The 55097-nt window shown below is 60.5% G+C and carries 60 protein-coding genes and 2 pseudogenes (1 of these 62 running past the window's edge); 34 read left to right on the top strand and 28 right to left on the bottom strand.

Annotated features, from left to right (window positions below):
• Positions 1–65, bottom strand: the 5' end (the start) of a protein-coding gene (locus IAE39_RS01995; protein ID WP_201198920.1) for an undecaprenyl-diphosphate phosphatase. 763 nt of this gene lie to the left of the window's left edge; only the first 65 of its 828 coding nucleotides appear in the window; its start codon is at positions 63–65; the stop codon falls past the left edge of the window.
• A gap of 144 nt (positions 66–209) precedes the next feature.
• The gene (locus IAE39_RS01990) at positions 210–1346 is read right to left on the bottom strand and encodes a DSD1 family PLP-dependent enzyme (protein WP_201198918.1); all 1137 of its coding nucleotides are present in this window, start codon (positions 1344–1346) and stop codon (positions 210–212) included.
• Positions 1347–1441: 95 nt separating this feature from the next.
• On the opposite strand from IAE39_RS01990, the gene IAE39_RS01985 reads away from it, so the two are divergent.
• The gene (locus IAE39_RS01985) at positions 1442–2344 is read left to right on the top strand and encodes a LysR family transcriptional regulator (RefSeq protein ID WP_201198916.1); all 903 of its coding nucleotides are present in this window, start codon (positions 1442–1444) and stop codon (positions 2342–2344) included.
• A 53-nt stretch (positions 2345–2397) separates the two neighbouring features.
• A complete protein-coding gene (locus tag IAE39_RS01980) occupies positions 2398–3024 on the top strand; it encodes a helix-turn-helix transcriptional regulator (RefSeq protein WP_201198914.1) in 627 nt (208 codons plus the stop codon).
• A gap of 11 nt (positions 3025–3035) precedes the next feature.
• Here the strand turns inward: IAE39_RS01980 and IAE39_RS01975 are convergent, their stop codons facing one another.
• The 7 genes from IAE39_RS01975 to IAE39_RS01945 all read right to left on the bottom strand — a co-directional run bounded on the left by IAE39_RS01975 (position 3036) and on the right by IAE39_RS01945 (position 10813).
• Positions 3036–3731 (bottom strand): RraA family protein, encoded by a 696-nt coding sequence (locus tag IAE39_RS01975; protein ID WP_201198912.1) that lies wholly within the window; start codon positions 3729–3731, stop codon positions 3036–3038.
• An 11-nt stretch (positions 3732–3742) separates the two neighbouring features.
• Entirely contained in the window at positions 3743–4150 is a 408-nt protein-coding gene (locus IAE39_RS01970; RefSeq protein WP_201198910.1) for a RidA family protein, read from the bottom strand.
• A gap of 68 nt (positions 4151–4218) precedes the next feature.
• The gene (locus tag IAE39_RS01965; protein ID WP_201198909.1) at positions 4219–5493 is read right to left on the bottom strand and encodes a dicarboxylate/amino acid:cation symporter; all 1275 of its coding nucleotides are present in this window, start codon (positions 5491–5493) and stop codon (positions 4219–4221) included.
• Positions 5494–5680: 187 nt separating this feature from the next.
• Complete coding sequence (locus IAE39_RS01960; RefSeq protein ID WP_201198908.1) at positions 5681–6652, bottom strand: ornithine cyclodeaminase family protein; 972 nt, start codon at positions 6650–6652, stop codon at positions 5681–5683.
• A gap of 276 nt (positions 6653–6928) precedes the next feature.
• Entirely contained in the window at positions 6929–8236 is a 1308-nt protein-coding gene (locus IAE39_RS01955; RefSeq protein ID WP_201198907.1) for a c-type cytochrome, read from the bottom strand.
• Between the two features lie 11 nt (positions 8237–8247).
• The gene (locus tag IAE39_RS01950; RefSeq protein WP_201198906.1) at positions 8248–10023 is read right to left on the bottom strand and encodes a GMC family oxidoreductase; all 1776 of its coding nucleotides are present in this window, start codon (positions 10021–10023) and stop codon (positions 8248–8250) included.
• 85 nt (positions 10024–10108) lie between these two features.
• On the bottom strand, positions 10109–10813 hold the full coding sequence (locus IAE39_RS01945; RefSeq protein WP_201198905.1) for a gluconate 2-dehydrogenase subunit 3 family protein: 705 nt from the start codon (positions 10811–10813) through the stop codon (positions 10109–10111).
• A 205-nt stretch (positions 10814–11018) separates the two neighbouring features.
• Here IAE39_RS01945 and IAE39_RS01940 point away from each other — a divergent pair, with 205 nt between their 5' ends.
• The 12 genes from IAE39_RS01940 to IAE39_RS01885 all read left to right on the top strand — a co-directional run bounded on the left by IAE39_RS01940 (position 11019) and on the right by IAE39_RS01885 (position 24790).
• Entirely contained in the window at positions 11019–12062 is a 1044-nt protein-coding gene (locus IAE39_RS01940) for a LacI family DNA-binding transcriptional regulator (RefSeq protein ID WP_201198904.1), read from the top strand.
• Between the two features lie 126 nt (positions 12063–12188).
• Entirely contained in the window at positions 12189–13391 is a 1203-nt protein-coding gene (locus IAE39_RS01935; protein ID WP_201198902.1) for a mandelate racemase/muconate lactonizing enzyme family protein, read from the top strand.
• Between the two features lie 61 nt (positions 13392–13452).
• On the top strand, positions 13453–14841 hold the full coding sequence (locus IAE39_RS01930; protein ID WP_201198900.1) for an MFS transporter: 1389 nt from the start codon (positions 13453–13455) through the stop codon (positions 14839–14841).
• Between the two features lie 26 nt (positions 14842–14867).
• Positions 14868–16055 (top strand): L-dopachrome tautomerase-related protein, encoded by a 1188-nt coding sequence (locus IAE39_RS01925; RefSeq protein WP_201198898.1) that lies wholly within the window; start codon positions 14868–14870, stop codon positions 16053–16055.
• Between the two features lie 130 nt (positions 16056–16185).
• A complete protein-coding gene (locus IAE39_RS01920) occupies positions 16186–16671 on the top strand; it encodes a heme-binding protein (protein ID WP_236548359.1) in 486 nt (161 codons plus the stop codon).
• Between the two features lie 64 nt (positions 16672–16735).
• Complete coding sequence (locus IAE39_RS01915) at positions 16736–17248, top strand: GlcG/HbpS family heme-binding protein (protein ID WP_201198896.1); 513 nt, start codon at positions 16736–16738, stop codon at positions 17246–17248.
• Between the two features lie 8 nt (positions 17249–17256).
• Positions 17257–18159 carry a DoxX family protein gene (locus IAE39_RS01910; protein WP_201198894.1) on the top strand — a complete coding sequence of 301 codons (903 nt, stop codon included), beginning with the start codon at positions 17257–17259 and terminating at the stop codon, positions 18157–18159.
• A gap of 74 nt (positions 18160–18233) precedes the next feature.
• Positions 18234–19262, top strand: coding sequence for a LacI family DNA-binding transcriptional regulator (locus tag IAE39_RS01905; RefSeq protein WP_201198892.1), 1029 nt, complete (start codon positions 18234–18236; stop codon positions 19260–19262).
• A gap of 242 nt (positions 19263–19504) precedes the next feature.
• Positions 19505–20227 (top strand): gluconate 2-dehydrogenase subunit 3 family protein, encoded by a 723-nt coding sequence (locus IAE39_RS01900; protein WP_201198891.1) that lies wholly within the window; start codon positions 19505–19507, stop codon positions 20225–20227.
• A gap of 17 nt (positions 20228–20244) precedes the next feature.
• Positions 20245–22011 carry a GMC family oxidoreductase gene (locus IAE39_RS01895; RefSeq protein WP_201198890.1) on the top strand — a complete coding sequence of 589 codons (1767 nt, stop codon included), beginning with the start codon at positions 20245–20247 and terminating at the stop codon, positions 22009–22011.
• An 8-nt stretch (positions 22012–22019) separates the two neighbouring features.
• Positions 22020–23339, top strand: coding sequence for a cytochrome c (locus tag IAE39_RS01890; protein WP_201198889.1), 1320 nt, complete (start codon positions 22020–22022; stop codon positions 23337–23339).
• Positions 23340–23464: 125 nt separating this feature from the next.
• Complete coding sequence (locus IAE39_RS01885) at positions 23465–24790, top strand: carbohydrate porin (protein WP_201198888.1); 1326 nt, start codon at positions 23465–23467, stop codon at positions 24788–24790.
• Positions 24791–24796: 6 nt separating this feature from the next.
• On the opposite strand, the gene IAE39_RS01880 is transcribed toward IAE39_RS01885, so the two are convergent.
• The 3 genes from IAE39_RS01880 to IAE39_RS01870 all read right to left on the bottom strand — a co-directional run bounded on the left by IAE39_RS01880 (position 24797) and on the right by IAE39_RS01870 (position 27254).
• Positions 24797–26179, bottom strand: a complete 1383-nt coding sequence (locus tag IAE39_RS01880; protein WP_201198884.1) for an amidohydrolase family protein — start codon at positions 26177–26179, stop codon at positions 24797–24799.
• 339 nt (positions 26180–26518) lie between these two features.
• On the bottom strand, positions 26519–26881 hold the full coding sequence (locus IAE39_RS01875; RefSeq protein ID WP_201198877.1) for a hypothetical protein: 363 nt from the start codon (positions 26879–26881) through the stop codon (positions 26519–26521).
• A 127-nt stretch (positions 26882–27008) separates the two neighbouring features.
• A complete protein-coding gene (locus IAE39_RS01870) occupies positions 27009–27254 on the bottom strand; it encodes a hypothetical protein (RefSeq protein WP_201198875.1) in 246 nt (81 codons plus the stop codon).
• 173 nt (positions 27255–27427) lie between these two features.
• On the opposite strand from IAE39_RS01870, the gene IAE39_RS01865 reads away from it, so the two are divergent.
• Complete coding sequence (locus IAE39_RS01865; protein ID WP_201198873.1) at positions 27428–28525, top strand: Gfo/Idh/MocA family protein; 1098 nt, start codon at positions 27428–27430, stop codon at positions 28523–28525.
• 56 nt (positions 28526–28581) lie between these two features.
• Here IAE39_RS01865 and IAE39_RS01860 read toward each other — a convergent pair whose 3' ends face one another.
• Positions 28582–29046, bottom strand: coding sequence for a hemerythrin domain-containing protein (locus tag IAE39_RS01860; RefSeq protein ID WP_201198871.1), 465 nt, complete (start codon positions 29044–29046; stop codon positions 28582–28584).
• 185 nt (positions 29047–29231) lie between these two features.
• On the opposite strand from IAE39_RS01860, the gene IAE39_RS01855 reads away from it, so the two are divergent.
• Together IAE39_RS01855 and IAE39_RS01850 are read left to right on the top strand one after the other, a co-directional pair.
• A complete protein-coding gene (locus IAE39_RS01855; protein ID WP_201198870.1) occupies positions 29232–29507 on the top strand; it encodes a hypothetical protein in 276 nt (91 codons plus the stop codon).
• Positions 29508–29609: 102 nt separating this feature from the next.
• Positions 29610–29771 carry a hypothetical protein gene (locus IAE39_RS01850; RefSeq protein ID WP_201198869.1) on the top strand — a complete coding sequence of 54 codons (162 nt, stop codon included), beginning with the start codon at positions 29610–29612 and terminating at the stop codon, positions 29769–29771.
• Between the two features lie 55 nt (positions 29772–29826).
• Here IAE39_RS01850 and IAE39_RS01845 read toward each other — a convergent pair whose 3' ends face one another.
• Positions 29827–30684 (bottom strand): SDR family oxidoreductase, encoded by an 858-nt coding sequence (locus IAE39_RS01845; RefSeq protein WP_201198868.1) that lies wholly within the window; start codon positions 30682–30684, stop codon positions 29827–29829.
• Between the two features lie 211 nt (positions 30685–30895).
• Here IAE39_RS01845 and IAE39_RS01840 point away from each other — a divergent pair.
• A pseudogene (locus tag IAE39_RS01840) lies at positions 30896–31201 on the top strand (hypothetical protein); the annotation flags it as partial.
• A gap of 63 nt (positions 31202–31264) precedes the next feature.
• Here IAE39_RS01840 and IAE39_RS01835 read toward each other — a convergent pair.
• Together IAE39_RS01835 and IAE39_RS01830 are read right to left on the bottom strand one after the other, a co-directional pair.
• A complete protein-coding gene (locus IAE39_RS01835) occupies positions 31265–31804 on the bottom strand; it encodes a type 1 glutamine amidotransferase domain-containing protein (protein ID WP_201198867.1) in 540 nt (179 codons plus the stop codon).
• An 88-nt stretch (positions 31805–31892) separates the two neighbouring features.
• Positions 31893–32150 (bottom strand): annotated as a pseudogene (locus IAE39_RS01830) (SDR family oxidoreductase); the annotation flags it as partial.
• 200 nt (positions 32151–32350) lie between these two features.
• Between IAE39_RS01830 and IAE39_RS01825 the strand changes: the two are divergent.
• Positions 32351–32644, top strand: coding sequence for a DUF6555 family protein (locus IAE39_RS01825; RefSeq protein WP_201198866.1), 294 nt, complete (start codon positions 32351–32353; stop codon positions 32642–32644).
• A gap of 81 nt (positions 32645–32725) precedes the next feature.
• Here the strand turns inward: IAE39_RS01825 and IAE39_RS01820 are convergent, their stop codons facing one another.
• On the bottom strand, positions 32726–33418 hold the full coding sequence (locus IAE39_RS01820) for a DUF421 domain-containing protein (RefSeq protein ID WP_201198865.1): 693 nt from the start codon (positions 33416–33418) through the stop codon (positions 32726–32728).
• A 264-nt stretch (positions 33419–33682) separates the two neighbouring features.
• On the opposite strand from IAE39_RS01820, the gene IAE39_RS01815 reads away from it, so the two are divergent.
• Positions 33683–34801, top strand: coding sequence for a sensor histidine kinase (locus tag IAE39_RS01815; RefSeq protein ID WP_201198863.1), 1119 nt, complete (start codon positions 33683–33685; stop codon positions 34799–34801).
• Positions 34802–34806: 5 nt separating this feature from the next.
• On the opposite strand, the gene IAE39_RS01810 is transcribed toward IAE39_RS01815, so the two are convergent.
• On the bottom strand, positions 34807–35208 hold the full coding sequence (locus IAE39_RS01810; protein WP_201198861.1) for an NUDIX domain-containing protein: 402 nt from the start codon (positions 35206–35208) through the stop codon (positions 34807–34809).
• Positions 35209–35434: 226 nt separating this feature from the next.
• Here IAE39_RS01810 and IAE39_RS01805 point away from each other — a divergent pair, with 226 nt between their 5' ends.
• The 7 genes from IAE39_RS01805 (at position 35435) to IAE39_RS29950 (ending at position 38579) form a co-directional block, all read left to right on the top strand.
• Complete coding sequence (locus IAE39_RS01805; RefSeq protein ID WP_201198859.1) at positions 35435–35824, top strand: NUDIX hydrolase; 390 nt, start codon at positions 35435–35437, stop codon at positions 35822–35824.
• 148 nt (positions 35825–35972) lie between these two features.
• Complete coding sequence (locus tag IAE39_RS01800; protein WP_201198857.1) at positions 35973–36263, top strand: hypothetical protein; 291 nt, start codon at positions 35973–35975, stop codon at positions 36261–36263.
• A 183-nt stretch (positions 36264–36446) separates the two neighbouring features.
• Entirely contained in the window at positions 36447–36881 is a 435-nt protein-coding gene (locus tag IAE39_RS01795) for an NUDIX domain-containing protein (protein ID WP_201198855.1), read from the top strand.
• Positions 36882–36938: 57 nt separating this feature from the next.
• Complete coding sequence (locus tag IAE39_RS01790; RefSeq protein WP_201198853.1) at positions 36939–37208, top strand: PepSY domain-containing protein; 270 nt, start codon at positions 36939–36941, stop codon at positions 37206–37208.
• Between the two features lie 125 nt (positions 37209–37333).
• On the top strand, positions 37334–37576 hold the full coding sequence (locus IAE39_RS01785; protein WP_201198851.1) for a hypothetical protein: 243 nt from the start codon (positions 37334–37336) through the stop codon (positions 37574–37576).
• Entirely contained in the window at positions 37573–38370 is a 798-nt protein-coding gene (gene xth, locus IAE39_RS01780) for an exodeoxyribonuclease III (RefSeq protein WP_201198849.1), read from the top strand. Before IAE39_RS01785 ends, xth begins: the two co-directional genes overlap by 4 nt.
• A gap of 80 nt (positions 38371–38450) precedes the next feature.
• Positions 38451–38579: a PSPA7_2676 family Cys-rich small protein gene (locus tag IAE39_RS29950; RefSeq protein WP_302088208.1), complete on the top strand. Its 129-nt coding sequence runs from the start codon at positions 38451–38453 to the stop codon at positions 38577–38579.
• A 50-nt stretch (positions 38580–38629) separates the two neighbouring features.
• Here IAE39_RS29950 and IAE39_RS01775 read toward each other — a convergent pair whose 3' ends face one another.
• Positions 38630–40417 carry a thiamine pyrophosphate-requiring protein gene (locus tag IAE39_RS01775; protein ID WP_201198846.1) on the bottom strand — a complete coding sequence of 596 codons (1788 nt, stop codon included), beginning with the start codon at positions 40415–40417 and terminating at the stop codon, positions 38630–38632.
• A gap of 147 nt (positions 40418–40564) precedes the next feature.
• Between IAE39_RS01775 and IAE39_RS01770 the strand changes: the two genes are divergently transcribed.
• Complete coding sequence (locus tag IAE39_RS01770; RefSeq protein WP_201198844.1) at positions 40565–41089, top strand: cupin domain-containing protein; 525 nt, start codon at positions 40565–40567, stop codon at positions 41087–41089.
• A 64-nt stretch (positions 41090–41153) separates the two neighbouring features.
• Here IAE39_RS01770 and IAE39_RS01765 read toward each other — a convergent pair whose 3' ends face one another.
• The 8 genes from IAE39_RS01765 to hxsD all read right to left on the bottom strand — a co-directional run bounded on the left by IAE39_RS01765 (position 41154) and on the right by hxsD (position 47096).
• Positions 41154–41417, bottom strand: coding sequence for a DUF3077 domain-containing protein (locus IAE39_RS01765; protein WP_201198842.1), 264 nt, complete (start codon positions 41415–41417; stop codon positions 41154–41156).
• A gap of 160 nt (positions 41418–41577) precedes the next feature.
• Complete coding sequence (locus IAE39_RS01760; RefSeq protein WP_201198840.1) at positions 41578–41820, bottom strand: hypothetical protein; 243 nt, start codon at positions 41818–41820, stop codon at positions 41578–41580.
• A 627-nt stretch (positions 41821–42447) separates the two neighbouring features.
• Positions 42448–42909 carry a type II toxin-antitoxin system YhaV family toxin gene (locus IAE39_RS01755; protein ID WP_201198838.1) on the bottom strand — a complete coding sequence of 154 codons (462 nt, stop codon included), beginning with the start codon at positions 42907–42909 and terminating at the stop codon, positions 42448–42450.
• Entirely contained in the window at positions 42909–43226 is a 318-nt protein-coding gene (locus IAE39_RS01750) for a type II toxin-antitoxin system PrlF family antitoxin (RefSeq protein WP_201198836.1), read from the bottom strand. The genes IAE39_RS01755 and IAE39_RS01750 overlap by 1 nt, the downstream gene beginning before the upstream one ends.
• A 246-nt stretch (positions 43227–43472) precedes the next feature.
• Positions 43473–44081 carry a His-Xaa-Ser repeat protein HxsA gene (hxsA, locus tag IAE39_RS01745; protein WP_201198830.1) on the bottom strand — a complete coding sequence of 203 codons (609 nt, stop codon included), beginning with the start codon at positions 44079–44081 and terminating at the stop codon, positions 43473–43475.
• Positions 44078–45313, bottom strand: a complete 1236-nt coding sequence (gene hxsC / locus IAE39_RS01740; RefSeq protein WP_201198829.1) for a His-Xaa-Ser system radical SAM maturase HxsC — start codon at positions 45311–45313, stop codon at positions 44078–44080. The genes hxsA and hxsC overlap by 4 nt, the downstream gene beginning before the upstream one ends.
• Positions 45313–46800, bottom strand: a complete 1488-nt coding sequence (hxsB, locus tag IAE39_RS01735) for a His-Xaa-Ser system radical SAM maturase HxsB (protein WP_201198828.1) — start codon at positions 46798–46800, stop codon at positions 45313–45315. Before hxsB ends, hxsC begins: the two co-directional genes overlap by 1 nt.
• Positions 46797–47096: a His-Xaa-Ser system protein HxsD gene (gene hxsD, locus IAE39_RS01730; RefSeq protein WP_201198827.1), complete on the bottom strand. Its 300-nt coding sequence runs from the start codon at positions 47094–47096 to the stop codon at positions 46797–46799. Before hxsD ends, hxsB begins: the two co-directional genes overlap by 4 nt.
• Before the next feature lie 711 nt (positions 47097–47807).
• Between hxsD and IAE39_RS01725 the strand changes: the two genes are divergently transcribed.
• The 3 genes from IAE39_RS01725 (at position 47808) to IAE39_RS01715 (ending at position 49419) form a co-directional block, all read left to right on the top strand.
• Complete coding sequence (locus IAE39_RS01725; RefSeq protein ID WP_201198825.1) at positions 47808–47945, top strand: hypothetical protein; 138 nt, start codon at positions 47808–47810, stop codon at positions 47943–47945.
• Positions 47946–48677: 732 nt separating this feature from the next.
• Entirely contained in the window at positions 48678–48884 is a 207-nt protein-coding gene (locus IAE39_RS01720; RefSeq protein WP_201198823.1) for a hypothetical protein, read from the top strand.
• Positions 48885–48897: 13 nt separating this feature from the next.
• Complete coding sequence (locus tag IAE39_RS01715; protein WP_201198821.1) at positions 48898–49419, top strand: helicase-related protein; 522 nt, start codon at positions 48898–48900, stop codon at positions 49417–49419.
• 253 nt (positions 49420–49672) lie between these two features.
• On the opposite strand, the gene IAE39_RS01710 is transcribed toward IAE39_RS01715, so the two are convergent.
• Entirely contained in the window at positions 49673–50587 is a 915-nt protein-coding gene (locus IAE39_RS01710; protein WP_236548357.1) for a LysR family transcriptional regulator, read from the bottom strand.
• Between the two features lie 206 nt (positions 50588–50793).
• Here IAE39_RS01710 and IAE39_RS01705 point away from each other — a divergent pair, with 206 nt between their 5' ends.
• From IAE39_RS01705 to IAE39_RS01695, 3 genes are all read left to right on the top strand, one after another.
• Positions 50794–51816 (top strand): zinc-dependent alcohol dehydrogenase family protein, encoded by a 1023-nt coding sequence (locus IAE39_RS01705; RefSeq protein ID WP_201198819.1) that lies wholly within the window; start codon positions 50794–50796, stop codon positions 51814–51816.
• A 494-nt stretch (positions 51817–52310) separates the two neighbouring features.
• Entirely contained in the window at positions 52311–53690 is a 1380-nt protein-coding gene (locus IAE39_RS01700; RefSeq protein WP_201198818.1) for a hypothetical protein, read from the top strand.
• On the top strand, positions 53690–55051 hold the full coding sequence (locus IAE39_RS01695; RefSeq protein ID WP_201198817.1) for a GntR family transcriptional regulator: 1362 nt from the start codon (positions 53690–53692) through the stop codon (positions 55049–55051). Before IAE39_RS01700 ends, IAE39_RS01695 begins: the two co-directional genes overlap by 1 nt.
• Positions 55052–55097 lie beyond the last annotated feature (46 nt).

Here is a 55097-nt window from a genome sequence, read left to right as displayed (position 1 = left end):
AGGAACTCCGTCAACCCCTCGACGATGCCCAGTACTATCGCTTGCAGAGCGATGATGAAATCCACGAAACAGCCTCCAGCATTAACAGCAAGACTTACGCTGCACCGATCCAGAATGTGGGGGGCTATCGTTGATCGCCTGGTCTGGCTCGGTGCAGCATAAGCAACCTCAGCGGTGAATGTGCTTTTGGCCCACACCGCATATGTTGATTACCAACCGTTCATACGAGACCAGTGTTGAACGTCACCGTTATCCAATACTGCCTCGTAGGCAGGATACTGCGCGCCAGTGGCGCAGGCGTGGTTTGGCAGCACTCGCAGGCGCGTACCGATTGGGAATTGTTTCTCCACATCGATGCGCGAACCCTCCTCAAAAGACGCTACTCCATGTTCCTGGTTAGCGCTTCGCAACAGCAGGCCATCGATGACTTTCCCGTTGGTCTCGCACACCAAGCCATAACCAAAGTCGCACTGTTGGGATTGAGTGCCGCGGTCACGGCTCATAGCCATCCAGCCGGAGTCGGTGATGATCCAACCCTTCTCTGGTTGGTGTCCGATTACGGTGGTGAGAACACTCAAAGCCAGATCGTCAATCGTGCATACGCCGACGTTGTGCATGACCAGGTCAAAGAACACATAGACACCAGCGCGAAGCTCGGTGACGCCCTCCAGTTGCACGGCAGAAAGGGCAGTCGGGGTCGAACCCACGCTGACCTCTGGGCAGTTGATGCCAGCGTTGCGGATAGCTTCGGCAGCTTTTACGCACTCCGAACGCTCAAGTTCGGCAATCGCCTGCAGCGCCTCCACAGTGCTGCACTTGTAGCTCTCGCCCGCGTGCGTCATTACACCCTTGAGTTCTGCGCCGCCACTTTGCAGGACCTGGGCAATTTCAATCAGCAGCGGGTCGTCGCTGCGTACTCCAGAGCGATGATGGTCGCTATCAATTTCGATGTAGACCTCGAAACGTTCATCATTGGCCCGACCAAAGTCAGTGATTGCTTGTGCGCCGGCCGCGCTGTCGGTGACGATCTTCAGTGCGCAGCCAGCTTTACGCAGATCCAGCGCCTGCTGAAGCTTGGTAGGAGCCATAGCCACCGCATACACAATGTCGGTAATGCCCTGCTCAAAGAATCCTTGGGCTTCCTTCAGCGTTGAAACGGTGATCCCTTGCGCACCAGCCTTGACTTGGGCTTCGACAACATGAGCGCACTTGCTGGTTTTTACGTGGGGACGAAGACGCACGCCCAAGCCATTCGCACGTTGTTGCATGCGCTGGATGTTGCGCTCCATTCGCGAAACGTCGATTACGGCGACTGGCGTATCAAGGGAATCAAAGGACGAAGTCATGACGATGCCTCTCAGGGATTGTTGTGGTTGCAACTCTAAGCCCACGAGGATATTTTTGTTTAACGCTTGCTTAATCCTTTGTTAAGGCACATTTAATGATCACCTTCTCCGACTTGGAGCTGGTTACAGCAATTTCTTCTGCAGAGTCGCTTAGCGAGGCTGCTCGCAAGCTGCGTGTTACCACGGCAGCGCTCTCCATCCGACTCCGTAAGCTGGAGACTCAGCTTGGTGTGAAACTGGCCAATCGGAGCTCGCGAAGGCTGGCACTGACTGAAGACGGGGAACGCTTGGCTGATGAGGGAAAGCGTCTGTTGCAGTCTCTGGAAGAGCTATCAGAGTCCATGGTCGCTGATGACGGGCAACTCCAGGGTCTTATCCGCTTGGCAGCACCATTTGGATTCGGACGCTTACGGTTGGCTCCAGTGCTGGCCCGCTTCGCCAAGCTGCATCCGAATCTCAGAGTTGAACTGGACCTTCGCGAAACGCCCTGGCCAGATAGAAGTAATTGTGATGCCGTCATCCACATCGGAGCCATCACCGATAGTTCATGGACCGCACAGGTGTTGGCATCCAACGAGCGTTGGCTGTGTGCTAGCCCAATTTATCTGACACAGAGCAAACCCCTCACGGAACCAGATCAGTTGGCACACCACCGATGCATCTGCATTCGTGAAAACGATGAGCACATCACTTACTGGCACCTGAGCAAAGGTAGTGATCGCAGGTCGGTGAGAATCTTACCTGCAATGATGAGCAACGATGGCGGCGTAGCGCGGCGTTGGGCTGAGCAGGGGCTGGGATTGGTGTTGCGCTCGCAATGGGACGTCACGGAATCAATAGCCAATGGGAATCTGGTGCGGGTCCTTCCAGCATGGGAATTCGACACGGCTCCGATTCTGCTTCTTGTGCCTACCCGTAAGAATCGATCACAGAAGGTCCAAGCCCTGAGCAGCTTTCTGAAAGAGGCCTTCAAGGCCACCGTAACAGATTGCGTTTAGGTCCACCCCCAAAAAAATTCGTTGAACCCAGAAGATTTCAGAGAGTGATATCAATGAGCAAGCCGTCCCCAGAACAACAAGCTCTTATCAGTCAAATGGAGCAGATTGCTGAAGGTCTGAGCCAAACCTTTAGCCCGTTCTGTGAAGTGGTACTGCATGACCTCAGAGATCCGGACCATGCGATTTTGGCCATTCATAACAATCTTTCTGGGAGACAGAAAGGTGACCCGGCCACTGAGCTGGGCCTGGCCCGCATCGCCGATCCCGAATACCCACAGGTGATTGCCAACTACCCGAATCAATTCAAGGACGGTCGACAGGTCAAAAGCACCTCCATTGGGATCAAGGATTCGACCGGCCGATATGTCGCTGCGCTTTGCATGAACATCGACCTTAGCCTATTCAAGAGCCTTCAGACGATGCTGGACCATTTCAGTGCATTTAGCCCTGATCGTCCGGCGGAGACATTGGAGTTGAGCGGTGCAGAAAGTATTCGTGCGCGGATTGATCAGTACGCTGCGGGGCTGGCCACTACCCCGCGCGCACTGAAAACAGCTGACAGGCGTATCCTGTTGCAGCAGTTGAAGGAATGCGGCCTTCTCGATATTAAACGTGCGATGGAAACGGTTGCGTCTCACCTAGGCGTGTCCCGCGCAACGGTTTACAGCGACATGAAGTGAAAGGCGGCTGCTTAAACCGGGCAGCCCTTGGCGCGAAGCATCACATTGAATCGATCGGGGTCGAGGCTACCTTCTTCGATAGCCTTCATGATTGAAGCTTCCCGAGCGAGCAGCTGCCGGCAACGCTCATGCACACTCTCCAACTGCTCAACAGGGATGGACACTACACCATCGGAGTCACCAACCACGAGGTCACCCGGGTTCACGACCAGCCCAGCGCATGACACTGGTACATTTATCTCGCCGGCACCGTCGGTGCTCGGTCCTCGATGCACACAACCCAGCGCGAATATGGGCATCAGCCCATCCAACCAATCATCGCGATCTCGCAATACGCCGTTCACTACAATGCCGCTAATGCCTGCTTTGATGGCCATGGCGCGCATGATACCGCCAATGATGGCTCTGGTCTGATCACCGCTACCATCGACCACCAGGATATCGCCTGGTTTGGCCATCTGAATCGCTGCCAAGGTCATTAGATTATCCCCGGGGCGCACACGAACAGTCAGTGCTCGACCGCACATGCTGCCGCGGCCGTGAAAAGGGCGCAGACCAAGCCCTCCGACATTTCGACCGAGGCAATCACTGATGATGGCACTTGGGACTTGCCGGAATAGTTCAAGCCAATTGTCATCAACTGGCGCCGGCCCTGGATTTATTTTGTAGCCGGTCGGCCACTCATCATTTGATGCCACATTCAACATCACTCAGTTCCTCACGATTCGAGATCTGGATACTGGGCTGGTTCTGGGATACGGGCCACAGCTTCCACTTCTACCAGATAGCCGTGATGCAATTCAGGTACCGGTACTACAGCCCTGGCCGGACGGTGCTCCCCCACCATCTCCGAGTAGATGCGATCAAACTCTGGCCAGTGTTGAACGCCCGCTACGTAGACCGTCACCTTGATCAGGTCGGATGCTGACCCCCCTGCAGCCTCAAGAATGGCAAACAGGTTGTTCAGAGCAATGTTTGCCTGCTCAGAGAAGGGCGCCTCTAGGTTGTGGGCGCCATTGGGGTTGACCGGCAACTGACCGGAGATGTAAAGCGTGCCTTGATAGACAACACCTTGAGAATAATGCCCGGCGGGTTTTGAGGCGTTTGGGGTTTGGATCAGCTTCATATAATCACCTTGCGAAGCGAGGCAATCCGATCGTTCGGATTGCCTCATTGTTTTATGTCGATAAAGGATTAAGCGGGTTGAGCAGACTTCTGCTCGCGGGTCTCTGCCGGCTCGGCTTCGCCCTCGTTGCCATGCCGACCGATAACCGCAGTCGCAACACTGCAACCGAACACATTGGTAGCCGTTCGACCCATGTCGAGGATTGGATCGATGGCCAAGATGAGCAGCAGACCGGCCTCCGGGAGACCGATCATTGGCAAACCAGCAGCCAGCACTACTAACGAGGCGCGCGCGACGCCGGCAGTACCCTTGCTAATGACGAGCAATGTCAGCAGGACCATGATCTGGTGACCGATCGTCATCTCAATGTTGTAGGCCTGCGCAATGAACATCACGATGAATGCCTGATACATCATCGAGCCATCGAGATTGAACGAGTAGCCCAGCGGTAACACGAAACTATTGACGCGTTTGTTGGATCCAAACTTATCGAGTGCGGCGATCGTTTTGGGGTAAGCCGCTTCACTGCTCGCGGTGGAGAATGCCAACAGCAGCGGTTCTCGCATGAGCTTGAAAAGATCCTTGATACGATGTCCCAGTGCCAGATAGCCAGCTATTGTAATAATTGTCCAAAGCAGGGCAAGGCCGAGGAAGTACTGAGCAACCATTTTGCCGAAGGTTACAACTACTCCCAAGCCATAGATGGTGATGGTCGAAGAGATCGCAGCGAATACGGCAAACGGTGCGACGAACATCACATGGTCGGTGACCTTGAACATCACACTGGCCAATTCTTCGAGCATGTCCATGATGATGGACTTGCCACTGCTTTTAACAAACGCCAAGCCAGATCCGAAGAACAGCGAGAAGACGACTATCTGCAAAACCTCGTTGTTCGCCATCGCCTCAATGATGCTTTTGGGGAAGACATGGGTCAGGAACGACGAGAGGGTAAATCCTGAGGTGTTGAGCCCGGTACTGACGGATTTAGCACTGTCAACCACCAAATTCATGCCAGCGCCTGGCTGGAAAATGTTGGCAAAGAGTAGGCCGATGCCGATCGAAACCAAGGAGGCAATCAGAAACCAGCTGAAGGCCTTAAGTCCCACACGGCCAATCGACCCGCTCCCGGCCATGCTGGCAACGCCTGTGACCAGTGTTGCGAAAACGATCGGCGCAATGACCATCTTGATCAGCCGAAGGAAAATATCCGTTATTAAATTGAGGTAGCCGGAAATTTCTTTGGCTAACCCGGCGTCCAGCTGGGTATTTAGAGTCCCGCCCAGGGCAACGCCCAGGACCATAGCAATCACAATCGCTCTTACGAAAAAGCGGCTTTTCATAGGCACCTCTTTTTATTGGTGTACGGCTTGTGCCGCACCGTTTTTATCTGGGCTGAACTTTGGCTGCCCCGTTAATGGCAGTAGCAAGCTATCTGGCGCACTTTAGTGCGCCAGTGATAAATCCCTTGTATGAGTATACTTCCTGGGCGTTACTTTGACTGTGTCAGATAGTGGCTATTAATTTGTCTTACCACGGCCAATGGATGTCATGACCGATTTCTCGCAGGTTAGCTTGCTCATACAGCAAGCGAGCTACTGTGAGATCTTGCAGAGCCAGTCCAGTCATGTCGAAAATCGTCACATCATCAGGTGTGCGTTCGAACTTGACCTCGCCGGTCAGTAATTTTCCAAGCTCATTTGCGTCTTTGCTCGGGAGCCACTGTGTTTCCCCAATAGCCCTAGCTTGAGCCAGATCATCGACAAAGAGTTTGGCATCAACGAGCATGCCTTCAGGAAGCTCGCGCTTGCCCTTCGTGTCAGCGCCTACACAGTTGATGTGCGTGCCTGCCTTCACTGCATTCCGCTCAAAAAGCACCTGTCCGCCAGGGGTCGCAGTGATGACGATATCGCTGGCTGAAACGGCGTCATTCGAACAAGTACTGTGCTTGATCACGCATCGCTCAGAGAACTTCTTCTCAAATTCCACGTTTGGCTGACTGTCGAAGGTGAGGTATTGAATCGACTTGAGGTATGGCATCACCCTTAGGGCATAGTCGACTTGCACGCTGGCTTGAACGCCTGTACCGAACACACACAAACTTTTTGAGTCGCGTCGAGCAAGCAGTTCCAGACCGAGCGCCCCAGCCGCACCGGTTCGCAGAGTAGTGATGGTATTCCCATCGATCAGGCAGGTCGGTCGTCCACTCTCAGGGTCGATCAGCATGATCGTCGCTTGGTGGGGTTCGCCCGCCAATGCCCGATTACCAGGCCAGAAACCAGCGGCTTTGAAGCCCAAAACGTTTTGCTTAGCAATGCCGCCTGATTTGATCCCAAAAATACCTCCGCTTGCCAGAGGTTCGCGAACAATTGGAAAAACCTGCCCATCACCCGCGCTATGGAGGTAAAACGCTTCACGGACGGCGTAGAGGATTTGTTCAGGCCGGATCAGCCAGTTCACGCTGTCACGATCTAGCAATTTCAATGTTTCGGTCTTGGACATATTCTGAAGCTTCCGCAGGCAGTAATCCGTTGCTAGACACATTATCCAGAACTGGATTTTATGTAAAGGTCCGCTGGTCATCTATCGCTGCCGCAAGAAGCTGCTGGATTGATCGATGAGGTGATCGTTCGCTCGTCGCAGGGGCGTCATCCCGCTGACCGCTATTGTCGCTCGAGCCTCACGAAGTGTCAGGGAACTCGTGGACGATTGAGTTCCAAGGCTGCCACTACCCAGTGCTCACGCTCAGGCCTCACCTGTAGGGTCCCAACTGTAGGCTCAGAAGCGATTCTTCATTGGCAAATGCTTTCCAAGTTCTTGTCTTGTGCGGGTTACATCTGGCGTCTGGATTTCAGACGCGGCGTTGCCCCAGCTATTGCGCACGTAGGTCAGCACGGCGGCAATATCTTCATCACTCAGTTTCCAGTCGAACGACGGCATACCGGCCCCTGTAAGATTGTGATGGGTGATGACTGCTTTACCGCCCCCAAGCACCGTGGCGATCAGGTTCTCCCCGGTGGACGTGCGAATGCCAGGGTTGTCGGCAAAGCCGGTCACCATGCCGGGCAGGCCTTCGCCGTTGACGTTGTGACAGGCCATGCAGTTGAGCTCATACACCTGCGCACCGCGCTGCATGATCGGTTCGCTGGCGGCAATGGCGGGCGGCGGGGTGGTCTTCGATCCGTCGACTGATTTGAGGTATTCGGCGATCGCGGTCAGATCCTGGTTGCTCAGGTGTTGGGTGGAAAACTCGATCGCCTCGCCCATTGGCCCCGAAGCAATTGCCTGATGGTTGGCGCCGGTCTTGAGGTAGACCGCTATCTGCTCCGCGCTCCAGCTGCCCAGACCGCGATAATGATCGCCGGTGATTTCCGGCGCGTAGCTGCCGAGCAGCTCGGCGCCCTGCAGGTAGCGGCCGGTGTCGCCACCGAGCAGGTTCTTCGGCGTATGGCAGGCCGCGCAATGGCCGGCGCCGTCCACCAGGTAGCGCCCGCGGTTCCATTGCGCGGATTGTTCGGGCTGCGATACGAAGGGAGTGTTGTCGAAGAACAGCAGATTCCAGCCCAGCAGGGTCTGGCGAATGTTGAACGGGAAACCCAGGGTGTTGGGCGTGGGCGCCTGCTGCACAGGTTGCAACGTGCGCATGTACGCCCACAGGTCGTGCAGGTCGGCGTCGCTGATCTTCACGTAGGCGTTGTAGGGCATGGCCGGGTACAGCCGTTGCCCGTCCTTGCGCTGGCCATGGCGCACCGCACGGAAGAAGTCACGCTCGGTCCAGCGGCCGATGCCGGTCTGCGGGTCGGGGGTAATATTGGTCGAGTAGATCACGCCAAAGGGCGTCTGCAACCCGTACCCGCCCGCGAACGCCGAGCCGCCGGGCTTGGTATGGCAAGCCGCACAGTCGGCCTGGGCCGAAACGTACGCGCCGCGGGCGACGGCGGCAGGGTCGACCGCAAGGGCGTCGGCGCCAGTCAGTTGGTCATCGGCGACGTTGTCAGCGGCACTGTCGTTGCTGTGCAGCACGGCAGCGGTGAGGCCTGCCAGCGCCAGTGCGATGCAGCTGGCCAGTAAGGTCTTGGTCTTCATGGCAGCTCCTTTCACGCCTGCACCAGCGGGCCGGGGTTCTTGATGTACTGCTCGATAATCGCCTTGGCCGTCCACAAGGCCAGGGCGCCGATGGTCACGGTGGGGTTGTAGCCGGCGTTGTTGGGGAACGACGAGGCACCGAGGACGAACACGTTGTGCGCCGCCCAGCATTGCTGGTAGCGGTTCAGGGCGCTGGTGCGCGGGTCGCAGCCCATCACCACACCGCCATTGGTGTGCGAGGAGTCGTTGGCGCGGAACGGCGTGTAGTGGTCGGCTGCGAAGTTGTAGGACTCGATGTGCTGGCCGCCGACGGCCTGGGCGATCCTTTCGCACTGCTTGCGGATGAACTCGCCCGAGCGCTTGTCGTTGAGGTTGTAGTCGAAGGTCATGCGCATCAGTGGCCGACCGTAGTTGTCCTTGTAGGTCGGGTCGAGGTCGAAGTACATGTCCTCGTGGGCATAGCTGGTGCCCTGGCCCTGGATCATCGCCCAGTTCTGGTAGCTGTGCCGGAAGGCCTGCTTCCAGCCCTTGCCCCAGGTTGGCGCACCTTTGGGCAGCACGCCGGCCATGCCGATCGGCAGGCCGCTGTTGGACAGCGACTGGATGCCCGCGCCGCCAATGAAGCCCAGGCCGCTGTGGTCGAAGTTGTCGGCGTTGAAGTCGTCGATCTGGATGGCCAGGCAGCCAGTGTTGATGAACGGGTTGAGGTGCTCCTGCTCGAACCACAGGTAGGCGTAGGAGAGGGTCTGGAAGCTGTAGTTGCGTCCGATCACGCCACGGCGGGTGCGTGGGTCGTAGGGTTCGCCGATGCCCGAAAGCAGCATGAGGCGCACGTTGTCGAGCTGGTAGGCGGCGACGATGACGATATCGGCAGGCTGTTCACCCTGCATGCCGTGTTTGTCGATATAGCTGACCCCGGTGGCGGTCTTGCCATCGGCGGACTTGTTGATGTGCAGTACTTCGGTTTCGGTCAACAGCTCGAAGCTCGGGTGGCGCATCAGCGCCGGCACCACGCAGGCGTTGGGGCTGCTCTTGGACCAGTTGCCGCAGCCGAACAGCTGGCAGTAGCCGCAATAGGTGCAGGGGCCCATGCGCACACCCAAGGGGTTGACGTAGGCCTGGGAGATCGTGCCGGCGGGGACCGGGAAGGGGTGGTAGCCCAACTCGGTGGTCTTGCGGGTGAAGATGTCGTTCCAGTGGCTGGGCACCAGCGGCGGGGTCGGGAATTCACGGCTGCGCGAACCCTCGAAAGGGTTGCCGCCGGGCATCACCTGGCCCTCGATCACCCCGGCCTTGCCGCTGGTGCCGGCGATGCGCTCGAAGCGGTCGTAGAACGGCTCGAGCTCGGCGTAGGTCACGCCCCAGTCCTGCACCTGCAGGCCCGGTACCAGTTGCTGCTTGCCGTAGCGCTCCACGGTCCTGCTGTAAGGCTCGAAGTCGAACGGGTTGAAACGCCAGGACGCGGCGGCCCAGTGGGTACCGGCACCGCCGACGTTGTTACCGAGGGTCAGATTGCTCCACTCGCGCACCGGCAGGGCCTGCTGGCCGGCGTGGTTGCGCACGGTGTAGGTTTCCAGGCGTGGCGCCTGGAGGATTTCCTTGCGGGTGGCCCAGCGCAGTTCGTCAGTGTCCACCGAGGGCGGAAAGTCGCTGGCGGTGTCGCGCCAGGCGCCACGCTCGATGGCCACCACCTTGAGCCCGGCCCGGGCCAGTTCCTCGGCGATGATCGAGCCGGACCAGCCCAGGCCGATCACCACCACATCCGCTTTGGCTCTTGTCGTTTTCATCTGTATTCCTTGGGGCGCGCGCAGGCAGGGGCCGGCAGGGCCACGGGGCTGCCTCGCGCAAATGGGGGGAAGGTGGCGGGTGGGCTCAGCCCGCCCGGCCGAGCAGGCTCACCGGCTCCAGGTCGAGCGGCAGGCCTTTCCTGTGCAGGTACGGGCGATAGTCGTAGCGGGCGCCGGGGAAGCCGATCAACCGCCAGCCCACCATGTCGCGGTTGCCGCCATACATCGGGTCGGCCAGGTAGCCTTCGCGCACGTTCTGCAACAGCAGGGCGAAGAAGTCGGCGTCCAGCGGCGCGGCACCGGCCTCCATCGCGCGCAGCAGGGCATCCTGCCGTTCACCGGTCAGGCCGCTGAACGGCCGGGCGTGCTGTTGCTGGCAGTACTGACCGAGCCGCGCCAGGCCTTCCCGGTAGCGCTGCGCAGGCGTCAGCTTGAACTGCGGCCCTTGCTCGGGCGTGCCCTGAACGTATGGGCCGAGGCGGTAGGTGCTGGCGGCCTGGCCGTAGGGGCCGGCCAGTTGCCGGTCGAGAAACACCACGCAGCCGGCCTGGCTGGCGCTCATGCCCAGTTCGTCCTCGGGGATCAGGCGATCGAAGATGGCCGCCACTTCCCGGGCTTCATCTGCGCTCAGGTAGGCGAGGGCGCCGGGTTTCGGCGGTTGGGGCAGGGCGTCGGCATGGGTGCCGATGGCCAGCGGGCGGTCGCTGGCGAGCACGCCGGCACTGGCGCTGCCAATGGCGCCAAGGGCGCTGAGTTGAACGAGTGAGATCAGGGCTTCACGTCGATTCATGTCCATCATCCTCAGGACGTGCGTCGGCCAGAGGCGCTGGCGACGCGTGCGTTATTGTTATGGGGCCGGCCTTGTGGCTGGCGGGGCGAGTCTATGGGCGCAGCGGCGGCCCGCGCCATGACTGTTTTGACGGGTTTCCTTCAAGATTGTCGCAGGCTACTCTTGCCCGACTTCAGCAACGGTGCATCCACGGGGTAGGGCGGGTATGGCTTCAGACGGCAAAGGACAGGTGCGTGCGGCAGTCACCTTGAGCGATGTGGCGCGCTTGGCCGGCGTCGCGCCGATGACGGTGTCGCGCTACTTGAACCAGCCGGACACCGTGCGCGAACCAACCCGGCTCAAGGTGCGCCGGGCCATCGAGCAGACCGGCTACGTGCACAACCGCCTGGCCGGCGCGCTGAAGTCCAGCCGCACCCGACTGGTGGCGGTGGTGGTGCCGATGGTCACCAACCCGATCTTTTCCGACACCTTCCAGGCCATCAACGAGCGCCTGATCAAGGCCGGCTACCAGGTGCTGCTGGGCGTATCGGGCTACCAGACCGAGCAGGAGCAGGAACTGCTGGAGGTGATCCTCAGCCGCCGCCCGGACGGCATCATTCTCACCGGTACCCTGCACACCAGCCTCAGCCGCAACCGCCTGCGCGCGGCGGGCGTGCCAGTGGTGGAAACCTGGGACCTGTCCGCCGAGCCGATCGACATGCTGGTCGGTTTCTCCCACGAGCAGGCCGGGCGCGAGGTGGCGCGGCAGTTGGTGGGCCAGGGCTACCGACGCTTTGCCCTGCTGGCCGTTGACGACCCGCGTGGCCTGCGCCGTGCCGACAGCTTCGTCCAGGCCTTGGCCGAGCAGGGCATCACCGACGTCCAGCGCCAGACCTGGCAGGGCCTGCCGTCCCTGGCCCAGGGTCGTGAAGGCCTGAGCGTGCTGCTCGAGCAGTCCGCCGTCGATAGCAAAGGCCCTTTCGCCGTGGTCTGCACTTCCGACACCATCGCACAGGGCGTGCTGACCGAAGCGGCCGCCCGCGGCATCGCGGTGCCCGGGCAACTGGCGGTGATGGGCTTTGGTGACATGGCCTTCGCTGCGCATACCTTCCCGGCCTTGTCGACGGTGCGCATCGACGGCACCCTGATGGGCGACACGGCTGCCAGGCTGTTGCTGGAGCGCCTGGGCGGCGATGCGCAATCGCCCGCGACCGTTGATATCGGCTTCAGCCTGGTGCAGCGCGAGAGCACCCGAGCGCTGGAAAGTTAGCGTTAACATTTTCACGCTCAGAAAACTTTTTTCTAAAACCTCTTGTCCTGATTTTTGTGATGCGCTAGCTTTTTTAGCAGAAATGGTAACGATACCATTTTCTGGAATGGACTCAGGACAAGAACAATGTCGAAGATCACCTGTGTTAGAACCCTGCGCCTGCCCGAACGCCCTAAGTTGCTCTGGCTGGAGATCGAAACCGATGAAGGCCTGATTGGCCTGGGCGAAACCTTTCGTGGAGCTGCCACCGTCGAGGCAGCCATCCACGAACTCATCGCCCCAGGGCTGATCGGCCGCGACTCACGGCAGATCGAAGCCATTTCCTTGGAACTGACCACGCCCTATGTGGGTTACCACAGCGCCAGCGCCGAAATCCGCGCCGCCAGCGCTGTGGACATCGCCCTGTGGGACCTCAAGGGTCAGCGCCACGGTATCCCCATCCATGAAGCGCTCGGCGGAGCCTGCCGCGAGCGCATCCGGGTGTACAACACCTGCGCCGGTTACGAATTCAACACTCAGCAGGGCGCCCGCCGCGAGATCAGCGCAAGCGACCGCGCCCAGGGCCCTTATGACGATCAACTGGCCTTCAGCCGCGACGCCGGCGCTCTGGCCATCAGCCTGGTGGAGGAGGGCTACACGGCCATGAAGATCTGGCCGTTCGACCAGTTCGCCCGTCAGCCCGGGGCCAACACCATCAGCCTGGACGAGGTGCAGAAGGGCTGCGAAGCGTTCCGCCAGATTCGCGCAGCGGTGGGCAACCGCATCGAGATCATGTGCGAACTGCACAGCCTGTGGGACACCACGGCAGCCCTGCGCATCTGCCAGGCGCTGGAGGCGTTCGATGTGTACTGGTTGGAAGACCCGCTGTGCAAGATGGACGACGCTCAGGCCCTGGCCGACCTGCGCAACCGTACCCGGGTGCCGATCTGCGCCAGCGAGACCCTGGGCGGCAGCACGGCCTACCGTGACCTGCTCAAGGCCGACAGCCTCGATTACCTGATGCTCGACCTGGTGTGGTGCGGCGGCTTCACCGAAGCGCGCAAGATCGCCGCGCTGGCGCAGGCCTATAACAAGCCGCTGGCGCCCCACGATTGCACCGGCCCGGTGGCGTTGTTCGCCGGCTTGCACCTTGGGCTGCATGCGCCCACCGCCGTGCTTCAGGAAGTGGTGCGGGCATCGCTGTCGAGCTGGTATGGCGAACTGGTTACCCAGCTTCCGCAGATCGATGGCGGCTTCGCCCTGGCACCGCAACGGCCTGGCCTGGGCACGGCGCTGCGGCCTGAAGTGCGCCAACGTGCCGATGCGATCGTGCGTGAAACCCACTGCTGACTGATTGCTGCGCGGCAGCCTTACAGGTTGCTCGCGCTTGCAAACCGGTATCGAGAATACAATGAAAAAAATACATTCTCTGCGCCGCTTCATCGCCGAACACCGGCGCCATGAAGTCATAGCCCTGCTGTTCGTGATGATGATCATCAACCAGGGCGACCGCGCCACGCTGTCCATCGCCGGCGCCAGCCTGGCAGATGAAATGGGCCTGGGGCATGCCCAGATGGGCTGGCTGTTCTCGGCCTTCGCCTGGGCCTACATGCTCCTGCAACTGCCGGGTGGCCTGGCCATCGACCGCTTCGGCAGCATTCGCGTGCTGGGCCTGGCGATCGTCGCCTGGTCGCTGTTCACCGGGTTGATCGGCACTGTCGCGATGATGCCGGTGGGTCTGGCCTTTGTCGCCGTATTCGCCCTGCGCTTTCTGGTCGGCGCTGCCGAGGCGCCGTGCTTCCCGGCCAACAGCAAGATCGTCTCGATGTGGTTCCCCACGGCTGAACGTGGCACTGCCACGGCGATCTTCAATTCGTCCCAGTACTTCGCTGCGGTGGTGTTCACACCCTTGCTGGCGTGGATTTCGACCCGCTGGGGCTGGCCTTGGGTGTTCTACGTGATGGGCGCGGCGGGCGTCGCCATGGGCCTGGTGTTCATTCGCCGGATCAAGGCGCCAGTCGAGCACCCGACGCTGACGCCGGTGGAACTCGAGGCCATGCGCCTGGGCGGGGCCAGCCTGCGCGAGCGCGCCGCCAGTCGGCCGTCAGGGCAGGGCTGGCGCGACACCTGGACGCGCGCTCGTGGTCTGCTGCGCCAGCGCATGTTCCTCGGCATTTACCTGGCGCAGTTCTGCATCAGCACGCTGACGTTCTTCTTCCTCACCTGGTTCCCGGTGTACCTGGTGCAGCAGCGCGGGCTGTCGTTGCTGGATGCTGGGCTGTTGGCGGCGGTGCCAGCGATTTGCGGCTTTGTCGGCGGGATTACCGGGGGCATGGCCTCGGACTGGATGTTGCGCAAGGGGATGTCGCTGACGTTGGCGCGCAAACTGCCGATCTTCATCGGCATGGCGCTGTCGATGAGCATGATCCTGTGCAACTACGTGGAAACCAACCTGCTAATCGTGCTGTTCATGGCCCTGGCGTTCTTCGGCAAGGGCGTGGGCGCGCTGGGCTGGGCGATCATCGCCGATGTCTCGCCCAAGGACAGCATCGGCATGAATGGTGCGATCTTCAACACCTTCGGCAGCCTGGCCGGCATCGTCACCCCGGTGGTGATCGGCTACATGGTGCAGTCGATGCACTCGTTCAACGGTGCCCTGGTGTATGTCGCGCTGAATGCCGTCGGTGCGTTCGTCAGCTACCTGCTCATCGTCGGCCCGCTGCAACGCCCTGACGACAGCTCGAACCCGCAAGACCGCGACCGGCCCGCGCCATCGCTCAAGCCCGCTACTGCGCGCTGATTCCATTACTAACAAGGACAATAATAATGAACGCATCAGGACGTACTTCCCGCGCTTTGCGCATTGCCGGTTTTGCCCTGGGCCTTGCCTGCACGCCGCTCATACAGGCGCAGGATCTGCCGCCCAGCGGTCAGCCGCTGACTGAGGTCGCCCGCCTGGACTGGCTGTGCAACGCCGTGGCGCTGACTTCCGATGGCCGCCTGTTCGTCGGCCTGCCGCGCTGGCCCGGCTTCGAGAAAACCCCGTCGATCGCCGAGGTGCTGCCCGACGGCAGCCTCAAGCCGTTCCCGGGCGGGCAGTGGAATGCCTGGGCACCGGGCAAGCCGAGCGCTGCGGCGCTGGTGAAGATCAACACCATCCATATCTTCGACGACGACACCCTGTGGGCCATCGACCAGGGCGAGGATGCCGGGCCCAAGGGCATCAACCCCGGGCAGAAGATCCTGCAGTTCGACACCCGCGACGGCAAGCTGCTGCGCAGCATCAGCCTGCCCGCCAGCGTGCTGCCGGCCGGCGCCAACCTCAACGACCTGCGCCTGGACAGCGAGCATGCCTATGTGACCGACTCGGGCCTGGGCGCGATCATCGTAATCAACCTGAAAACCGGTGAAGCCGTGCGGCGCCTGGCCGGGCATCCGTCGACGCAGATGGCGCCCGAGCGGCGGCCGATCGGTGAAAACGGTCAGCCGCTACTGCTGGCTGACGGCAGCGATCACCAGGTGCATTCCGACCCGATCGAGATCAGCCCCGACGGCCAATGGCTGTACTACCAGCCGCTGAGCGGGCCGTTGTGGCGGGTGCCGACCGCAGCGTTGCGCGACACGCGGATCAGCGAGGCGGAGCTGGGCAAGCAGGTCGAGTTCGTGCATGACACCAGCCCGCTGACCGGCACCGCGATGGACAGCGCCGGCAACGTCTACCTGGGCGAGTATGACCGGCCGCGGGTCTCGGTGTACGCGCCGGACGGCACGCTGCGCGTGGTGGCCGAGGACCCGCGGCTGTGGAATCCGGATGCGATGATCATTTCCGATCAGCGCGAGCTGTACATCCCGGTGCCGCAGAGTGCGCGCATGGCCTCCAACCGCGGCCCTGGCGGCCAGGACGCGATCGTGCGGCCATTCATGATCTACAAGGTGCAGCTGCCGGCAGCCCTGGGCGGGCGCGAGAAAGTCCCGGCCGTGGTCGGCAAGCCGCTGGCCACTGTCGCCCGCTGACCCACTTATCCCTTCGAACCCTTTGATGCACTTGCGAGCCCTGAGCGGCTCGCGAGCAGGGCGCCCTTGCGCCCGCATTCAGCCAGCCCTGCGCAATCACGCTCAGGGCACCACCCCAGGAGATGTACCGATGAAAACAACAATGACCATCGCCGCCTTGTCCCTTGCCTTCGCCATGGCGACCTCCGCCCAGGCGGCCAGCCCGGCAGCCACGGTGGTGGCCCAGGAAAACCTGTCCACCGCCGCTGCCCAGCAGCTGGCGCAGCAAGCCACCGAACTGGCCGCCAGCCGCGCCATGAAGATCTGCATCGCGGTCACCGATGCCGACGGCCACCTGCTGGCCTTCACCCGCATGCAGGGTGCCTATGCCGGTTGTGTCGAGGCCTCGATCGCCAAGGCCACTTCGGCCGCGCGCTTTGCCATCAACACCATCACCTTCTACGACCTGGCGCGCAAGGAGAACCTGGCCATCGGCACCATTCCCGGCATCCTGCCGGCGGTGGGCGGGGTGGTGGTCAAGCACGGCGGCAATGTGGTCGGCAGCGTTGGCGTCAGCGGCGCCACCGACCTGACCGAGCAGAAACTCGCCGAAGACGTGGCAGCGACCTTCCACTGATGGCCGTGGCCCTCTGCGCCTGTGCGTGGAGGGCCAACCTGGATCGATTGAAAAGGAATTGCAGATGAACGTTCATTTCCGGCGCCTGCTACTGGCTGGCCTCACCCTGCTTGCCGTGCCATGGGCCCAGGCCAGTGAAGGCACCGCCTTGCGTGGCACCACCCAGCTGTCTCTGGGCGGCGCGGCAGCGCTGCTCGATACCGCCGTGGCCAAGGCCCGCACCGAAGGCACTCACCCGTGCATCGCGGTGACCGACGCCAATGGTTACCTGTTGGCCTTCAAACGTATGGATGGCGCCGCTCCGGGCTGCATCGAGGCGGCGATCAAGAAGGCCAACTCGGCGGCGATCAACGACGTCGACACCGTGGTGTTCTACGACCTGGCGCGGCAGAAAAACCTGCAACTGGGCAGCATCCCCGGGATCCTGCCCGCCGTCGCCGGGGTGGTGATCCGCCAGCAGGGCCAGGCTGTCGGTGCCTTGGGCGTGGCTGGCGGTGCCAGCGATGACCAGGAGCAGCGCATGGCCACCGAGCTTGCGCGTGCCTTCGAGAAGACTCTGCCAGCCACCCCTGAGTGAGGTTCGTGATGAACAGTCCTGTACGGTCCCTTGATGTGGTCGAGGGCGCCTATGCCAACGACTACGGTTTGCTCAAACCGTCGCGCATGCCCAACACGCTCAGCGTGGCGGGGCTGGCGGCGACCCTGGTGGCCGCTCTCTATTGCGGCTGGGGCAACCACTCGTTGCCGGATTTCGCGGCCTGGTCGAGTACGCTGTGGATGTGCGTCGCCTTGTTCAGTGCGGCGTTGATCACCCCCAGAACATTCGCCCCGGGCTTTCTGATGTCGTTGCTGCCGTTCCTGATCGCCTGGCGCGTGGCGGCGATGAACGATGCACTTGTCATGGTCTGGGTCGCGAGCATCGCCGCCGTGCCGTTGCTGCTGCAGTTCGCCGACTGCGTGCTCAGCGACCTGCGCCGTGATCGCAACAAGCCAGGGGCCTGGCTGGGGCTGCTGTTGTGGCAGGCGACGATCGTGCGCATGTACTTCGGCCTGAACGAGCTGTGCCACAGTTCCGAGAAGATCTTCGCCGGGCTGGGCTGGTTCCATCGGTTGGAGACGGGCTTCCAGGGTTTTGGCCTGGGCGAGGTCGCGGCGTACTTCGTGGTGCTGGGTGGGCTGATCGAGTTTGCCAGTGCCGTCAGCGTCGGGCTGGGATTGTTCGCACGGCTGGGGGCATTGGTGAGCCTGGTGTACTTCCTCGTGGCCACGGTCGGTTTCGGCGGGGAGTGGAGCCGAGGGTATGCCTGGGCCTCGGCGGGCGGGGGCGGCTGGGAGTACGTGATGCTGCTCATGGTGGTGTTTGCCGGCGTCATGGTGACCGGGGCCGGCAAGTTCTCGCTCGATGGCTGGCTGTTGCGTCGGGGCTGGATGCCGCGCCAATTGAGGTGGTTGGCGTTCAATGAAACGGGTGCTCGCCACACTGGGTAGGAGAAGTACGCGGAGTAGGCGAAAGCTGCGCTGGCATGGCAGACTCCGCGTCTTTGGTTACTGGATGTTTCTAGGTGGACAAGATTGACCGTCGCCAAGGCATGGCTGATGTCGCCCAACTGGCCGGCGTCAGCCTGAGTACCGTCGATCGTGTGCTGAACGAGCGCGGCAGCGTTTCCGACAGCAAGCGTCGCAAAGTGCTGCAGGCAGCCCAGGCGCTGGGGCTCAAACGCCTGCTGCCGTCTGCGCTGCATGGCTTGCTGCGCTTCGACTTGCTGCTGGTAGACAGCGCCACCGATCATTACCGGCGCCTCGCAGCGGCCTTCGTCAAACAGGCGCAGATGCACCGCTCACGGTTGGTGCTGCAGCGCCATGTCTGGCAGGAGCGTGACCCGCAGCAACTGCTGGACCTCATCAACCAGCCCAGGGTGCCGCGCCAGGGGTTGATCGTGGTTGCCCAAGACACCCCACAGGTGCGTGAAGCCCTCAGTGCGCAGGTCGCTGCCGGCGTGCCGGTGATACTGGTGACCAGCAGCCTGCCCGGGCTGGAAGGGGCGATCTACGCGGGCATCGACAACCATGTCGCCGGCCGCGCTGCCGGCCGGTTGATGAGCCAATGGGTTGCGCCGACCCAGAGCCGTGTCTTGCTGGTAACCAACTCCTTGCTCTATCGCGCCCATCAGCAACGCGTACAGGGCTTTCTCGAGGTCATGGCCGAGCGGGCGCCTCAGGTCGAGGTGCTCGGCCCGGTGGAATGCTTCGACGACAACCAGCTCAATGCCGCGAAGATCAGCGAGTACCTGGCTCAGGACGCTGGGGTGGTTGGGCTGTACACCACTGGGAGCGGCTCCACGGGCGTGCACCAGGCGTTGTCCAGGCATGCCGGGCGGCTGGTCTGGATCAGCCATGAGGCGACTGCACAGCATGCCGACATGCTCCGCGAAGGGCTGTTGTCGCTGGTGCTCGATCAGGACCCTGAAGGCCAGGCCGAAGCTGCCATCCAGCAATTGCTGTATGCCAACGGTGACCTGGACGCACCGCCACAGGTGTGGCCGCAGCTGCGCATGGTGATCGACGAAACCCTCCCGCCTGCCACGTGTTGATGCGATTTTGACGTAAACACGTCAATGCTTCGATGGCGCGGCGTTATGTCGCGCCATAGACTGGCACCCGCCGTGACCGGCAGGTTGCCAGGTTCACTCCCCAGTACACCGCGTTTTTCGTTCACCCGCCCAGATCCCCATCGCCCCCGACGAGCCCGTCCGTGCTCGCCGTGTGCCTTTGCGCGCCCGAAATTCCGCGACCTACCGCACGGCTCCCCGTGATTGTCGATAAGGAGAACTCCATGAAACGTAGGGACGCCTTGCGTTCAATGGGTGCGTTATTCGCCGCCGCAGGCCTGGCCAAGGTCGGCGCAGTGGAACTCAAGTCGGTGCCGCCGGAAACCGGCCTGAACCGCGAAATGCTGCCATCGCCGATAATGAGCGGCGGCCAGGGCAATGTGTTCAAGGGCCAGGCCCGCGCCACCCTGACCGCCGTTTTCGACCGCCTGATTCCCCATGACGAGCTGGGTGCCTCGGCCAGCGAGGCCGGCTGCGTCGACTACCTCGACGCGCAGATGAACGGCCCTTACGGCGAGTCCAAGGACCTGTACCTGGAGCGCCCATTACAGGCCGACGAGTCCGCTCTGATGGGCCTGACCATCAGCCTGCGCACCCGTCGCGACTACACCCTGGCCGGCCTGGCGTTCATCGACCAGCACGCCCGCCAGCTGCACGGCCGCGCCTTCGCTGAGCTCGACGGCGAGCAGATGGACGCGATCCTGCGCCAGCTGGACGAAGGCCGCCTGGACTGGGAAGGCGCCGGCAGCGGCAGCCGCCTGTTCGAATTCCTGCTGCTCAGCGTGCGCGAAGGTTACTTCGCCGACCCGCTCTACGGCGGCAACCGCGGCATGGTCGGCTGGAAGCTGGTGGGCTTCCCCGGCGCTCGCTACGACTACCGCCAGTACATCGACCGTCGCGGGCAGGACCTGGGCCTGACGCCCATCAGCCTGATCCCGGTGAGCTGAGGCCAGAGGAAACCAACATGGCAATTACACGCAAAAAAGCTGACGTAGTCATCGTCGGCCTGGGTTGGGCTGGCTCGCTGATGGCCGAAGAACTGACCCGCGCCGGGCTGGAAGTGGTGGCGATCGACCGCGGCCCGTGGCTCGACACCTCCACCGACACCCCGCCGGCCGTCGACCCGGACGAGCTGCGCTGGACCATCCGCCGCGAGCTGCTGCTGCAGCCGGGCGACTACACCCTGACGTTCCGCAACCACTCCGGCCAGACCGCGGTGCCGACCCGCGAGCTGAAAGCCTTCCAGATGGGCAAGTCGGTGGGCGGCGCGGGCTTCCATTGGGCCGGCATGGCCTGGCGTTTCTCAGAGTGGGACTTCCGTGTGCGCTCGGCCACCCTGGAGCGCTACGGCGCCAGCAAGCTCAAGGGCCTGGAACAGGTACAGGACTGGGGCATCACCTACGCCGACCTCGAGCCGTTCTACGATCGCTTCGAACGCATCGCCGGCATCTCCGGCATTGCCGGCAACCTCAACGGTGAAATCCGCCCCGGTGGCAACCCGTTCGAAGGCCCGCGCAGCCGCGAATTCCCGACGCCTGCGCTGAAAGACTCGCGCCTGATGCAGATGTACCGCGACAGCACCGCGCAGATGGGCCTGCACCCGTTCTACATCCCGGTGGCCCACGTTGGCGCGGCCTACGTCAACCCACTGGGCGTGAGCATGGCGCCGTGCACCTACTGCGGCTACTGCATGTTCCATGGCTGCGGCAACTACTCCAAGTCTTCGCCCCAGGCCTGCGTGATCCCGGCGTTGATGCGGCGCAAGAACTTCACCCTGATCACCCAGGGTTACGTGACCAAGATCCACAAGGCCGAAGACGGCAAGACCGCCACCGGCGTCAGCTACTTCGACGAGCAGGGCCGCGAGGTCATTCAGCCTGCCGATATCGTCGCGCTGTGCTCGTTCACCTACGACAACGCGCGTCTGATGCTGCTCAGCGACATAGGCAAACAGTACGATCCGGTGAGCCAAACCGGCACCATCGGCCGCGCCTACAACTACCAGACTTGCGCAGGCGCCCACGTGTGGTTCGAGGACGAGACCCTCAACCCGTTCATTGGTGCCGGCGGCCTGGGCATCCAGGTGGACGATTACAACGGCGACAACTTCGACCACAGCCAGCTTGACTTCATCGGCGGTGCCGGTTTGCTCACCGTGTCCCGCGAGGGCATGCCGATCGGTCGCGCAGGGCTTCTGCCGCCGGGCAGCCCGCGCTGGGGCAAGGGTTTCAAGCAGACCTACAAGGACAACTACCAGAACTACGGGATCATCTTCGGCCAGGGCACCTCGATGCCGGCCCGCGATGCCTACTTGTCGCTGGACCCCAACTACAAGGACCGCTGGGGCACGCCGCTGCTGCGCATGACCTTCGACTGGAACCAGAACGACCGCAACATGGCCCGTTTCATCGAGCAGCGCGCCTTCGACATCGGCAAGAAGATGGGCGCCAAGCACGTGCACACCTTCAACTCGGCCGCCAAGGCGTGGAGCCCGTACGACGAGAACTCCAACCACACACAAGGCGGCATGGTCATGGGCGAAGACCCGCGTACCAGTGCGGTCAACACCTACTTGCAGAGCTGGGACGCGCACAACGTGTTCGTGGTCGGCGCTTCGGCGTTCCCCACCAACGCCGGCTACAACCCCACCAGCACCGTGGGCGCCCTGGCCATCCGTACGGCGCGGGCGATCCATGAGAAGTACCAGCACAACCCCGGATCCCTTGTGTGAGGCCTGCCATGATCAACAAGAAAACCGCCCTGATCGGCGGCGGCGTGGCGGCCCTGGCCGGCGCCGTGATGCTCGGCCTGGTGATCCAGGCCAACTCCACCGCGCGCTCGCAGGTGGCCGATGACAGCCTGCGCCTGAGCGACTTCAAGTCCACCGACGCGGCACTGATCAAGCAGGGCGAGTACGTGATGCGCGGCGCCGACTGCGCGGCCTGCCACACGGCCAAAAGCGGCGACTTTGCCGGTGGCTACGTGATCGGCACGCCGTTCGGTGACATCCAGTCGTCGAACATCACCCCCGACCGTGAAACCGGCATCGGCAACTACACCCAGCGCGACTTCTTCAATGCCGTGCGCCAAGGGCAGGGCCGCCATGGCCTGTTGTTCCCGGCCATGCCGTACACCGACTACACGCGCATGAGCGACGATGACCTGCGCGCATTGTGGGCGTTCTTAAGCACACTCGAGCCGAAGGCGCACAAGGTCGACGAACTGGCCGGCATGAACTTCCCGTTCAACCAGCGCTTGTTGATGGCGGGCTGGAACTGGATGTTCTTCGACAACAAGTCATATGCCCCAGACCCGGCGCAAAGCCCCGAGTGGAACCGTGGCCGCTACTTGGTCGATGGCGCCGGCCACTGCGCCGCCTGCCACAGCCCACGCAATGCCCTGGGCGGGCCTATCGCAGCCCAGGCGCTGCAAGGTGGCCTCGTCGGCACCTGGTTCGCGCCGAACATCACCAACGACCCGCACCAGGGCCTGGGCGACAGCAGTGTCGAGCAGATCGTCGACTACCTGAAGACCGGCAGCGATGGCGTTGCCGTGGCCAGCGGGCCGATGGCCGAAGCAATCGAAAACTCCACTCAGCACCTGACCGACCAAGACCTGCGCGCCATTGCGGTGTACCTCAAGTCGTTGCCTGGCAACCCGCAGCTAGCACCGGCCGCGCTGGCCGGTAGCGATGCCCGTATGCAGCGTGGCGGCCAGGGTTACGAGGTGCACTGTTCCGCCTGCCACGGCACGGCGGGCGAGGGCGTGAGCCACATGATCACCGGCTTTGCCGGCAACAAGGCGATCCTTGCGGACAACACCGACACGTTGACCAGCGTGGTGCTGGGCGGAGCGCGGGCGGTGCATACCCATACCTACGTCACCGGGGCGGGGATGCCAGCGTTCGACTGGAAGCTCAGCGACGCCGAGATTGCCGACATTCTCACCTTTGCGCGCAACAGCTGGGGCAACAGTGCGCCGGCAGTGACGGCGGAGGAGGTGGCGAAGATGCGCAAGCAGCTCGACTTGCCGCAGCAGATGCGCGCAAGCGTTCAGTAGTCAACCTGTCCCGGCCTCTTCGCGGGGCAAGCCCGCTCCTACAAGGTATGCACAATCCCTGTAGGAGCGGGCTTGCCCCGCGAAAGGGCCGGAACAGGCAGCACACCAATAACAAAGAGAACATCATGTTTGCATTCAAATACCGCGCCCTGTTGGTCGCCATGGCCTGCGCTCAAACGGCCCACGCAGCCGATCCTTTCGCCAGCGATTCCCCTTGGGCCCTGGGCGACTGGAACGGCACCCGCAGCACCTTGGCCCAACAAGGCATCGACTTTGAATTCGCCTACGTCGGCGAAATCGGCGCCAACCTCGGCGGTGGCTACAACAACGACCGCAGCGCCAGCTACAGCGACCAGTACTCGCTCGGCGCCCGCTTCGACCTGCAGAAGCTGCTCGGCTGGCACGACGCCCGCTTTCAACTGACCGTGGCTGACCGCAATGGCGACAACATCTCCAACGACCGCGTCGGTGACCCGCGTGTCGGTACCCTGAGCTCGTCCCAGGAAGTCTGGGGGCGCGGCTCGCACTGGCGCATGACCCAGCTGTACTACCAGCAGGCGTTCTTCGACCGGCGCCTGGACATCAAGGCCGGCCGCTTCGGCGAAGGCGAGGACTTCAACAGCTTCGACTGCAACTTCCAGAACCTGACCTTCTGCGGCTCGCAGGTCGGCAACTGGGGTGGCATCTGGTACAACTGGCCGATCACCCAATGGGCGCTGCGGGTCAAGTACCAGCTTACCCCCGAGCTGTTCGCGCAAATCGGTGCATACGAACAGAACCCGTCCAACACCCAGAACGACAACGGCTTCAAGCTCAGTGGCAGCGGCACCGAAGGCGCGGTCCTGCCGGTCGAGCTGGTATGGCAGCCGCGTATCGGCGGCCTGCCGGGTGAGTACCGCGCCGGCTATTACTACAGCACTTCCGATGCCAAGGATGTACTCAAGGACAGCAACGGTCAGCCGGCCGTGCTCAGCGGCGCGGCTTATCGCAGTGCTTCAAGCAAGCACGGGCTGTGGCTGGGAGCAATGCAGCAGGTCACTCGCCAGGCAAGCGATGCGTCACGCGGATTGAGCCTGTTCGCCATGGCCACGGTGCATGACAAGAAGACCAGCAAGGTCGACCACTATGTGTCGGTCGGCGCGGTGTACAAGGGGTTGTTCGTGGCACGGCCGAAAGATGATATTGGGTTGGCAGTGTCTGAAGTGCATGTGAACCCTGCGTACCGGAAGCATGCGGCGCTGACCAATTTAGCCAATGCTATCGAGGATTACGATGACCCGGCTTATCTGCCGGTACAGCAGACCGAGTACAACGCCGAGCTCAACTACGGTATTCACCTGGCTGACTGGCTGACGGTGCGGCCGAACCTGCAATTCGTCCGGCACCCCGGCGGGGTGAAGCAGGTGGACGATGCCTGGGTCGGTGGGTTGAAGGTACAGGCGACATTCTGATAGCCATCACCTGTGCAACAACTGCTGGGCCCCGGCCGTGGCCTGGGCGCGCAGGCTGGCCAGATCCACGCCAATCAACTGGCCTGCGCGCTTGACGATGCGTCCGTCGGCGATGACGGTGTCGACATCGGCAGGGCTTGCCGACTGGACGATGCATGCCAATGGGTCGTTCACCGGAAACATCCCCAGCCTGCGGCTGTCGACAAGCGCGAGGTCGGCGCGCTTGCCAACGGTGATCGACCCCGTTTGCTGGCCGATGCCCATGGCATCTGCTGCCCCTTGGGTGGCCCAGTGCAGTGCGTCGCGAGCCGTCATCAACTGCTCTTCTCCCGAGGTACCGATGGCCAAGTTCAGGCAGGTCTGCATGAGCATGAACGGGTTGGCATTGCCCCCCAGCACCAGGGTGTCGATGCCCAGTGTGACTGGTAGTTTGGCTCGTTGCAGCGCGGCCACCGGCGGCAAGCCGTAACCCACGCGCATTTCCGTCAGCGGCGTAATGCACACCGAGGCGCCGGACTGGGCAATGCTCGCCATGTCTTGCTGGTCGGCATGGGTGGCATGCACCAGTTGCACTGCTGGGCTGAGCAAGCCGCGATTGGCCAGTTGCTGGATGGCCTTTTTCTCCTGCATCTGTCGGGTTACTGCGATGTGCGTAGAGACTTGCAGCGACTGCGTCTTGGCGAAAGCGAACTCCTGCTCCCAGATAGCCGCATCGGTGCGTTCGGGGCCGCGAATGGCCAGGCCGAGGTCGATGCGCGCGTAGTCGGTACCCTGCAACTGCGTTTGCACCCGCTGGATATCCTTGAAGTCCATGGGTGCAGTGGCCGCCAGATCCTGGGCATACCCATACCAGAGCCGTGCGCGCAGGCCGCTGGCGACCAGTGCGTGCAGTTCGGCCTGGGCGTATTCCGGACTGCGCAGGTTGTGCGACCAACTGTTGACCGTGGTTATGCCGGCATGCACCGCCTCGGCCAGCCCTAGGCGCACGCTGAGTTCGTTCAGCGCAGGCGTGAAGCGTTTGCTTGTGGCTTGCTGCGAGGTGAAGAAGGGTGGACCGCCCGGCACCGGTGCACTGTTGCGAAGCAGGCTGTTCCACAAGTGCCAATGGCTGTCGATGAGGCCGGGGATCAGGATCATCCCTCTGGCGTCGAGCACCTGTGCGCCGTTGATTGGCAACTGTTGGCCGATCGCGCGGATGGTGCCCTGGTCAATAAACACATCGGCTCGCGCCATATCCCCCAGTACAGAGTCCATCGTGACCACGGTGGCGTCACGTATCAGCAGGGGTTTTGCCTGTCCGGCTGGTGGTGAAGAAGCAAGGCTTGGAAATGCCAGGCTGGCGCCTGCACAGGCACCTAGCTGCAGCAGTGTTCGGCGGTCGATGACCATCGCGTATCCTCCAGGACAGTAGCTGTTTCCTTTAAGTAAGCAAGGAAAGTACTACAGCGAGGTCAGGAGGGGCCTTAGAGTTGTTTCTTTATCTGAAGGCGAGGCAAGATTTTGGTAGGCAGCCAAATAACATTAGGACAAGGCTCTAGGGCGGCATTCAAGGTTCGAAAAAATCATAAATGTACCCCCCAAAATACCCGCGATACCCCCAGCAGGATGCGCGATCGAGAATGGCGATTTCTGACAGCTGGCGAGGTGGTGCATCCTGGACTTCAGTGTAGCGCCATGGCCGTGCTGCGCCCATGGCACTCACTCCGGCAGAATGGGGGCACTCAGCCCTCAACCTCCGGAACCGCCTCCACCGGACCCACCCGCGCCGGAGCCGCTCGAACCGCCGGTGCCACTCCCTGAATTCGTCCCGGTACCCTTGCCGCTTCCGGCCCCGGTCCCTGAGCCGTTGGTGGTGCCATCACCGCCGGTGTTATCAGTGCCATTGCTACCGGTGCCGCCAGAGCCGGTACCCATGCCATCTCCAGGCGTGCCTGAGCCTGTGGGTCCGCCATTGCCGTTCATGTGGCCGTTGTCTTGCATTTGCGTGCCTGGAGCGCGTTGGTCGTTCATGTCAGTGGCCGCCAGCACAAGCGGCGCACTCGCGCCAAGACACAGTGCCAACAATAACGAGTGGGGTTTGATGATCTTCATGGTGTATCTCCGTTGGGATATTCACCATTTCTTTGTCCTGCCCGCGTGGCGACCTGTGCGATGGCGCTGACGGGTGGAACGAACGGCCTCGACGCCACACTTTGCGGCGCACATAAGCACGACCCATTCATCCCGGCTCCATCACGGTATTTTTCTTCCAGCCCCGCAGGTTCATGACGCACAGGCAGACCTGCAGGATGATCAGCGCCCAGGCCTGTGCCTGCCATCCCCACACCCCCCACAGCACATTGCTGGCGATGAAGCAGCAGAAGCCCAGCTTGCGTCTGCCCGGGCGCCTTGAACCAATGCACCAGGCGGCCAATACGGTCAGGACCATGGCGGGCCATTCGAGAAAGTCGATCCAGCCATTCATCAAACGATACCCAAACTGATTGCGTTTCGATGTGGGACTGGCGAGCGCGCACGCAGGTTCACAACGCTTGGCCAACACCCACGGTGGCCAGATTTATGGAACCTCATGGCCGTACGACCTGCCCACTCTGGTAACTGACATGATCAATCATCGTCACCTCAAGGAGGGGTTTTATGCCCAATGCAGCAGGTAAGATCCGCTATGGCGTAGTGGCCGGCGGCTCGATTTCCCAGGGCGCGTTCATGCCCGGTGTCGGCCAGACCGACAACTCGGTCATGACCGCGCTGGTCACCGGCGACCCGCAGAAGGCAATGGCACTGGCCGATCGGTACGGGCTCAAGGCCTATGCTTATGAAGATTATGCGACGTTGCTCGGCTCGGGCGAGGTGGATGCGGTGTACGTTGCCACGCCGAACTTTCGCCACCGCGAGTTCGTGATCCCGGCGCTGGAGGCGGGCATCCATGTGCTGTTGGAAAAACCCATGGCCACCAACGAAGCCGACTGCCTGGCCATGATCGAGGCTTCCCGGCGCACAGGCGCCAGGCTGATGATCGCCTACCGCCTCCACTCCGAACCCGGCACCCTGGACATGATCGGGCGGGTGCATGCCGGCAATTTCGGTGAGCCGCAGCTATTCACCTCGACCTTCACCCAGCGGGTCAAGCCCGGCAACCACCGGGCGCAGAATGGCTTCGGCGCTGGTCCTGTGGCAGACATGGGGCCGTACCCACTGAACATGGTTCGCCAGCTGTTCAATGCCGAGCCCATCGAGGTGGCGGCAGTGGGCGTGCACTCGCCGGGCAGCAGCATTGATACCTGGGACACGGTGACTGTCAGCCTGCGCTTCCCCGATGAGCGCCTGGCACAGTTCACTGTCAGCTACACCCTGCCGGATACCGAGCGCTTCCAGTTGCTGGGGAGCAAGGGCGAGATCGAAGCCTCTCCCTGCTTCGGTTACGGGGAAGGAGTGACGATCAGTTACCGGGCGACCATTGACGGCGAAACCCGCGTCCACGTGAACCCGGTCGTCGATCAGTTCGCCGGAGAAACGGCTTACTTTTCCGATTGCATACTGCGCAACGAGGCGCCGGAGCCTGATGGCGAGGAGGGTTGGCGTGATGTACGGGTGATAGTGGCGATTCAACGCGCGTTGGAAATCGGCCAACCACAGCGCCTGGAACCACTGGCGGCAAGGCCTTTCGCCCGGCGCCGCGAGCAGCGGAGGGCGTTCCCGCTCGCGCCGGTGCCGCCGATGATCAACACCGAGTAGCCCACCCAGTAAATGCGGGCCAGCGCGCCCGGTTGGGCGCGTTGGCGGTAAGGCAATCAGGCGGCGCGCTGTTCGCCCTTGAGCAGTTTCTTTTGAGCTTCCATGGCCTGGCCCATGTCTTCAAGTTGCTGCTTGCCCAGCAGCTTCCGAGCGGTGGGGAACAGCTCGCTTTCTTCTTCCTCGATATGGTGCTCCAGCAACTCTTTCATCACCTTGACCCTACCGGCGAACTCAACGGTGCCGGTCTCGGTGTGCAGCAGGTCGGGAATGACCAGCGAGTCGACCGTGCGGTGTTCCTCCTTGGCCTCGTAATACATTTTCGCTTCTTCCTTGCCGCCGGCCTGCTTGATCGCAGGGTACAGGATCTCTTCCTCCAGAGCCGTATGGATGCTCACCTCCTGCTTGATACGTTCGAGCAGTTCGGCGCGTTTCTTCACGGCGCGCTCGGTGGTCGAGGACAGCTCCTCGAGCAGTTTCTTCACCAAGTGATGGTCCTGGATCAGCAGTTCGATTGCGTTCATGGGACACCTCTTCAGGGCTGGGAAAAATCACGGTTGCTCTGGGTGGAGTGGGCTATAAGCGCAAGGGTTCAATGCAGACGATGTACGTTGCGCAGCGGCTGAAGGCTGTCCTGCCGTTAACCTGTTGCGAGTGAACCTTGCCACGCACTCGGCCTCGACAGTCAAGCCGGGCGAGGGCAGGCAGCATGAACGCGACTACCCAGCAGATCACCCAGGAGCAGCGTCGTCTGGCTGCTGTGAACCGTTGGTTTGCGCTGTATGACGATGTCGAGCGCAGGCGCGATTGCCCGAGTACCCACCACGAAGACTTGCTTCGCCAGGTCGACGAGATGGACCGCTTGGGGCTCATTGACTGGCGCGAATGGCGAGACCTGCGACGGCTCGCCGACCGCGGCTTTCTCAAGGCCATAGCCGGCGCGGACTACCATCATGTTCGAGGTCAGGGGATATTGATGCTCTAATCGGCGGTATCACTGGCCCTCAGGCGCGTGGCCGGGCCTCGTGGCATCAAGCGCGGCACCGGGCCGACCTCACCGGAACACAGTAAAGGGTAGGAGAGCAGCATGACGAAAGAAGTCCAACAGAAGAAGCCAGGTTCACAATCGAAGTCTGATGGCGAAGAGGAGCGCGATAACGATGCTCATCGTCCGGATGGTTCGTCCGGTACATCTCATGACTCTACGGCGCAGAAAACAGCACGTGAGCACGGGCAGCGAAAACCCTGATTTCCGTTTCTAGAACCTGGACTGAGGCTCGCCTTTTGGGCGAGCCTCTTTTTCGTCAAAGGATCGGTTTTCCGCCGGTGACAGCGTAGCGTGAACCGCTGATGTAACTGGCCTCATCAGAGCCAAGCAGCACATAGATCGGGGCGACCTCCACTGGCTGCCCTGGACGTCCCATGGGATAACTGGAGCCAAAGTTCTTGACGGCCTCGTCGGGCATGGTAGCCGGGATCAAAGGCGTCCAGATGGGGCCAGGCGCAACGCTGTTGACCCGTATTCCCTTCTTCCCTAGTAGCTGAGCCAAACCCGCCGTGAAGTTGGCAATGGCACCCTTGGTCGTTGCATAGGCCAGTAAGCTTGGCGATGGATCATCGGAATTGACCGAGCTCGTGTTGATGATCGAGCTGCCCTTTGGCATGGAAGGCAGGGCTGCCTTGCAGATCCTGAAGATGGCCGTGATGTTGGTGTCAAAGGTTTTCACCCATTCATCATCGTCAATTTCTTCCAGGGTCTCATGGGCCATCTGGAAGGCTGCGTTGTTGACCAGGATATCGATGCGCCCGAACTGTTCGACGGTCTTTTCCACGATGTCGTGGCAGTGCTCTTTCTGCGCCAGGTCGCCAGGCAGCAGGAGGCATTGTCGGCCTGCAGCTTCGACCCAGCGCGCAGTTTCCTGCGCGTCTTCATGCTCATTGAGGTAGGCGATGGCGACGTCAGCACCCTCGCGGGCATAGGCGATGGCGACCGCCCGCCCAATGCCACTGTCAGCACCGGTGATCAGTGCAATCTTGCCTTCCAGGCGATTGTGGCCGGTATACGACTGCTCACCACAGTCTGGGTAAGGCTCCATCTTGCGTTGTGAACCGGGAACGCTTTGCGGCTGGGGCGGAAAGGGCGGAGTAGGGAAATCGCGCATGGTAGAAGCTCCTGCAGTTGAGAACGTTCTTACCGTTTCGAAGCATCGGATGCCTGTGCGTTGGATTGAATATGCACCCGGCACGACGAGCGGTGCCCTACTCGAATGCGAATTGAATTTCAGGTTGCATCGTTTGTTCTACTGAGCTGACCTCCTCGCGCTCTTCTCGCCGGGAGCCGTATTGCAGGAGGAACAAGTGCCTCGAATCATTCAAGGATGGGGAGAGATGTTCACGCTGATCGTGCCAGCGTTCCTCGCCTTGCTGGGTGTGCTGAGCTCGCTCAATGCTTGGCCTGGGATCCGGGCGGCGTACAACATCATCGATCACTGGCAGCTAAAGCAAAGCAACTTGCTACAGATGGGGTTGGCTTACGACGAATCGCCGCTGTTCTGCGAAGCGGAGACTTCCCGAGCAGGGCATCGAAAGTCGCTGCTGTTTTCGCTACGCACACCGTGGATTTTTCTGGTGTTCTGGTTGCTGTTGGGGATCTATTCCGTGTACATCCAATTGGCCTGATAGGGCCTCACTCGGCAAAAGTATGGCCCCCTGGAAAAGGGGGCCGTTGTGCAGAGCTAAGGGTCAGCCAGCCAGCGCCTTGATCAGTTGCTCATTGAAGGCGGGAATATCGTCCGGTTTGCGGCTGGTGATCAGGTTGCCATCCACCACGACTTCTTCATCAACCCAGTTACCGCCCGCGTTGCGAATATCGTCCTGCAGCGTCTTGTAGCTGGTCATCCGTTTGCCCTGGGCCAGGCCGGTGGACACCAGCAGCCAGCCACCGTGGCAGATGACCGCCAATGGCTTGCTTGCCGAGTTATGGCTTTTCACCAGCTTCTGAGCGCCGGGTATCAGTCGGATGGTGTCAGAATTCTGCACGCCGCCCGGCAGCACAATGGCGTCATAGAGATCCAGGTGGGCACTGTCGAACGTCGCATCCACGGCAAATTCGTCGGCGGGCTTGTCGTGGTTCCAGCCGCGTACCGTCCCTTCCTTGTCACTCAGGATGTCGACCACGGCGCCATTTTTTTCCAAGGCTTCACGCGGGCCAGTCAGTTCGATCTGTTCAAAGCCATCGGTGACCAGGAAGGCCACACGCTTGCCGCTCAATTGCGCATTCATCGTTGAATCTCCGTTTTCGATAGACATGAAAGGGGAGGCCAGTGTCAGGCGCAAAGTTCAAAAGATGACGCTTCAGTGGCGCCTGCGTTAATGCCGTGCCATCCACCAAGGTCAGCGTCAGGTCTTCGATGTCGCCTGCCGCCCGACCCGGGAAAATTGGTTCGCCTGTAGCATCAAGGTTGTCGTACATGAAGCGCTTGCCCTCCAGCCAGCCAACGGCAGTGAGTAGCTCGGGGCCGAGGAAGTATTTTCCGTCAAGGAAGAAGCCTGGAAACTGGTGAGCGCGTTCGACATTCTCTACCGCGTAACGCTCACCGGCTTTCATGCCTGTTGTGGGATCAATCATGAGCAAAACCTCCATTTACTGGTATAGCGATGGAGGTTGGATAGATCAGGCCTGTTCCGAACGGCTGACCAATGGGTAGGAATTTGAGCCTTCACAGGCGTACTTGTCTTTTTCACGTCGTATTTTGCCGCCTGGCTTTTCAATTGAATTTTCTTTTCCATCTGCCCTCACAGACGCATGAGTAAAAAGGAGAGACTCACGTGGCTGGACAGCAACTGTACGTAATCGACTACACGCTCCATGGCGAAAGCCGAACGTTCATTATCCGTTTGGAAAAACTGGACAACGCCGTTGCGTGGCATTGGGCAAGCTGCGACGCAGGGGTGGGCATCATTCCAAGATTTTGTCAGCAGAACATCAAGATTGTCAGCCGGCCCATGGCCGAGCGCTACGGAGTCGCGAATGTGAAGTGGCGGTTGGCTGGAGATGGGCCGGAGTTTAATGCGCAGCCTATCGCTGTCGAAAAATTTTCGGGGACGGGTGTGGGCGGTTAGCGGCCGACAGCTGACCCAATTCGCTGGAGGCAGCGTCCACAAAATGCCTGTCCAAGCCCCTCGCACTTAGGTGGAGGTGGCCTAACGGTTGCGTAAGCCATCCAATGCAGGTGACCAGACGTTATGACCGCAGCGGTCACACACGGCCGGGTTCTGAGGTTCAAGGAAGGTCGGGAAGCCGCAACTTACGCAACAGTGTAAGCCCGCGTTCGGCGGCGCCTGGTACTCTGGACGGTGTTCAACTGGCAGGACTGACAGGCCCGGACGCGTGTCCTCGGGGTTGTAAAAATACAAGCTGAGGTCGCCATCGGTCTCCAATAGGCCCAGGCGCACCTGGCCGAGATGCTCTACACCTTGTTGGCGCAGTTCCATGAAGAGCTCGTTGGACGAGATGTTCAAACTCCGCAGCGAATGGATCTCGTACATGCCGTCCTTTACGACCGTGATGGGTAAGCCATCGATCCAGGCCTCGCATGTTCTGCTGCGCCTCATCAGGTAGACGGTTGCGCGATAGAGCAGCAAAAGCGTGAGAAAAACCAATGCGACCGGGAGAAGAGGTACATCTTCGTAAAAGGTCACATCGCCCGCGGCTGAGCCCAAGGTGAGGATAACCACGAGCTCGAATCGGGACAGTTGCCTGATACCACGTCGACCACTGAATTTCAGAAAGAAGAACACGGCTAGAAACGCCGCTGAAACGCGAAGGGCAACCTCCAATAGAAAGGTCAGCGGGAACTCGCCGATGAGCATCCTCTGCAGGTTAAATGAAACCATTCGCTGTATCCCACCCGTTTCAATCTCCTGTTAAAGATTGACCGGCACTGCTCGATCTTGGTTCATGAAGTGGTGTCAGCGAGACAAGTCTTCATCGGCATTTGAGCACTCGGTAACCTTGTGACCCCGCTCTACCCGTTGAGACGAGGCTTATAACAAGTCGTTTCCAAAAGCAGACGGAAGGCGCGCAAGCGGTTTCTTTGCCCCCTTCACTCATTGAGCTAGGCTGATTTGGCGTCTGGTAGGGATGGGAAGAGGGTCGAAATGAGACTGTATGAGTTCATTGAAAGTGATATGGGGAGCATTCTCCAGGCTTGGGAGGATTTCGCACGTTCGGTCGAGACAGACTTACCTACTCAGGATTCAGCCGGTCTCAGGAATCACTCCGAGAAGATTCTGCGCACCGTTGCCGCTGATATGCGCACTGCCCAGACTGCGCATCAGCAGAGCGAGAAGGCGCAAGGCAGAGGCCCTCAACAGAACAGTGATACGGCCGCTCAGACCCATGCAATTACGCGCTTGATTGCGGGCTTTTCGATGGATCAAATGGTCTCTGAGTACCGAGCGTTGCGCTCCAGTGTGCTGACGCTCTGGCTGGCAAAGGAAACCCTCCGGGACGCAGAGCATGTTCAGGACATGATCCGCTTTAACGAGGCGATAGACCAGGCCTTGGTGGAGTCCATAGCGGCCTATGGCGCAGCTGTGGAATCAACCCGAAAAATGGTGCTGGCTGTGCTTGGCCATGATTTGCGGTCTCCATTGGGAGCAGTAATGATGGCGGGTGATCTTATACTGCGGCATGAGGAGCCTGGTGAGAAGGTGAAACTGCTCGCCACTCAGGTGTGTAACAGCGCACGTCGGGCCAACAACATGGTGAACGATCTTCTGGATCTGGCTCGCTGTAATTTGGGAACGGGCATCCCGGTGCACCTGCAGCAGGTGGAGTTGAACCCTATCTGTCGCTCAGTCGTCGAGGAATTGCGCGCGGGTTTTCCTCAGGCGACCATTGTCTTGAACGAAGCCGTCCACATCTCCGGTCAGTTTGATCCTGATCGCATGGCTCAGGTTTTCTCCAACTTGATTGGTAATGCCCTGCGCCACGGTGACTCGACGCTACCCATTCAGGTTTCCCTCTTCAACGAAGCCGATGTTTCGCGCTTCAGCGTGCACAATTATGGAGAGCCGATTCCCGCGGATGTGATGCCCTATCTGTTCAAGCCTGAGGGGAGGTATTCAAGTTATGCAGCAGAAGAAAAGGGCTCGGCTGCTGGATTAGGGCTGGGGCTGTTTATCGCAGCGGAGATCGTCGCCAGCCATGGTGGCAGGATCAAGGTCGAGTCTTGCGCTGAACGGGGAACGACCTTCCTGATCATTCTGTCGTAATGCCCTCAGTCCGACTGGGGGCGGCTGCATTTGGCAACCAGGAAGCCTTCACGTCTCAGCAATTCGGCGTTCGTAGGTTGGATCGTGACCTGCTCGAGCTCGGAAGCCGAGAACCAGCGACATTCCACGATCTCGTGTGATGGGCGAAGATTGATAGGCGTCGGTACGTTCATGCGATACAGCCAATGTTCTTCCCACTCGAGCACGCTGTGCCCGAGGAACTGAGCATCCGTCAGTTGTAGGCCGGTTTCTTCCAGTAGTTCACGACGAGCTGCCTCTAGCTGGGTCTCACCAGGATCGATTATGCCGCCTGGCAGTGACCACTCGGGAGCATCTTTACGGACCAGTAGGACTTTGTCGGCTTGTAGGCAAACGACAGTGGAGTGCAGCTTTTTCGATTGGCTCATGACGGCTCCTCCCGTATGAACGGAAGGCCTTGCTTGCACGTCGAAGTTCACTCCGCTCGGCGAATGGCCTGATGGGTCGTTCCTCCACCCTCAAGAACATGATTCCAAGCGCCTTCATCAACCTGAACCCTGGCGCCGCCATGATGGTCATTTAAGCGGCACAAGTACGATTTAGGCTCGGAAAGAACCTGCCGGATCCACTCCAGACAACAATAAAGGTCAGCGCATGAAGGGAATGGATACTGCTACAGCTAGACGTAAAGGTTTCAAGCTGCGCGCCACAGTAATCTATCGCAAGGACGGAGAAGTCCTTTTTGTACGCAAACGCAACGCCAAGTGGAATCTGCCAGGTGGGCGCGTCGAGCGAGACGAGACACCGCTAGAAGCGGCGATGCGCGAGATGGCTGAGGAAACCGGGATGGCATTCGATGAGCTTCGCTACCTCACGATGTACCGCGAGGACAAGGTCATCCACTACCTGTTTGAAGCGCGGAAAACGGATGACAAGCCCTGCCCTCGGAATGAAATTGTTGCCTGCCGCTGGATAAAAGCCAGGGAAGTCTCGAAGCGCCGGGTTCGGCGACCCATCAAGACGATCCTTGAACGTTGTGCCTGAGAGGGTCGTTCCAACCGTCACCGTAGACGGTTTACCCAAGGCCAAATCCCTGATTTCCGCTGAATCATTGCCGATGTCATTGAATGGTCGTGTTCATGGGCTATCGTGAGGTTTCACAACTATAAGACTAAAGTCGTAGGAGGCCGGCATGCGTATTCGTGGTGATGTTTTTTGGGATTGGGCGGATCCAGTGCTTCATCATCGGTCTCACGGCGAGAAACTGGATGACGGCACTTCAATCGATGTGCAGGTCAGGCTTTCAAGGGTGGGCCAGACGCAGATGTTCATCGGGATCTATGCGGGCTGTGGAATGGCCCGTCATGAAGAAGCCTTCGACTCTCGACCAGGCGAGTCCATGACTCGGGCCTTGGCCTGGGGAGTGGAGCGTGCAAGGTGTTTGGCGATTGATCAGCAGCCTGCAGTGAGACAGGTTGCGTAGCCTTTACAGGCAGGATTTCAAAGGTGGTCGTTGCCCACTGGTACTATCGGCCCCATCCCGATCCGACCCCAGGATCAACTCCGGACGGGTGATCGGAACTCGTTTTCGAGCGGGCTGGTCATCACCATAAGGAAGCCCACGTCAACGTTCAGGATGTCGCCCATTCTCCAGGTGCGATCCCTCATGAGCGTCATCAAGCATCGCCCATCCAGGGCGAAGGTAACGATCATGTGTTCTCGCAATGACCAGGTTCTTCTGGTTCGCAGGAAGGGCGCCAAATGGAAGTTTCCGAGCGGCCTTCTTGCGACAGGTGAGGCCCCAATCGTGGCTGCTGCCAGAGAGCTCTGGAAGGCGCTATCGTTGCATTGCTCACGCCTGAACGCCGTGGGCACCCTCGAGGTTGGCAGGGTTCTCCACCATATTTTCACCACCGATTTTGCTGACGGATGCAGTGTTTCGCTTGGCAGAGGCATCGTCGAGTGTAAGTGGGTCGGCTGGGAGGACTTGAGCTCAGCCATGCTGAAGCCCACAGCCGCTGCTTTGCTGTCACGAGATCTATCAGCGCTTGTCCGTCGTAATGATCCCGCTGCCTCTGAATTGGCATCCGACACAAATTGAACGGCGAGGTCATGGAGCCGGTCGGATCGTTAAATGGCATGGAAAAGGACGTTAACGATGAAAGCGATGACTCGACTGTTCACCGGCTTGGCTCTGGTGGGAGCCCTGGGAGCCACGACAGCATGGGCGGATCAGCCCGGCGCAGATTGGAAAGTTACCAAGGATCAGGCCGAAGCCACCTTGAAAGGTGCTGGCTACACGCAGATCACCAAGATCGAGGCCGATGATGGGCATTGGGAAGGCGAGGGCATGAAAGCTGACGGCAAGCAGTATGAGTTCCAGGTCGACCCACACGACGGGAAAATCATCAAAGACGAGCTGGACTGATCAGGGCGGGTGTTGCTCTTTGAGCGGCCCGCACCTTCTGCGCGGGCTTTTTTTCGGCTATCAATTGTGCAAGCCAGGCCTGATGCCAAGGCTCTGACCTGTAATGGTAACGCGAGGACGTTCCCATGAGTATCGAACGCAGCATCCTCGAGCTTGAGGCCTGGTACGCACAGTACGACGACATCAGCTACCGGCGCGAGTCGCCGGATGCCTACCACCATGAACTGATCCGCACGGCCGAGGCCCTGCGCGACGACGGCGCCATCGACTGGGACGACTGGCTGTCGCTCAAGGCGCTGGCCGACCAAGCGCACGTGGGGGCGCTGGAGGATGCAGTGAAGGCGCATGTGAGCGACCCAGACGCATGAAAGCCCTGAAAATCGCTACCTTCAACATCAACGGAATTCGCAGCCGCCTGCCGGCTTTGCTGGCTTGGTTGGAGCGAGAGCGGCCTGACATCGCCTGCCTGCAGGAACTCAAGGCGGCGGATCGGCAGTTTCCGCGCCAGGACATCGAGGCCGTGGGGTACGGCTGCCTGTACCAGGGGCAGCCGGCGTGGAACGGGGTGGCCATCCTGGCGCGTGACAGCGAGCCGCTCGAAGTCCGTCGCGGCCTGCCTGGCATGCAGGACGATGACCAGAGCCGTTATCTGGAGGCCGCGGCACACGGGGTGCTGGTGGCCTGCCTGTACCTGCCGAACGGCAACCCGCAACCCGGCCCGAAGTTCGATTACAAGCTACGTTGGTTCGAGTGTCTGCTAAAGCATGCGCAAGTGCTCTACGGCAGCGGTCACCCCACGGTGCTGGCCGGTGATTTCAACGTCGTGCCGACGGACATGGACATCTACAACCCACGCTCCTGGGCCAAGGATGCGCTGCTTCAGCCCGCGTCCCGGGCGTGTTTCGATCAACTGTTGGCGCAAGGCTGGGTCGATGCCATTCGCCATTTGTACCCTGACGAGCGCATCTACACGTTCTGGGATTATTTCCGCAACCACTGGGCCCGCAATGCCGGGTTGCGCATCGATCACCTGATGCTCAACCGCGACCTGGCCCCGTACCTGAAACAGGGAGGCGTCGATGCCTGGGTGCGAAACGAAGCCAAGGCCAGCGATCATGCACCCGTCTGGATCGAGTTGGGCGAGCGCCGCCGACGCCACTAGTGCATTTCAACCAAACCTTCATGCACAGGTGCAGTCACTACCGATAGGAGCCCAGCGTTTTCGGGCCATGGAGGTGATACATGCACATTGTCTGCCTGCTGCGTGGCTGTTTGTGGCATGTGATGCCTGAAGGTGAATTCACCGGCCTGACCTGCCAGTGCTGCGAACGTTGCGGCGCGTGGCGGTACTGCCAGCGCAAACCACATTAAGCACGCCGGATTACGTGCAACCCGCGCCTGGGCGCGGGCTCCTGCCATCTCTATTTTTTGCCGGGCAGTACCGAGCTCAGGACCTGCTTGGCGGTCTGCACGATGACCCCGGCCTGATCCGGGTCGCCCTTGAGCAAGGTACTGGCGAATTTCTTCGCCTGTTCCAGCTTGATGTGCGGCGGCAGCGGCGGCACATCGGGGTCGGTCTTGAATTCGATCAATACCGGCCTGTCAGCCACCAGTGCGCGTTCCCAGGCGCTGGCAATATCTTCTTCACGCTCTACATAAATGCCCTGCAAGCCGATGGAGATCGCGAACAGGTGATAAGGCACATCGGGGATCGACTGCGAAGCTTCGAACTTGGGGTCGCCCTCCATGACCCGTTGCTCCCAGGTCACCTGGTTGAGGTCTTCATTGTTGAACACCGCGCAGATCCACTGCGGGTTCTCCCACTGTTGCCAGTACTTGGCCACAGTGATCAGCTCGGCGAGGTTGTTCATCTGCATCGCGCCGTCGCCCACCAGTGCCACTACGCTGCGCTGCGGGTGGGCGAACTTGGCGGCGATGGCATAGGGCACCGCCGCGCCCATGCTGGCCAGGCCGCCGGACAGCGAGCACTGCATGCCCTGGCGGATCTGCAGGTCGCGGGCAAACCAGTTGGCGCATGACCCCGAGTCGCTGGTGACGATGGCCCGGTCAGGCAGGCGAGGGGAGAGCTCATGCACCACGCGCTGCGGGTTGATCGGGTCGGCTTTGACCAGCGCGCGTTTCTCCAGGGTCTTGTCCCAGTGCGCGCGCCAGCTTTCGACCTTGTCGCGCCAGCGCCGTTCGCTCTTGCGTTCCAGCAGCGGCAGCAGGGCGCGCAGGGTCTCGCTGGCATCGCCGACCAGATTGACCTCCATCGGATAGCGCAGGCTGAGCATGTCCGGTTGCAGGTCGATCTGCACACCGCGGGCCTGGCCTTCCTTGGGCAGGAATTCGGCATAGGGGAAGCCGGAGCCGATCATCAGCAAGGTGTCGCATTCGTTCATCAACTGGTAGCTCGGCTCGGTGCCAAGCAGGCCAATGGCGCCAGTGACCCAGGGCAGGTCATCGGGTAGCGCAGCCTTGCCCAGCAGCGCCTTGGCCACCCCGGCACCGAGTGTTTCAGCCACCGCGATCACCTGCTCGGAGGCTTGCAGGGCGCCGGCGCCCACCAGAATCGCCACTTTTCGCCCAGCGTTGAGCACCTCGGCGGCACGTTGCAAGTCCTGCTCGAAGGGCACAACCCTGGGCTTGCTGTAGCCAATGCCGGAGTGCAGCGTGCCGTGGGCTCTGGCCGGCTCATGGTAGGGCAGGTCCTGCAGGTCGTTGGGCAGGATGATGGCGGTGACCCTGCGTTCGCCAACGGCAGTACGCACCGCGCGGTCGAGCAGGTGACGCACTTGTTCAGGCGTCGACGCCTGCTGCACGAAGGCACCGGCCACATCCTTGAACATCGACAGAAGGTCCAGCTCTTGCTGGTAGTGCCCGCCGAGTGCCGCACGCGCCTGCTGGCCGACGATGGCCAGCACCGGTTGGTGGTCCATGCGCGCGTCGTACAAGCCGGTCAGCAGGTGCGAGGCACCTGGGCCGGAGGTGGCGATGCAGACACCCAGTTCGCCGGTGAACTTGGCGTGGGCACTGGCCATGAACGCGGCCATTTCCTCATGGCGCGCCTGCACGAATTGAATTTTGCCGTCGGCCCGGGCCAGTGCGCCGAACACCCCATTGATGCCGTCGCCGGGGTAGCCAAAGATGCGCCGCACGCCCCATTGATACAAGCGTTCCACCAGAAAGTCGCCTACCGTGCCGGTCATCATGCTCTCCCGTCCTGTGATCGATAGGGGTCTGGACTTGGCCCGGCGCGGGAAAGTTCAAGCGTGTGCGCGCAGGTCTTCCGAGTGGAACCTTTGCCTCGGCCGAGGGCTCGCAACTGGACGGACAACAGCATCTGAAGGTGACACATGAAGGCCATCGACATTGCCGATGCCAGCGTACAGACCCTGCATTTCGCAGACGACGGCGCAACGCCCAACAGCCGCTTCCCAGTCGTGCTCTATCACTTGCACATTGCCCCGTCCCAGGATACCGCCAGTGCCTTCGAAGCGCTGTTCTCGGCTCACTGCTGGACGCCGCTCTGGCGCGGCGGGATCTTCGATTACCACCACTTCCACCCCAATGCGCACGAAGCCCTGGGTGTTGCCAGCGGGTGGGCGCGGGTGACATTGGGCGGGGTGTCAGGTCAAACCCTGAGTGTGAAGCGGGGTGATGTGCTGGTGCTGCCGGCGGGTACGGGGCATCGCTGCGTCGAGAGCAGCGATGACTTCCAGGTGGTCGGTGCCTACCCTCACGGCCAGGAAGACTATGATATCCAGCGGCCCGACAGTGCAGCGCACCGGCAGGTGCTGGCGCGAATCGCCGCGGTGCCCGGGCCAAGGCAAGACCCGGTCAGCGGGGTCGTCGGCGCCGTGATGAATCAGTGGCGCTGAGCGCAAGGCCTGACCTTCAGTCGAGTTATGTCTTGAAGGCATCCATTGAGGAAGGGAGATGGGTTCAGCGCATCATTCCCAACTCAGCGTCATCCATCAGCGCTTTGGCCAAGGCGCAGAGGTAATGCGACGCCCAGATCAGCTGCGGCTTGTCATCCATCAGACCGTCCACAGTCATATCCCGTGCATAACCCATCAGCTCCGAGGCCTGTTCGCGGGCACTCTGGCATGGGATACCGGCTTCAATGCGGAAGAGGGGATGGGTTTGGTTTGCACCTTGGTAGAACGTGGTTTTGCCGACGGTGAATTTGGTTTCTTCTGTAGACATTATTCGATCTCCCCGAAATCTCTAACACCTGAGCTGGCCTTATCGCCAGCAATCCCCACAGCTGCTCACAAGCGCCAAGGCCTGTGGCATAGGTCAGTTCACTGTGGGGGCCTGGCTTGCCGGTGATGGGCCATGCCCAGGCGACACAATCATTAAAGCCTCAGTGCGAAGTCCTGGGCTCGGTGGGCACCTGTAGCTGAGCCAGTGCGGACTCAAGCAAAGCGCGCAGCGTCTCCAGTTCATGCATCGAGGTCATCATCAGAATCGACACAGGCGACTTGGGCTGCAGCAAAATGGCCTGATGCACAACGGTTGCCGCGCACAGTGCGTATTCCGATGCCTGGATCAAGGTGTCTTCAATGCAGAGAGTTTTGTGGGGTGGATCTGGAACGATCTTGAGCATGGTGAAGCTCCAACGTAAGAGGAGGAACTACCACTCCATGCCGTCAAGCAATGGGGTGGCAGCTGTACGCGGGTTGACGGACCGAGACGTTGGCACTCGGCGCACTCAGGGTGCCCGCACGTACAGCCACCATAAAAGGGTGCACATGAGGACAGCGTCATCGGTCCGTCAAAACCGGTCGCTGAATTGGCAGCGACAGGCCGAGACTAGAACCCACGTTGACCATGCGCAACGAAAATCAGGCGCAGGGAGTATCTTTGGGAAATGCCCTACAAGGAAGTTCTTTTTTCTGATTCTTTCTCTGCGTTTGCCGTCTAATTTTGCATCGTTCGCTGCTCGGCTAACATTTCAAATCGTGGGAGCGCGAGCGCGCCGCCTACGCGGACTTTTGCGAATCCAGCTGAGCCGGTACCGGGAGTCCTTGTTTTTCGAGCCGGTGATACTTCAAAGACTATCGGGGTCCCCGAAGAACATTTGATCATTCATATAAATCAAATGGTTGTGAATGGGAAATTGGTTTTGTACCCCCAGATGTACCCCTTTTACAGCCGCTACGAGTGGATTTCAGTGGCCGCACCGGCGGCGGGGCTGCCGCAGAACGTGCAATCCCTCACCCACTCGCGCAACTTATGCTTTGGGCTCGTCCCAGTCGGTACGCGTCGCAGCAGTCAGCGCATCCCAGTCATCAGGAGGGTTGCCGCGGCCCAGCATCTTCTCGAATACGGCGTAGGGATCGGATTTGCTGCCTGCGGACCGTAGGGTACTTTCGTCGTTGACCCATGCATAGACGATGACCTTGGACCTTGAGTCGTAGCGAAAGAACAGCCGAAATCGCCTCCCGATTTTCGCGCGCCGCCAATGTCGGTAGGCGGTACCCAGCGTGTTGCCTTGGCGGAACTCATCGCGGCCCGGATCGGCAGGCACAGCCTCCATGATCAGATGGCTCAATGCCCGAAACAGCTTGACGTTGGCGTTGCTCTCAAAACCTTGCGGATCGTTCTGCTCGGCTCGGGCGGCAGCTTCTTGCAATTTGCGTAGCTGTAAAGTCACACCTTCATGAAACAACAGTGTCCAGCCATGTCGCACCATCAGATCGCGACCTCACCGTCGATATCTTCGTCCAGGTTTATGGAGTGGTTTGCGTTGGCAAGCATGGTTTGCGCCAAGTCTTCCGGCAGGGTGGTGAGGTTGCGCCCGCTTCGGATATCAGCCTCCAGCAAACCCAGGAATGCACCGATGGCAGGGTCCTCGTGGGTGGTTTCTACGCGGCTGACCACGATTTCCCCACCGCGTACGTCGAATGCAATCTTGCCACCGGTGTCAATGCCCAGCAGTTGGCGAACGGATTTGGGCAGTGTGACTTGCCCCTTCGAGGTCAACGTGGCGATTTCGTGGATGGCAGGCATGAGCGTTCTCCCGGGTATGCTGTATGAATGGTAAGGAATAATCCTTACATGGTCAATCTTCGTCTTTTGCTCATCAAGCGTAAGCGGGGCAGGTGCTCAACAACTCCCTAGGATTACTTACTCTACCTACCGGCATCATTTTGCAGGTGGTCTAGCAACCTCTAGCAAGTGTTGCCGACTTGAGTGTTGTGCAGCATGGGAAATTCGTGCGTTGTTGAATCTGCGCTAGCTTCAACCCCAAGCGACTCAAGGAATTTTGATCCCCAACGCATTCAGCGATGGCGTATCCATCCGACCATTGACTGTCAGCCCACTGTCCATCTGAAAGGCCATCAACGCACCACGCGTCGCTTTACCCATCACCCCATCAATGGCGCCTTGGTAATACTGACGCACCATCAGCGCGGTCTGCACACGTGTGACCAGGTTACTTTTCTGCTCATTGGTCGCGCGGCTCTTTGAAGTGCTCGAGGTGGTCCCGCGAGTAGTGCCAGACGACTGATAAAGGCTGTTGCCGCTCGGTGTGCTGCTCTGTGCACTCGATGGGCTGTAGCTTCGGGTGCTGGTCGCGGGTGGACTGTAGTAGCGAGGTGCGCTATAGCCACCCGAGCCGCTGTAGTGAGAACTGTGTGAACTGTGGGACCGGTGTGAACTGTGCGAGCGATGCGCAGCATAGATGTTGACGGTGTCTGGCGCATTGAGCGTATCGGCAAATACCGGGGGCTGTAGCTTGTCGTTGGGTTGCCATTTTGCATCGGCGAGCGGCATAGGGACCACCTGTGCCAGGGTGGTACTTGCCATTGGCAGCAGGCTGATCCCACTGATCAGGACTTTCCAGCGGTCGAGCAATTTCACTGTGCACTCCTTGCATAGGCACTAAAGGCTTCGGTCGATAATGGTTGTACGCCGCGGCTCTGCCAGCGGTCGGTGTGGGATTTGAAAAAGCCAGAGCAATGTTTGACGGCGGCGCATTGTTGGCAGGTATCGATGAACAGGTTTTTCCAGTCCGAGATGCTCTGGCGGGCGAAGCGTGAGAGGCGGGCCGGGATCAGGCACAGGGGCAAGTTGTAGATCGAAACCGGCACCCCGCGGTTGAAAAGGAAATACACGGCCTGGCTCAACGACTGCTGATAGTCCAGCGGGTCAATCCACAATTCTTCATAGTTCTTCCTGGCCAGGCCGGTACTTTCGATACCCATCAGCGCAACATGACGCACGAAGGGCAGGTTTCTGAACACGTAGTAGGCGAGCTCGGGCAAGCGTGGCGTAGTCAGGCGATTGAGCACCACACGTATTTCGATGATTTGGTTGGCCCGCGCCAGGTTGTAAAGACCTTGCAGAGTTTCGCTAAACGCGCCTGGAGCCTGTACCACATGGTCATGGTCTTCGGCATTGTCGGCGTACAGCGGGATGCCCCAGCTCAACTGGGGGTGGCCGATGGCAGAGAGCGCTGCGATCCAGCTCGGGTCTTGGAACAGGCGCCCGTTGCTGAGTACATGAATGGATTTCTGCGGCATAACGGCTTTGCACTTGGCCAGGATTTCCAGCAGGCCGTTGCGATAAAGCGTTGGTTCTCCGCCGCTGATTCCCAGATTCTCCTCGCCCGGGTCCATCAGGTCGATCAGCCGTAGGTTCTCCTCGATGTGCCAACGGTCATCGATATCTTTGGGCGGCTGCGAGCACATCAGACAGAGGCTGTTGCAACGATCGGTCATGAACAGCAGGTTGCTGTCTGAGCCTCGTCGATAGAGTACTCGCACCAACGTGTTGCCTGGCGTGATGGCAATGACATCGCCGGGCTGCACGACATCCGCATCTTTGGGTGTGTGGAGATATGGTCGCGCGCTGTCGAAGTCGCCGATCAATGGCTCTGGGATCAGGAATCCACCCACTGGCAATGACAGCAGATGCGGGCTCCGTAGCCGTTCTTCGTTTGGCAGCCAAAGTAGCAGGTCACCTAACTCAGCGCTTCCGGCACAAACAGCCAGGCCTTGTTCGATGAACTCATCCAGCGTGATGACCTTGAGCAGTTTCGGCCCATTCAGGTGATGGATTTCGAAGTGGGTATCTTTGCGCAGCATCGCCATCAGCCCCTGTAACCCGGGAACCGGACATCGTTGTAAGAGCGCCTGTTCAACCAGGACAGCAGCACCCTCTGCACGTTATCGTCGCCATCGTAAAGCAGACCGAATAGATGCTTCAGAAGCCCCATGTTCTTCTTGCAAAAGCTGCTGAACACTCGGTGTCCGATCGGATCAGCTTGGCGGGCATAGTGCTCGATAGGGTCAGCGCCACAGTACGGGACAAGTGCGCAATCGGAGCAGCCCGGCAGCGTCTCTGCTACACCACTGGCGAGCAACGCATTCATAACTGGCGATGCGAGTAATTCCGACAAGGGTTGCTGCACGGTGCCGAGCCGCAAGCCGTCTTCACCCATTTCCAGCAGCATTCGGGCTTCGTCCGAGGGATAGACGTAGCCGTCATAGTTGTAAACCAGTGCTGCAGTGCCAGCGCCAGCAGGGGATCGCAGGTCTACGTACCCGGAGGAGAAGGGTGTCAGGATATTTTTCAGCAGCAGGCTTGTGTAACTCTCTGAGAGGTATACGCCCTGCTGGTTGATGTGCAGCAAATAGGCCAGTGCTTTCTTGTAGAAGGCCAGGTATCGCTCAATAGGGTAATCAAGTCGATGGGCACTCTTGGTGGCAAACCCATAAGGGCTTAGAGGTCGAAGCGAGATGCTGGAGAAACCCTGGCTTACATACTCATCGATGATCGCTTCAGGTTGTTCGAGGCTCCTTGAAGTCAGCGTGGTCAGTGCGGAAACCGCATCATGGCCAAGGCGCTCACGGACCCACTGGATGCCTTTTACAGTGCGTTCGTAGGAGTCTCGTGACGGGGTAGGGCGGTTGGCATTGTGCAGGGGCGCGGGCCCATCGAGCGAGGTCGAAAACTGGATGCGATGTCGTTCTGCGAAGCCGAGTATTTCTTCCGTCAGGTGGTGCAGCGTGGTGGTGATGACGAACTGGATATCCCGTTGTTCGACCACGTTCCGTTCAACGATCCATTCGACGATCTGGCGGACGCGTTCGAAGGCCAGAAGCGGCTCGCCACCCTGAAACTCCACAGTCAGGGCAGGGGCATTCGATTCGAACAGGCGATCGACCGCCGCTTGTGCATCCGCTTCCGACAGGTCGTGTCCGGACCCTCCCACAGGGGCCCGCGACACTTGGCAGTACTGACAGGTGTGGTTACAGCGCAATGTAACCACGAACAAGTGCAGTGCAGGCCCCTGGAAGAGGAAGTCCTTGCGGCTGCGATACTGCGCAGCCATTTCCGGGAACGGGTCGTGGCGGCCTGGTTCGTAGATGAAGTGGCGGGCCAGCAGGTCCTTGTAAAAAGGCGTACTAGCTTCAACGTCAAAGTAACTGAGGGCTTGTAATTGCGCGTCGTTCACGTGCATGTACTCACCAGTATCGGAGGTGAGCAGGATGTCACGGTCATTTCCCGTGTTCATGCGCATGAATCGAAAAGGCAGCAAGCGGTAGTGCTTGGCGTCTGTCGCAATCAATGTCACTGGGAAATCCCACATCCAGCGAGAGCGGCTCGGGCCAGGACTTCGCGCAACCCTACTGTTTCGCGGTTGATAAGGTCGCGTAGGGCGAAGTCGTTCAGATGTTGAAGGACCAGCGAGTGAGCCTGCTCCGGGGAAAGCGTTAGCCTCACTTCAGCGGGGTGGGCCGTGAGGCTTATCTGATTGGCTTCAATGTCGACCTGAATCGTGACAGTGTCGGCCAGTGAATAAGCGGCGCGTTGCACCACGCTGAGCGGGTAGGCTGCGCTGTCGAGTTTCAACGTGACTGGCCATGTCATCGGAATCGGTCCTTAAAATCCGCTAGGAACGTGTGGATTTTGCCGGTTGCCGAGGCATTATGCCATCATAATTTTTTACATTTGCACGCATTTGCCCAGCGTGGTGGGCGGTGCGTTCGCTAGGGCTCGGTCACTGATGTGGGTAGGGGCGAGGGTCCACATCTCCCTCAGAGGATCCATCCTCATCAATAGCCCACTTGGCCCAAGGCTAGGGGCATCCTTTTCAACCCATCCAAAGCATACCCTCAGATTTGCCCCCAATGTAGCAACCCACTGGAGGTGAGTGGAGCTCCATGGTCTGTGGAAAGGCAGAAGTAATCAGAAAAACAGCCTATCCGACGACACCTAAAGACTCTCAGGGTCGCCAAAGAACATTTTGACTGGGCTCTAGGACGGTAGTTTCAGTTTGAAAAAATCTTATTATGCCCCCAATTTTGCCCCCACTCAGGCGCCTTACATGAGCGGTTCGATTACCAATTGCGCGTGTGCGCTCTGTGCGTGCTGCAGTGCCAAAAGCAGACATACACGATCCTGGAATTTGTATTTTTTGGGGCCAATGATTTCGATAGACATCCAGTTCCTCATCGATCTGCAGTGCGGTGGTGCAATCTAGCCGAATCATCCTCCCTCGACCATGGTCCTGAAGTTCGGTTGATAGCAAAAATCAGGTTGGGTTAGGGCTATTGCGGTCAACCGTCGGGATTGGACTGGGTGCGTTCGACCTGGGGGATCGATGAAACCCATAAAAGCCGTGGCAGCGACGGCAGCCTCAGCCGCTTGCTCGGCATGCTCTGCGGTGCGCCGGAATGCCGACGCCTGTACCTGACCGCGCGCGCCCCGTGGAATTGAACGTCCAGCAATGGCGGCAGACCTTCCAGCGGTTGGGGCTGGACGAAGCCGTGTGCGACCAGCTTCATCCGGTGATCAACGACTTTGACCAGGCCATCCGTCACCTGCGCCATTGGTGTTCTAGTGACGCCGCACAGCATCGTTATGAGGATGCGGCAAGCGCCTTCCAGATCATGCTCCGCCCCTATCTACTGCGGCCGGGACAAGCGCGAAGACGCCGACGTCCTGCGCTTCACAGAGCGCACCCGTGGGGAGAGCCATCGCAATACCCGCGAGCCGGTCAGCGTGGATGTCAGCGCCTGGCGCTACCCTGGCGTCAGGCCGTGTGCGCGACCGAGGCGCTCTGACCTCTTTACCTGTTCGAGCATCCGGCGATACTGGCCACGATCAGCGCTATCGAAGCGATGCATGAGCGTAAGGAGAAGGGCCTGGTGTTCGGTCGCTTCATCGCGCCCCTGCGCGCCTGCTCAACGCCCGGGAAATGCTGCGCAGACTGGACGCCGATGTGTACTGGCCGCAGAGCGTTATCCGCGCCGATGCCACGGATGATCATTGCGAGCGGGCCGCGGTACAGGCTGCCCATTGCCAGTTGCAGTCCCCTCTGGACCTTGCGATCCCCGACGTCCTGGCACGCCAATACAACAGCCAGGGCGCGCGCCGCGAGCAATTGCGCCGACGCCTGCTGGAGTGGCTGATGCGGGGCTGGGCGAACACGAGCAAGTGCCCCGGGCCATGTTCGGATGCCTCAGGGACGCCGAGCTCAACAAGGACCTGGCTGATGCAGCCGAGAAGCATCCCATGGCGCTGTTCACCCGGGCGATCCTCGACCTGACCGGCGATCTGGCCGGATCACCGACCCCCGAGCAAGTCTGCGTGGCCTTCCGCCAGTTGCTGGAGGCTGCCAGCGACCGGTATGCGGACGACAGCGACATCGTCTAGGACGAAGTGGCCTTTGCAGGATGAATATGCCCACCAAGAGGGTGGCTTCGCCCGCTTGATGTATGGGGGCACCGAGCAGTCCACCCGCCGCCTATTGCAGATGGCCTTCAATCGCCCCGACAGCTTCCCCCGGGTGCTGGTGGCCCAGTCGGCCGTCGGTCGCGAAGGCCTCAACCTGCACCTTGCCTGCCGCACCGTGATCCTCATGCACCCGGAATTGAGTCCCGATGTAATCGAGCAGCAGATCGGCCGGGTCGATCGGGTGGGCAGTCACTGGAGTCGCCAACTGGACGAAGCGTTGGAGCTGGATATTCCAGCGGCGGAGCTACCACGCATTGATGTGCATCCGGTGATCTTCCGAGGGACCTACGATGAACATAACTGGCAGGTTTTATTGGAGCGTTGGGATGACCTGCGTGCTCAGTTACATGGCGAGGTGATCCCTGCACGAGAGGCTGAGGGAGATTTGGAGTATGAGAAAGTGTTGGCGAATTTGCAGGCTACCGCGCCTTGCTTTTCTCCGTTGCGGCGATAAATGCGGACTGTCATCGCGACGGTGTGATGGTCAGGATATTGCCCAGATGCTTGTCAGTTTGCGGGCTGCCGCTACGGGACAACAATGACTGCAGGGGGCATCCTTTTCAAACCATTCAAACCATTCAAACCATTCAAACCATTCAAACCATGCCCTCAAATTTGCCACAAATGTAGCAATTAGCTGGAAGTAAATGGCTCTTCGAGGCTAGAAAACGGCAGAAGTGATCAGCTAAAAAGCATGCGCAAAGCCCCTAAAGACTATCAGGGTCGCCAAAAAACATCTGAATCCTCGACCGCAACCAGCGCTCCGCCGGGTCGTTGTCCTGCGCCCCGCGCCAGGCCATATGCAACTCGAAACTGCGCACCGGTATCGGCAAATCCTCAGCCCGCAACCCACCCGCTGCCGTCAGCGCATCAGCGGTGTAATCGGGCACCGTGGCAACAATATCGGTCCCCGCCAGCAAACTCCCCAACCCGTTGAACTGCGGCACCGCCAGCACCACGTGGCGCTTGCGGCCAATTTCTTCCAGCGCTTCGTCGATAAAACCCGACAAGTCTCCGGCAAACGAAACCAGCGCATGCGGCCGCGCGCAGAAGTCGTCCAGGGTGATGCTGCCGGGCACGCTGTCGGCGCGCAGCAGCTTCGGCATGCTGCGGCGCAGGATCTTGCGCTTGGCGTTGGCCGGCAGGTCGCTGGTGTAGCTGACGCCCACCGAGATCTCGCCCGAGGCCAGTAGCGTTGGCATCAGCAGGTAATTGACCCGTCGCACCACCAGCACGATACCGGGTGCCTCGGCGCGGATGCGCTTGAGTAGTTGCGGCAGCAAGGCGAACTCGGCGTCGTCCGACAAGCCGATGCGGAACACCGCATTGCTGGTGGCAGGGTCGAATTCGGCAGCGCGGCTGACGGCAGTGGAAATCGAGTCCAGCGCCGGCGACAGCAGGGCGAAGATCTCGTGGGCCCGGGCCGAAGGCTCCATGCTGCGGCCGGTACGGACGAACAGTGGGTCGTCGAACAGGTTGCGCAGGCGCGACAAGGCCGCGCTGATGGCCGGTTGGCCGAGGAACAGTTTTTCCGCGGCGCGGGTTACGCTGCGTTCGTGCATCAGCGTTTCGAACACGATCAGCAGGTTGAGGTCTACACGACGCAGGTCGTTTCGATTCATCGGTGCGCTTCGCCTAAAGTGGGGCAGGGGTGAATCTTAAGGCCAAAGGCTGTTACCCTGCACGGGTTTACGGGGACCAATTGCAGGGAAAGTCAGGTGCCCAATCGATGACAAGCATGTCGACTATTAATGACCGCTGATGGTCTTACCGGCAAAGCCCGGATAAAGTCAGTGGTAATTAGAGGTTCACAAAGGCGAGGTATGCGATGTCCCGCATGATCCGTTTCCACAAGTTCGGCGCTGCCGATGTGCTCCGTTGCGAGGAGCAGGCCGAACCGTCACCCGCTGCCGACGAAGTGCAAATCCGCGTCGAGGCGGTTGGCGTCAGCTGGTATGACGTGCTCTGGCGCCAGAACCTGGCGCCGTCCCAGGCGCGTCTGCCGGCGGGTATCGGCCATGAAATGGCCGGGGTGGTGACGGCGGTCGGTGAAAACGTGGAAGACATTGCCGTAGGGGACCGGGTTGCCAGCTTCCCGGCCACCAGTGCCAATGACCACCCGGTGTATGGCGATGTCATCGTGCTGCCGCGCACGGCCATTACCCGCTACCCCGGTGTGCTCACCCCGATCGAGGCCAGCGTGCACTACACGCCGCTGCTGATCGCTTATTTCGCCTATGTTGACCTGGCGCGGGCCAAGGCCGGGCAGACTGCGCTGGTCACTGATGCCAGCCATTGTGCCGGGCCTGCGTTCGTGCAGCTGGGCAAGGCATTGGGGCTGAAAGTGTTTGCTGCCACCAAGGAGGCAGAACAGCGCGAATACCTGTTGAGCCTGGGCGCCGACAAGGTGATCGTCACCGAAGAGCAGGACCTGCTGCTGCAGGTTGGCAAGTATACCGATGGCCGGGGCGTGGACATGGTCCTCGACGGCATGGGCGGGCCACAGATGTCGCTGCTGGGTGATGTGCTGGCACCGCGTGGCAGCCTGGTGTTGTATGGCCTGCAGGGTGGCAATCAGACGCCGTTTCCGGCCTGTGCGGCATTCCAGAAGAACATCCAGTTCTACGTGCATTGCATCGGCAATTTCACCGGCAAGCCAGAACTTGGCATCAGCCAGGACCAGGTGGCGTTGCAGCGTGCCCTGCGCGATATCAACCAGTTCACCGCCGACCAGTTGCTGACACCACAGATCATCAAGGTGTACCCGTTCGAGCAGGTGGTGGAAGCGCATCGCTACATGGACCAATGCCCATGTGGAGGGCGGGTGGTGCTGGACATGGCGCAACATTGACGGCTGTCTGCATCATTGAAAAACCCGGGCCCAGTCCCGGGTTTTTTTATGGGCGCTAGTCAATGATTGAATCGCGAAATGTAGGAGCGTTCCTACAATAAAAAGCGAAACGGACTACATATAAATTTAACATTGATGGGCTCTAGGAAACATTCCGCCAACTATTTGGGCTTGAATGCTTGTGGTGTTGGCGTCAATGTGTTTTTGCATCTTTGCTGAATGGTTTTTTTACCGTTATCTGTATCTTTAATTCGAATCGCATCACTCGATAATGGCCCGATGATAGTTTGCGCAAGGAGCGTGGGATGAGCATGGCTATGCCCGAGTCAGGGCGCCGCAGGGGCGGGTACTTCTCCATGGCTTGGCGACAGCGACGATCACGTCATGACTTGCATTTAGTTGTAGGAATTTTCTTCTGAAGATGCAGGGCGCATATCGAGCTTGAAGTGATGGCTTCGCTGTGCGTTGGCTGAATGAAGTGTGTGAGGTGATTCGTGACTGTTATTCACGACCAGGCAATGCAGTATATCTACCATCAAGTGCTCGAACGTTTGATGGGCCATATGTCCCAGGCACAACGCGCCTCTTTGCAGTTACTGATACAACGGCTGCTGGTTGCTGCAGGTGGGCCCGAATACATAGGCACCTTTCGCTTGCAGGTTTTGCAAGGCAGTGATCGCCAGAGTGCCCGGCTGCTGGCAATGCTGCGTGCCGCGCAACTCAGCATCGCCATGCGTGCGCCGGTCACCTTTCAATTGCGCGTATTGGTGGTCAGCTTGCCGGTAGCGGGTAGCGCCACGCTGGAAGGTCATGAGCACAGCTTCAGCGCCCTGTTCCTGCAGGATGACCCGCGGGTGCAATTGCAAATGATCGAGGGGCGCGAAGTGGTGCCGTTCAGTTGTCGGCGCTCGCCAACTTCCGAGCGCTGGTTGGCGACCCGGGACGCCATGCTCATGTTCGGCCATCAGATCGATGCCCGGCCCGAGGCGCTATTGGGTAGCCGGCTGCACCTGGAACTGGCGGCGGCTGTAAGCGCTGCGTTGCAGGGGCAGGCGCGTGTCGACGCATTGATCACCGCCATACCCGGGTTGCAGAGGCGCCGATACCTGGCATGGGCGCGGCGCAGCCAGCGCCTGGCGGGTGAGCGTGGGGCTTATGTGGCGCACCATTGCCTCGCGGCACTGGCCGACGGTCTCGGCCGCTTGCAGGGTGCTGTCGGGTTGACACGCGATAACCTGGCGGAGTGTGAAACGGGCACGGCGGCCAGGGATGTACACGTGCGGCTGATTGCGATTGATGACCTGCTACCGCATCTGCTGGAGGGGCAGCAGCTTGATGCCATGCTGGGTTGGCGTTTCGACGCCGACGGTGAAACTGGCTGGCCATTCTCGGCGCTCGTCGACCCGCTGGCCGCGGCCCAGCTGCAAGAGCTGCGCGCGCGTAGCCTGGAGCCGCAGGCCAACCGCCCGGCGCTGTGCCTGGTGGGCGCAGGCAGGCAGCGCGAGGTACCCGCACTGCACTTTGGAAAAGCTTATGGCATCAGCCAGACACAACTGGTGTGCCTGCTATTCAAGCCATTTGCCAGGCAGGGGAAAAACCTCGAACGCTTCCTGCGCTGTCGGCATGCCGACATGCTGGTGGCGTTGCCTTACCTGCACAGGGCCATGCAGGGCAAACCCTGCCCTGACGCAGTAAAAGCGTGGCTAGTGAACACCAGTGGCCTGTCACTGGGGCAACTGCGGGCGATTTATGGCGGTAAGTTGCCGCTCTCTACATGGCGCCTGCTAAGTGCCTTGGCTCGCCGCGATGCACACCTGCGGCTGTTGCCGCGGCAGGCGACCGAGCGGCGATATGGGCCGGCGAGGCGGCGTTGATGGGGCGACCGGCAACTGGCGAGTTCGCTTATCGGAAGGTATACCGCTACCTGGAGGCGTTGATTGACCAGGCAGCAGAAGGTGGCCCCTGCCGGTTACCGTCATTGCGTATGTTGTCCGGGCGGCTGCGGGTGTCACTGGCCACGGTACAGAGTGCCTATAGCCTGCTGGAGGAGGAGGGGCGCGTACACTGTCTGCCGCGATCGGGCTACTACATTCAAACGGCTGACGAGCAGCAGGCCGTGGCCATGCCTCGGCAGCCTCCCTTGCCAGCACAGCCATTACTGGAGCGCGCCCTGCTAACCCACGAACGGCGTCTGGCCCGCCAGCGTGACCGCGGCATTGCGCCCTGGGATGTCCTTGGCAGCGCTCGCCTGCGCCATGCCTTGGCGGAGCGCTACACCGGTTGTTCCAACCAGTATTGGCGTGCCGAGGACGTGCAGTTGGCGCCAGATGTGCCGGCGTTGCTGGAAACGCTGCTTGCGGCGCTGGGCATGCAAGGGGGGACGGTGCTGGTGCAGACGCCTTGTTGCTGGCAAGTACTGCGCGCCTTGACGCGGGCCGGCATGCGGGTACTGGAGGTGCCACTGGACACCCGTGGCAACCCGGATCTGCATGCCTTGGCCAGGCTGTTGGCGAGCGAACCGATACGTCTGCTGGTGATGCCGTCCTGCCTTGGCATGCCGCAGGGACAACTGGTTTCCATGCATTACCAGCAGCAGCTTGGCCTGCTGCTTGGCCAACACCCCGTATGGCTACTGGAAAACGACCTGGACACCGAGCTTTGCTACAACCGGCCACCCAGCACACGCTTGCGCGACTGGGTCGACCCGCACAGTTTGTTGGTGGTGGGGGCGTTCGAGGCTGCGGTGGGTGCCGAGGCGCCATATGCCTATGTATTGAGCCTTGATACTGCGTTGGCCAAGGCGTTCGCCGAGCGTGCGTTCCGGCTTGCGCCACTGCGGCTGCTGGCGCTGGCCCACCTGTTGGCCAAGGGTGATATCGAGACGCAACTGGTGGCGCTGCGCAGCAACCTGCAACAGCGCACGCAAAGCCTGTCGCGTGCGCTGGCGTCGCAGTTCGGTCAGCGGGTGGTTGTGGAAATGCCACAAGGCGGGCACATGCTGTGGGTGCGCTTTCAGCAGCCGCTGGCCTGGGATGCCATTGTCGCGGCATTGGCCGGGACCGCGTTGCATGCGGTGCCGGGCCATCAGTTCAGCCTACAGGGGCATTACCAGCAGTATCTGTCACTGGTTTGGCTGGGCGATCAGCCAGGCGACCTGCAGCAGGCGGTCGGGCGCTTGGCGCAAGCGCTGGAGCTGCGATGCGGGAGGCCCGCCTTGAGAACCAGGCCAATGTAGGAGCGGCCTTGTGTCGCGATGGGCTGCGCAGCAGCCCCAGGGTTTG

Source organism: Pseudomonas sp. S37, assembly GCF_016658545.1.
Classification (GTDB): domain Bacteria; phylum Pseudomonadota; class Gammaproteobacteria; order Pseudomonadales; family Pseudomonadaceae; genus Aquipseudomonas.
Note: the sequence above shows the minus strand (reverse complement) of the source record. Positions and strands in the feature narration are given on the sequence as shown.

Bases quoted from the DNA above. Each gene is read 5' to 3' on its own strand.
- IAE39_RS01775 (WP_201198846.1), bottom strand. From the start codon at position 40,417: ATGACCGGCACGGTAGGCGACTTTCTGGTGGAACGCTTGTATCAATGG.
- IAE39_RS01795 (WP_201198855.1), top strand. From the start codon at position 36,447: ATGAGCGTCATCAAGCATCGCCCATCCAGGGCGAAGGTAACGATCATG.
- IAE39_RS01760 (WP_201198840.1), bottom strand. From the start codon at position 41,820: ATGCTCAAGATCGTTCCAGATCCACCCCACAAAACTCTCTGCATTGAA.
- IAE39_RS01790 (WP_201198853.1), top strand. From the start codon at position 36,939: ATGAAAGCGATGACTCGACTGTTCACCGGCTTGGCTCTGGTGGGAGCC.
- IAE39_RS01770 (WP_201198844.1), top strand. From the start codon at position 40,565: ATGAAGGCCATCGACATTGCCGATGCCAGCGTACAGACCCTGCATTTC.
- IAE39_RS01875 (WP_201198877.1), bottom strand. From the start codon at position 26,881: ATGAAGATCATCAAACCCCACTCGTTATTGTTGGCACTGTGTCTTGGC.
- IAE39_RS01900 (WP_201198891.1), top strand. From the start codon at position 19,505: ATGAAACGTAGGGACGCCTTGCGTTCAATGGGTGCGTTATTCGCCGCC.
- IAE39_RS01970 (WP_201198910.1), bottom strand. From the start codon at position 4,150: ATGAAGCTGATCCAAACCCCAAACGCCTCAAAACCCGCCGGGCATTAT.
- xth (WP_201198849.1), top strand. From the start codon at position 37,573: ATGAAAGCCCTGAAAATCGCTACCTTCAACATCAACGGAATTCGCAGC.
- hxsC (WP_201198829.1), bottom strand. From the start codon at position 45,313: ATGGCGATGCTGCGCAAAGATACCCACTTCGAAATCCATCACCTGAAT.
- IAE39_RS01890 (WP_201198889.1), top strand. From the start codon at position 22,020: ATGATCAACAAGAAAACCGCCCTGATCGGCGGCGGCGTGGCGGCCCTG.
- IAE39_RS01765 (WP_201198842.1), bottom strand. From the start codon at position 41,417: ATGTCTACAGAAGAAACCAAATTCACCGTCGGCAAAACCACGTTCTAC.
- IAE39_RS01720 (WP_201198823.1), top strand. From the start codon at position 48,678: ATGTTCGGATGCCTCAGGGACGCCGAGCTCAACAAGGACCTGGCTGAT.
- IAE39_RS01940 (WP_201198904.1), top strand. From the start codon at position 11,019: ATGGCTTCAGACGGCAAAGGACAGGTGCGTGCGGCAGTCACCTTGAGC.
- IAE39_RS01960 (WP_201198908.1), bottom strand. From the start codon at position 6,652: ATGTCCAAGACCGAAACATTGAAATTGCTAGATCGTGACAGCGTGAAC.
- IAE39_RS01695 (WP_201198817.1), top strand. From the start codon at position 53,690: ATGGGGCGACCGGCAACTGGCGAGTTCGCTTATCGGAAGGTATACCGC.
- IAE39_RS01845 (WP_201198868.1), bottom strand. From the start codon at position 30,684: ATGCGCGATTTCCCTACTCCGCCCTTTCCGCCCCAGCCGCAAAGCGTT.
- IAE39_RS01955 (WP_201198907.1), bottom strand. From the start codon at position 8,236: ATGAAGACCAAGACCTTACTGGCCAGCTGCATCGCACTGGCGCTGGCA.
- IAE39_RS01965 (WP_201198909.1), bottom strand. From the start codon at position 5,493: ATGAAAAGCCGCTTTTTCGTAAGAGCGATTGTGATTGCTATGGTCCTG.
- IAE39_RS01865 (WP_201198873.1), top strand. From the start codon at position 27,428: ATGCCCAATGCAGCAGGTAAGATCCGCTATGGCGTAGTGGCCGGCGGC.
- IAE39_RS01880 (WP_201198884.1), bottom strand. From the start codon at position 26,179: ATGGTCATCGACCGCCGAACACTGCTGCAGCTAGGTGCCTGTGCAGGC.
- IAE39_RS01945 (WP_201198905.1), bottom strand. From the start codon at position 10,813: ATGAATCGACGTGAAGCCCTGATCTCACTCGTTCAACTCAGCGCCCTT.
- IAE39_RS01805 (WP_201198859.1), top strand. From the start codon at position 35,435: ATGAAGGGAATGGATACTGCTACAGCTAGACGTAAAGGTTTCAAGCTG.
- IAE39_RS01750 (WP_201198836.1), bottom strand. From the start codon at position 43,226: ATGCCTGCCATCCACGAAATCGCCACGTTGACCTCGAAGGGGCAAGTC.
- IAE39_RS01980 (WP_201198914.1), top strand. From the start codon at position 2,398: ATGAGCAAGCCGTCCCCAGAACAACAAGCTCTTATCAGTCAAATGGAG.
- IAE39_RS01930 (WP_201198900.1), top strand. From the start codon at position 13,453: ATGAAAAAAATACATTCTCTGCGCCGCTTCATCGCCGAACACCGGCGC.
- IAE39_RS01925 (WP_201198898.1), top strand. From the start codon at position 14,868: ATGAACGCATCAGGACGTACTTCCCGCGCTTTGCGCATTGCCGGTTTT.
- IAE39_RS01820 (WP_201198865.1), bottom strand. From the start codon at position 33,418: ATGGTTTCATTTAACCTGCAGAGGATGCTCATCGGCGAGTTCCCGCTG.
- IAE39_RS01860 (WP_201198871.1), bottom strand. From the start codon at position 29,046: ATGAACGCAATCGAACTGCTGATCCAGGACCATCACTTGGTGAAGAAA.
- IAE39_RS01855 (WP_201198870.1), top strand. From the start codon at position 29,232: ATGAACGCGACTACCCAGCAGATCACCCAGGAGCAGCGTCGTCTGGCT.
- IAE39_RS01895 (WP_201198890.1), top strand. From the start codon at position 20,245: ATGGCAATTACACGCAAAAAAGCTGACGTAGTCATCGTCGGCCTGGGT.
- IAE39_RS01975 (WP_201198912.1), bottom strand. From the start codon at position 3,731: ATGTTGAATGTGGCATCAAATGATGAGTGGCCGACCGGCTACAAAATA.
- IAE39_RS01785 (WP_201198851.1), top strand. From the start codon at position 37,334: ATGAGTATCGAACGCAGCATCCTCGAGCTTGAGGCCTGGTACGCACAG.
- IAE39_RS01850 (WP_201198869.1), top strand. From the start codon at position 29,610: ATGACGAAAGAAGTCCAACAGAAGAAGCCAGGTTCACAATCGAAGTCT.
- IAE39_RS01915 (WP_201198896.1), top strand. From the start codon at position 16,736: ATGAACGTTCATTTCCGGCGCCTGCTACTGGCTGGCCTCACCCTGCTT.
- IAE39_RS01870 (WP_201198875.1), bottom strand. From the start codon at position 27,254: ATGAATGGCTGGATCGACTTTCTCGAATGGCCCGCCATGGTCCTGACC.
- IAE39_RS01815 (WP_201198863.1), top strand. From the start codon at position 33,683: ATGAGACTGTATGAGTTCATTGAAAGTGATATGGGGAGCATTCTCCAG.
- IAE39_RS29950 (WP_302088208.1), top strand. From the start codon at position 38,451: ATGCACATTGTCTGCCTGCTGCGTGGCTGTTTGTGGCATGTGATGCCT.
- IAE39_RS01920 (WP_236548359.1), top strand. From the start codon at position 16,186: ATGAAAACAACAATGACCATCGCCGCCTTGTCCCTTGCCTTCGCCATG.
- IAE39_RS01935 (WP_201198902.1), top strand. From the start codon at position 12,189: ATGTCGAAGATCACCTGTGTTAGAACCCTGCGCCTGCCCGAACGCCCT.
- IAE39_RS01835 (WP_201198867.1), bottom strand. From the start codon at position 31,804: ATGAATGCGCAATTGAGCGGCAAGCGTGTGGCCTTCCTGGTCACCGAT.
- IAE39_RS01710 (WP_236548357.1), bottom strand. From the start codon at position 50,587: ATGAATCGAAACGACCTGCGTCGTGTAGACCTCAACCTGCTGATCGTG.
- IAE39_RS01985 (WP_201198916.1), top strand. From the start codon at position 1,442: ATGATCACCTTCTCCGACTTGGAGCTGGTTACAGCAATTTCTTCTGCA.
- IAE39_RS01950 (WP_201198906.1), bottom strand. From the start codon at position 10,023: ATGAAAACGACAAGAGCCAAAGCGGATGTGGTGGTGATCGGCCTGGGC.
- IAE39_RS01705 (WP_201198819.1), top strand. From the start codon at position 50,794: ATGTCCCGCATGATCCGTTTCCACAAGTTCGGCGCTGCCGATGTGCTC.
- hxsD (WP_201198827.1), bottom strand. From the start codon at position 47,096: ATGACATGGCCAGTCACGTTGAAACTCGACAGCGCAGCCTACCCGCTC.
- IAE39_RS01810 (WP_201198861.1), bottom strand. From the start codon at position 35,208: ATGAGCCAATCGAAAAAGCTGCACTCCACTGTCGTTTGCCTACAAGCC.
- IAE39_RS01910 (WP_201198894.1), top strand. From the start codon at position 17,257: ATGAACAGTCCTGTACGGTCCCTTGATGTGGTCGAGGGCGCCTATGCC.
- IAE39_RS01885 (WP_201198888.1), top strand. From the start codon at position 23,465: ATGTTTGCATTCAAATACCGCGCCCTGTTGGTCGCCATGGCCTGCGCT.
- IAE39_RS01990 (WP_201198918.1), bottom strand. From the start codon at position 1,346: ATGACTTCGTCCTTTGATTCCCTTGATACGCCAGTCGCCGTAATCGAC.
- IAE39_RS01755 (WP_201198838.1), bottom strand. From the start codon at position 42,909: ATGGTGCGACATGGCTGGACACTGTTGTTTCATGAAGGTGTGACTTTA.
- IAE39_RS01800 (WP_201198857.1), top strand. From the start codon at position 35,973: ATGCGTATTCGTGGTGATGTTTTTTGGGATTGGGCGGATCCAGTGCTT.